The following is a 57,671-nucleotide window of genomic DNA, read 5'->3' on the forward strand; positions in this document are numbered from 1 at the left end:
AATTTTCCGGATTGGTATAATATATGCCATTAGCAAAGCCGCGGATTCTCCTACTTACCAAAACAGCGCGTGTTGGGAGTCTAAGCCTCCAACCTTTCCATATACTAAGCCTCAGCAGAAATACTGGGGCTTTTTTGTATCTGCTGCTTCTACGAAGTAATGTTGGGATAACTAGGCGCTCCTAGCTCACCTGCGTGCTCGAATCTCCGGAGTGCCTACTCATTCCAGCCTTGCCATATTTAAGACTCTAGTCTGCACGTCTCGGCAGAAATGCTAGCGCTTTTTATTCCTGTCATTTTTACAAGTATCACTTGAAGTACCATGTGTTCCTTTAGCTATCTCTATCGAACACTGATTTAGTGCAGCCTTGCTGTATTTAATGACTTAGTTCAAAGCTAAAGCTTTCTGTTCACCACTCATCTAGCTCCGTAGTCCTGTTAATAACTAACGCTATTCTAGCGAGACGTTGAGTCCCGTTATTTTTGTTTCCAGGTGAAAGGTGAAGCCTTTCGATTGAAGCTTATATAACTTGAGAGTGGGTTATTGGGTAGACTAGCGAGTGCGCACAAGAACTAATTCTCTGTATGACTTAAGCTCCTTAAAGAGTTCTGTCCACCCACATTAAGGCTTTCGATTACTCAAATATTAGCGGTATCAAATATCGATATGAGCTCTATGTTCCACGCATATCTTTCAGCGATAGCTCCAGTATGGGAATTGGTGAGTTTGACTTTCATTGGGTATAAAAAAGGCCACCTAAAGTAGGCGGCTTTGGTTGATCTATCTAGGTGTTAATCTAGCTCTTTCTCTGCTTGTTTTGCTTTCTCTATCATAGGAGTGATTGTTGAGCCTTGAACTAGAATAGAGAACACAACAACGGCGTATGTCATGACAAGGATTATCTCTTTTACATCTATTGCTTTGTCTTCAATTACCCAGATACCTGAAGGGATCGAAAGTGCCATGGCTAATGCTAAGCCACCGCGTAAGCCACCCCAAGTTAGAATCTTAATCGACCACGGGTTGTAAGTTCTAAAGCGTTTAAATCCGATGTAAGACAAGAAAACACTCAAGTAACGTGCACTCAATACTAGAGGGACTGCGAACGCCATTAAGATCCAGTCTTCTTGGTGGAATTTGAATAACAGCATCGACATACCAATTAGTAGGAATAATACGCCGTTTAAGAATTCATCTATCAACTCCCAGAAATGATCTAGGTGATCTTCACTCTCTTTCGAGAATCCGATAAAGCGAGTCCAGTTACCAATCATGATACCTGATACCACCATCGCTAATGGGCCTGATACATGTAGAACTTCAGCAAACGCATAACCAGCAGTTGGGATGCCGATGGTTAATAGCAACTCCATCGAGTGGTCATCGGTATTGCTGATTAGGTAGTGGAATACAAGACCTAAAACAAAACCATAGACAATGCCGCCAATCGCCTCTTGAACGAATAGCATGGTCACACTACCGACGGTTGGCGCTTCTGTGCCGAATGCGATAGTAAATAGGGTTACGAAGATAACTAAGCCAAAACCATCGTTGAATAGAGATTCTCCCTCGATTTGAGTAGAGATTCTTCTGGGAGCGTCGAGTTTCTTTACTATTGCTAGCACGGCGATGGGATCGGTTGGAGAGATTAGCGAGCCAAAGAGTAGGCAGTAAATCAGATCAAATTGAATACCGATGAACTGGCAAAACCCGTACAGCACAAAACCGATAAAGAATGTTGAAAACAGCGTAGCACCTAACGCGAGTACTGTTATTTCCCATTTCTGGTCTTTTAGGTTTGGTAATTTGATTCCCAAACCGCCTGCAAATAGTAAGAATCCTAATATCCCTTTTAGAAGGAAATCTTCAAAATTGATACTGGCAACGGTCTCTGAGGCAATGTCTGCCAATTGGAACCAATTATTTTGTCCCGCAATGATAATCAATAGAGATAACATCATTGAGCCAGCTGTGATGGCGATGGTTGTCTGCATTTTACCAATTTTTGTATTCACGAAAGCAATAAGCATGGCTGCAGCGGACAAGAAGCATAAGGTGTAATAGACCGACATTGGGATTCCAACATGTAACAAAGTATGAATATGAATTTTCGTTGTCTCATGCTCAAATAGCAAACATTTTTTTGTCATGACTCAGTAATCAATTTCCTTTTTTAGACGTCTAGACTCCTTTTTAATGTGTGATAGGATGGAGGGATAATTAAAGGAATGAGGTTGTACCGTGGGAAGTAATGTAAGGCAAAAGATTGACGCTCTGTTGAAGCAACGAATTTTACTGATTGATGGTGGCATGGGCACCATGATTCAGGATTATAAATTGGAAGAGCAAGACTATCGTGGTGAACGCTTTGCTGATTGGCACAGTGACTTGAAGGGCAACAATGACCTTTTAGTTCTTACACAGTCTAAGCTTATCAAAGATATCCATATGGAGTATTTGGAAGCTGGGGCTGACATCCTCGAAACCAATACCTTTAACGCTACAACCATCGCTATGGCCGACTATGATATGGAAAGCCTTAGTGAAGAGATTAACTTTGCTGCTGCCAAGCTTGCTCGTGAAGCAGCTGATGAATGGACTGCAAAGACCCCAGATAAACCTCGCTTCGTCGCGGGTGTATTAGGTCCAACCAACCGAACTTGTTCTATCTCGCCTGATGTAAACGATCCAGGTTACCGTAATGTTAGCTTTGACGAACTGGTTGAAGCCTATTCTGAATCGACTCGCGCGCTCATTAAGGGCGGTTCAGATTTAATTCTTATTGAAACTATCTTTGATACGTTAAACGCGAAAGCGTGTGCCTTTGCCGTTGAATCTGTTTTTGAAGAGGTGGGTATTGCTCTTCCAGTGATGATTTCCGGTACCATCACTGACGCATCAGGTCGTACCCTTTCAGGACAGACGACAGAAGCATTCTACAACGCCCTTCGTCATGTAAAACCAATCTCATTTGGATTGAACTGTGCATTGGGCCCTGATGAACTTCGTGAGTATGTCGGTGAGATGTCTCGTATCTCAGAGTGCAATGTTTCTGCTCACCCTAATGCGGGTTTGCCTAATGCATTTGGCGAGTATGACCTTTCTCCTGAGGATATGGCTGAACATGTTAAAGAGTGGGCTGAAAGTGGCTTCTTGAACCTAATTGGTGGGTGTTGTGGTACTACTCCAGAGCATATCCGTCAAATGGCTGAGGCCGTTGAAGGTGTAACGCCGCGTCAATTGCCAGACTTACCAGTTTCTTGTCGTCTTTCGGGACTAGAGCCACTGACGATAGCTAAAGAATCTTTGTTCGTGAATGTAGGTGAGCGGACCAATGTTACCGGCTCTGCACGCTTTAAGCGCCTTATCAAAGAAGAGCTCTACGACGAAGCCTTGAGTGTAGCTCGAGAGCAAGTCGAGAATGGTGCTCAAATTATCGATATCAACATGGATGAAGGGATGCTAGACGCCGAGGCGTGTATGGTTAAATTCCTGAATCTATGTGCTTCAGAACCTGAAATCTCGAAAGTACCTGTTATGGTCGATTCTTCTAAGTGGGAAGTTATCGAAGCTGGCCTAAAGTGTATTCAAGGCAAAGGCATCGTTAACTCAATCTCTCTAAAAGAAGGCAAAGAGAAGTTTGTTGAGCAAGCCAAATTAGTTCGTCGTTATGGTGCTGCTGTGATCGTGATGGCGTTTGATGAAGTCGGGCAGGCTGATACTCGAGAGCGTAAAGTCGAAATCTGTACCAATGCCTACAACATTCTTGTTGATGAAGTCGGTTTCCCACCAGAAGATATTATTTTTGACCCGAATATTTTCGCAGTGGCTACTGGTATCGATGAGCATAATAACTATGCGGTTGATTTCATTGAAGCAGTAGGAGACATCAAACGCGATCTCCCGCATGCGATGATCTCTGGCGGTGTGTCGAATGTTTCATTCTCATTCCGTGGTAATAACTACGTCCGTGAGGCTATTCACGCGGTATTCCTATATCACTGTTTTAAAAACGGTATGGATATGGGCATTGTAAACGCTGGTCAGTTGGAAATTTACGATAATGTTCCAGAAGATCTGCGTGATGCTGTTGAAGATGTGGTACTAAACCGTCGTGATGATTCGACTGAAAGATTGCTGGATATGGCGACCGAATACCTAGAGCGTGCTGTTGGTAAGGTTGAAGATAAATCTGCATTAGAGTGGCGAACTTGGCCTGTAGAGAAGCGTTTGGAGCACTCTTTGGTAAAAGGTATCACCGACTTTATTGTTGAAGATACCGAAGAAGCTCGTGTTAATGCCTCTCGTCCTATTGAAGTGATTGAAGGTCCTCTAATGGACGGAATGAACGTTGTTGGTGACCTGTTTGGTGAAGGTAAGATGTTCTTACCACAGGTTGTAAAGTCTGCGCGTGTGATGAAACAGGCGGTTGCCCATTTAGAACCATTCATTAATGCATCCAAAGAAGTGGGCGCAACTAACGGTAAGATTTTGTTAGCGACCGTTAAAGGTGACGTTCACGATATCGGTAAAAATATCGTTGGTGTGGTTTTACAGTGTAATAACTACGAAATTATCGACTTAGGTGTGATGGTTTCTTGCGAGAAGATTCTCAAGGTAGCGAAAGAAGAGAATGTCGACATTATTGGCCTGTCTGGGCTGATTACACCGTCTCTTGATGAAATGGTACATGTTGCTAAAGAAATGGAGAGACAGGGTTTCAAGCTGCCTCTTCTGATTGGCGGTGCAACCACATCTAAAGCTCACACAGCAGTTAAGATTGAGCAGAATTATTCAGAACCTGTTGTATACGTAAATAATGCCTCGCGTGCAGTGGGTGTTTGTACCTCACTACTTTCTGATGAATTGAAACCCGCTTTCGTTGAGAAGCTGGATATCGATTACGATCGCGTTCGAGATCAGCACAATCGTAAGAAGCCTCGTACCAAGCCTGTCACGCTTGAAAGAGCTCGTGCCAATAAAGTTGCTATCGATTGGGATGCGTATACGCCACCGGCACCCGCTAAGCCGGGAGTTCACATCTTCAATGATTTTGATGTGGCAACTTTGCGTCAGTACATCGATTGGACTCCATTCTTTATGACATGGTCATTGGTTGGTAAATACCCTGCAATCCTTGATCATGAAGAAGTGGGTGAAGAGGCAAAACGTTTATTCAAAGATGCTAATGATTTACTGGATCGCGTAGAGAAAGAGAAGCTGCTTGAAGCGCGTGGTATGTGTGCCATGTTCCCAGCGAACAGTGTTGGTGATGATATTGAGGTGTATACCGATGAATCTCGTACCGAAGTTCTAAAAGTTCTACACAATCTTCGTCAACAAACAGAGAAACCAAAAGGCTTTAACTACTGTTTGTCTGATTACATTGCGCCAAAAGAAAGCGGTAAAGCTGACTGGATTGGTGGCTTTGCGGTTACTGGCGGTATTGGTGAGCGAGAGCTTGCTGATGAATATAAAGCTAATGGTGATGATTACAATGCGATTATGATTCAGGCGGTTGCGGACCGTTTGGCTGAAGCGTTTGCAGAATATTTACACAAAGAAGTGAGAAAGGACATTTGGGGTTACTCGCCTGATGAGGATTTGTCTAACGACGATTTGATTCGAGAGAAGTACCAAGGTATTCGTCCAGCTCCAGGTTATCCTGCTTGCCCTGAGCATACAGAGAAAGGCACGTTGTGGGAGCTGATGGATGTTGAAAAGGCAATCGATATGTCATTAACGACAAGCTACGCGATGTGGCCTGGTGCTTCAGTATCTGGTATGTACTTCTCACACCCTGATGCTAGATACTTTGCGATTGCACAGATTCAACAGGATCAAGTAGAAAGCTATGCTGATCGTAAGGGCTGGGATATGTTGGAAGCTGAGAAGTGGTTAGGTCCAAACATTAACTAGTTTGAATCTATGACGAGCTTTGGTTCGTAAAGTAAAAAAGAGAAAGGGTTGCTCAAGAGCAACCCTTTTTGTATCTGGGGTTTGGTTAATTAAAACCAATTAATTAACCATCGCCTTATTCAAATAACTCTTGGTGAAGTTTTTGGATCGCCAACTTAGAAACAGATGCATCTAGCAAGAAGCACAAGTTGTGTGGGCTTGCTCCGTAACAAATCATACGTAGATTGAAATCTTCCAGAGTGCCAAACACCTGCTTTGCATAGCCTTTATTTTCACTCATGTTGTTGCCAATAAGCGCAACAAGGCATAGGTCGTGTTCAATATCTACAGAACACAACTCTTCAAGCTCCAGTCGAGCAGCTTCTGGTAACTCAGGAGCACCACCTGATGTGTCTGTTTGATCGAGAGTCAGTGAGACACTGATCTCTGAAGTCGTGATGAGATCGACTGAGATCTTATGTTTAGCAAGGATCTCGAATACCTTCGCCAAAAAGCCGTAAGCATGGAACATATTAGCGCTACGCAGCGTAACCATGGTTTGGTTGCAGCGAAGGGCGAGGGCTCTGAATAGTGGAGAGCTTTCCACCTGTTGGCGAATCCAAGTTCCACCCAACTCTGGTGCTTTAGAAGAGCCGACAAATACCGGGATTTGGTGGCGTAATGCAGGTACTAGAGTCGATGGATGCAAGATCTTCGCACCAAAGTTTGCCATTTCCGATGCTTCACTAAAGCTGATCTCTGGGATAGGAGAAGCTTTAGGTGCAATACGAGGGTCAGTGGTGTAAATACCCGGAACATCCGTCCAGATTTCTAGACCAATCGCCTTTACAGATTCGGCAATCAATGCTGCTGAGTAATCACTGCCACCGCGGCCTAAAGTCGTGGTGTTGCCTTCGCTATCAGCACCGATAAAACCTTGTGTAACGACAACTTGTTGTTGGCAAAGTGGAATAAGTTTCTCTTGCGCTAGAGCGGCAATATCTTCTAGTTGAGGTTCGGCTTTACCAAAATCATCATTAGTGCGCATCACATCTCTGATATCAAAGCGAACAGCAGGAGTGCCTCGTTCACGGATGATCTGAGCCAAGATGTGTGTCGACATCAACTCGCCACATGCGACAAGGTGATCGGTCAGTTTAGTGCTTGTTTGGAATGATGCAGCCTCGGCAGCGCTCGCAATGTCATCAAGAATGCTGTGAACTTCTTTTTCGATACTGATTGGATCAGCTAGCTGATCGAGAATTGCGTTATGAATGTCAGTCAGTTGCGTCATCAAATCCTGACGACGAGCTTTGTCTTGAACCCCATTCGCGAGTTCAACGAGTAGGTTGGTAACGCCAGAGCATGCACTGCTCACGACCAGTTTCGTATTCGAGTTATTTTCAATAATAGCAGCACAACGGCTCATTGCTTCAAAGTTGGCAACACTTGTTCCACCAAACTTAGCGACATTAAAAGAACCAGCTACATTAGATGCACTCACGATATATCTCCCACGACTTCCTAAAATAAAATTACGGTTGGGTAATCCAACGTCCGATGTTTTTCGAAGAGAGTATTTAGAGCAAAAAGAGAGGAATTATTAGAATAGTAACCTCAGAAGCTCCTCACCATATAGAAATGGCGACAGTTGCCGGGATTCAGCCCGCTCAACCGATAATAAAGGTCCTGCATCCTTTTATTATCTCGGCACTGCTCCCCCTTAATGTTTTGTATTGGAAATGCGGTTCCACAAAACATCTGCCTGGGCAGTGCTCCTCTTCTGCTAGATAGCCATTTCATTGAACGTGTTTGCGGTAACAATGTCAATCCGTAACTGGAGATATTTAAAAAATAATTTTAACAATTATGTGACAGTGGTTTGACCTCAATACTTATGGCTAATTGCTGAGGTAATCAATTTGCTTTAGGGTGGATTGTTCACAACATTAACGTAAGGGATGTACATGTCTAATTTACCACTCACTACTGCTATCGATAGCTTTTATCCACCACACCGAACGTTAATGGGACCTGGTCCTTCAGATATCTCACCTCAAGTGTTACAGGCTTTGAGCCGTCCAACCATAGGTCACTTAGATCCGCTGTTTATTGCGATGATGGACGAGCTTAAACAACTTCTTAAATACGCTTTTCAGACTGAAAACGAATTTACGATTGCCGTTTCTGCACCGGGCAGTGCAGGTATGGAGACCTGTTTTGTTAACTTGATTGAGCCTGGTGAAAAGGTGATTGTTTGTCGTAACGGTGTCTTCGGTGAGCGTATGCGAGAAAACGTGGTGCGTTGTGGTGGCGAAGCCATCCTTGTTGATGACGAATGGGGCAAGCCCGTTTCAGTTGAAAAGGTAGAACAAGCATTGGCAGAAAACCCCGATGCCGTTGCTGTTGCATTTGTGCATGCAGAGACATCAACCGGAGCGTTATCTGATGCTCAAGCTATCTCTGCTGTCGCTCGTCAGTTTGATGCGTTAACGATTGTTGATGCAGTAACGTCTCTAGGTGGTGTGCCATTGCTGGTTGATGAGTGGCAGCTTGATGCGGTTTATTCTGGCAGCCAAAAGTGTCTGTCTTGTGTGCCAGGGCTATCTCCAGTGACTTTCTCTCAGCGTGCGGTTGATAAAATGAAAGCCCGTAAAGCACCAGTGCAAAGCTGGTTTTTGGATCAAAGTTTAGTATTAGGTTACTGGAGTGGAGAAGGTAAGCGTAGCTACCACCATACCGCACCCGTGAACAGCCTTTATGCTCTGCATGAGTCGCTGGTTTTGTTGAAAAATGAAGGCTTAGATAATGCGTGGTCTCGTCATCATGCGATGCACCAAGAGCTTAAAGAAGGCGTAGAAGCTCTAGGGTTAAAGTTTGTGGTTGATGAAGAGAGCCGCCTGCCGCAGCTTAATGCACTTTATTTCCCAGAAGGAATTGATGAGGCTAAGATCAGAACGCAGCTTTTAGAAGAATATAATCTTGAAATCGGTGCTGGGCTTGGCTCTTTGGCTGGTAAGGCATGGCGTATCGGCCTAATGGGTTACGGTGCTCGTAAAGAGAATGTCGCGTTGTGCCTAAAAGCGCTAAAAGATGTTTTGAAGTAGCTGCATGAACTGAAATTAAAAAGAAAAGCGCACGAGAGATCGTGCGCTTTTTTGTATCTACCCCAAGCTCCTACTGCCTACTAAGTGAAGCTTGCGTTGCGAATTCTTAACATTATTCTGCAGACGAAACGTTATCTTCTGCTTGTGACACTTTCTTATACTGAACCTTTGAAAAGTCTCTGTTAGGGAATAAAAAGTTCGCTTCGCTACGAATTTGCTCTGCTTTACTTTCTTCTCCTAGGCCTTGATACGCCAGAATCAGATTGCTGTAGAAAGCCGGTCTTGGTTTGCTCTTAATGATCTCCAGTGACCAATCGATGTAAGGCTGTATAAGGCTCGGGTCGGCTTTGTAGAGGCCGATATTAAGGTAAGTGCTGTATATATCCCAATCGTAGCGATCTTTCCACACCACTGGGTTCGTTACCTGCTTAAGAATGTCCGGATTTTTCGGCTTAGACAGTTCAAACTTAGTCAGTACATAGTTGGTGTGCAGGGCGCTCAACATATAAAAACTGACCAAAATAGGGAGCACTAAGCTCAACACTCTAAATAGGGTCTTGCTGATGATACTGAACGACTGTTGATAATGTCGGGAAGAGCGCTGATCTACCCAGTAAATCAATATAATGAATGTTATCCAGTGAATCGCCGAGTGGTAAAAAGGATACTCAAGTTGAGAGTGCAAAAGGATTGGGATAAATAACGCGAGCAGGGCTAGACGTGTTCCCTTTGCTGAATTTGTTATGCGTGACATCACCAATATTGCAGCAATCAAGATTCCGATGATTGGTACAATCCCCCCTTCAACTCCCCAAAACAGGAACTCATTGTGCGGGTGATCCATTGAAGGAAGACCTGGATGATAGTTCGAGTTGAGTTGATGTTGGCGAGCTGTATATAGCGTGTATTCAGACTCAAATTTCCCGTAACCATAACCTGTAAATGGCTTTTCGATCATCATATCTAAAGCTTGCGGGAACGTATAAGCGCGCGGGCTTTCTAGGTTCGCTTTCTTGCTAGCGAGGCTATCAGTCGCACTTAGGCTGATCACCGAAAAAGCGACGACGACACCGACGAGCACTGATGCGCACCATCCGTAGAAGCGTTTCTTGGTCGAGAACTTGTATAGATAGGGCAGAATGCAGATAAACCCAATGACAGCGGCCAACCATCCGGTACGTGATGCAATGATGATCAGCAAGGGCACGGTTAAGGTTGGAGTTAAATACAGTAGGAATGATTCGCTGATCTTATGGTTATATTTAGCCGGCTGCCTTGCTAAAAGGTAAGCGGACAGCACAAAACCAGTAGCAAGAAAGCTTGCCATTACATTCGGTTGTTGAAATATCCCATATGGTCGGTTTGCAGCAGTGTTGTAGCCAAATAGGTTGCCAGGTTCTAATAAGAAATATTGCACATAGCCAAATAGTGCTTGTATAGCAACAGCAAGTACAATGAACCACAACATACGTTGCTTGTGTTTATTGCTGAACTTAAATTGCTGCAGCACCACAAATAAGGCAAAGCCCGCCCACAATCCAAGCAAGCGTCCTGACGCTCCTTGAGGTGCAGCATTGCTGTATAAAATGGGTAGCGTGAGTATGATGCAGCTAATCAACAAGCCAATTGTTAATTTGGAATACTTGAGTACTCGATTGGTCGCGAGTTGGTAAAAGCCAATTGCTAGCGTGAAGCTTAGCGCTAGCCAAGTGGTAGGGTTAAAGGATAGAGCAAGGCCCGAACCACCAGGATTCGGCATGAAAAAATGCATAGCTAACAAGAATACAACAGCTAAAGAAGCCAGAAATGCTTTGTTGAGTGGTAGCTGAGTGACCTGATTTTCTAGCTGAGTACCGCTAGTGTGTATTGTTGCCATAAATCCCTAACCTTATAAAAACAGAGCTTGTTCCTTCTGAAACAAGCTCTGTTACTTTAACATTTTTCTGTCTGCCCGCAGGGCGCTATTTTACACCTACTTCAAATTTAACATAGGCTTAAGGAAGCGAGCAGTGTGTGAACCTTCGACTAACGCCACATCTTCAGGTGTACCCTCTGCAACAATCTCACCACCACCTTGCCCACCTTCTGGGCCAAGATCTAGGATCCAGTCTGCTGTTTTAACGACATCTAGGTTGTGCTCAATCACGACAACTGTATTACCGTGATCACGCAGTCTATGTAATACCGTCAGTAGCTGCTGGATATCGTGGAAATGAAGGCCTGTTGTTGGCTCATCGAGAATGTATAAGGTTTTTCCCGTGTCTCGTTTAGACAGTTCACGCGCTAATTTAACACGCTGAGCTTCACCACCAGATAAGGTTGTAGCCGCTTGTCCGAGGCGAATGTAGGAAAGGCCAACATCCATCAATGTTTGCAGCTTACGAGCGATAACAGGCACAGGGTTGAAGTATTCTCGAGCATCTTCCACTGTCATCTCTAGAACTTCGTCTATGGTTTTTCCTTTGTATCGAACTTCTAGAGTTTCACGGTTATAACGCTTACCTTTACACACATCACAAGGCACATACACATCGGGTAAGAAGTGCATCTCTACCTTGATTACGCCGTCTCCCTGACAAGCCTCACAACGACCACCACGAACGTTAAAGCTGAATCGACCTGGCTTGTAACCACGAGAACGTGATTCCTGAGTGCCCGCGAATAGTTCACGAATAGGGGTGAAAATCCCTGTGTAGGTCGCAGGGTTTGATCTTGGTGTACGACCGATAGGGCTTTGATCTATGTCGATTACCTTATCAAAATGTTCTAACCCTTTAATCTTTTTGTGCTTTGCTGGAACTGCAGTCGTGGCACCGTTTAATTGAGTGTGGGCGACTTTAAAGAAGGTATCGTTGATAAGCGTTGATTTACCCGAACCTGATACGCCCGTAATACAACTGAACAAGCCAACAGGAATTGTCGCGGTCACATTCTTTAGGTTGTTCCCCGTTGCGCCAACGATCTCGACGACCTTTTTCTTGTCGATAGGCGTTCTCTTTTCAGGCACTGCAATTTCTTTAGCACCGCTCAGGTATTGGCCTGTCAAAGAGTTCGGGTTTTCGATGATGTCTTGCATGGTACCTTCTGCCACCACGTGACCACCGTGCACCCCTGCTCCTGGACCGATATCGATAACATGGTCAGCACAACGAATTGCATCTTCGTCATGTTCCACAACAAGTACCGTATTACCTAAGTCTCTCAGGTGAATTAAGGTTTGCAATAGACGTTCATTATCGCGCTGGTGGAGACCAATTGATGGCTCATCAAGTACATACATAACGCCAACTAAACCGGCACCGATTTGGCTCGCCAAACGAATACGTTGCGCCTCACCACCAGACAGCGTTTCAGCACTGCGTGATAGGTTAAGGTAGTTCAAACCAACGTTGACTAAGAAATGCAGACGATCATTGATCTCTTTCATCACTTTATCTGCGATCTGCCCACGTTGACCGTCTAGCTTCAATTCTTGGAAAAATTGTAGTGCGTCAGCAATGCTAAGTTCAACGATTTCCGGAAGTGTTGTATCACCAATGAAAACATTGCGAGCTTCTAGTCTCAGGCGAGTGCCATCACAGCTAGAACACGACTTGGTTGAGATGTATTTGGCAAGGTCTTCACGCACCGCGCTAGATTCAGTATCACGGTAACGGCGCTCTAAGGTATTTAAAATGCCCTCGAATGGATGACGCTTAACTCGAATATCACCTCGGTCATTGATGTACTTGAATTCCACTTCAGTTCGACCTGATCCTTTTAGAATGATCTCTTGAGTCTTTTTCGGTAGAGAATTAAATGGCGCATACAGATCAAAACCATAATGTTCTGACAGCGACGTTAGCATCTGGAAATAGTAGTAGTTCTTTTGATCCCAACCTTTTATCGCACCTTCAGCAATGCTTAGGTTCTCATCTAAAATCACTCGGCTTGGATCAAAATACTGTTGAACACCAAGACCATCACACGTACCACATGCTCCTGCCGGGTTATTAAATGAGAACAGGCGAGGCTCAAGCTCTTGCATGCTGTAACCACATTTAGGACAAGCGAAGTTAGCAGAGAATACGATCTCTTCTTGATCCGTTTCGTCCATCCAGCCGACGACAGCGATACCGCCAGAGAGCTCTAATGTGGTCTCGAATGACTCGGCTAAACGCTGTTGAAGATCAGGACGAACCTTGAATCTGTCTACCACAACTTCAATGGTGTGCTTCTTATGAAGTTCAAGTGCTGGTGGATCGGATAGATCACAGGTTTCACCATCAATTCGGGCTCGGATAAAGCCTTGCGCAGCTAAGTTTTCCAGTGTTTTAACATGCTCACCTTTGCGCTCTTTGACAATCGGTGCCATCAACATCATCTTTGAGCCTTCAGGCAGTTCTAAGACCTTATCGACCATTTGACTGATGGTTTGTGCTGCTAGAGGGATGTTGTGGTCTGGACAGCGAGGTTCGCCTACTCGCGCATACAATAATCTGAGGTAATCATAGACTTCGGTAATGGTACCGACGGTTGAGCGAGGGTTATGTGAAGTCGATTTTTGTTCTATTGAGATAGCTGGAGACAGACCTTCAATATGGTCGACATCAGGCTTTTCCATAAGAGATAGAAATTGACGAGCGTAAGCAGACAGAGATTCAACATAACGACGCTGACCTTCTGCGTAGAGTGTGTCAAACGCAAGTGACGACTTTCCTGAACCCGATAATCCGGTGATGACAGTCAGTTTGTCACGTGGAATGGTTAGGTTGACGTCTTTGAGGTTATGCGTACGAGCGCCTCTAATTTCTATTTTATCCATCTCAATAGACCATGTAATTTTAAGTGGCTAAAGTATTACATAGAGTGAGATTTGTGCAAAGTTTTACTGGATAAAAAAACAGTAAACAAAAAGGGCGACTCAAAGAGTCGCCCTTTCTAAAATCAGTAACGTTAGTGATTAACCAGTCGTTATGCTTCTTTCTTGGTCGAGTGTTTACCTAGCTCGATTTGCTGCTGGTCTTTCTTGTATAGGTTTTCGAAGCAGTAGTTTGTTGCTTCGATATAGCCTTCAACACTACCACAGTCAAAACGTTGGCCTTTAAATTTGTAAGCCAATACACAGCCTGCTTTTGCCTGTTTTAGCAATGCATCAGTGATCTGGATTTCGCCGCCTTTACCTGGTTCTGTCTGCTCGATTAATTCAAAGATATCTGGAGTCAGAATATAACGACCAATGATCGCTAGGTTGCTTGGTGCTGTACCTTGCTCTGGCTTCTCTACCATGTCATCAACTCGGAAAAGGTCATCTTTGATCATTTCGCCAGAGATAACACCGTACTTGTGAGTCTCTTCTTCTGGAACTTCTTGTACAGCAACAATAGAACAGCGGAACTGTTTGTATAGCGCAACCATCTGAGCTAGCACGCCTTGTTGCTCGTTCACACAAAGGTCATCAGCAAGTACTACTGCGAACGGTTCATCGCCTACAAGTTCGCGACCCGTTAAAATAGCATGGCCAAGGCCTTTCATCTCACGTTGACGAATGTAGGTGAAGTTTGCCGCTTCAATCGTTTCACGGATATTAACCAATAGGTCTTCTTTATTGGTGCCGCTAATCTGGTGCTCAAGCTCGTAGTTTTTATCAAAGTGATCCATGATCGAGTGCTTACCACGTCCAGTAACGATGCACATTCCATCCATACCAGCTTCGATAGCTTCCTCTACACCGTATTCAATCAGAGGCTTGTTTACTACAGGCATCATTTCTTTAGGCATTGACTTGGTTGCAGGTAAAAAACGTGTACCGTAGCCAGCTGCCGGGAAAAGGCACTTTTTGATCATGATAAGACCCTTTATCTATAATAATTATTGATTCAACCTGAGTGGTTGATATTTCTGAGGGCAACTCTAGCATAAGTTATGTCGAAAATTCAGCAACAATAGCCATGGTTTACTAGAGCTTCCCTCAAAATTATCGTCAGACTAAGAGGTGGGTCGATTATGCAAGCAGGTTCTGGTTTGCCCATGCTATCGCTTGAACTCTATTTTTTACCGCAAGCTTACGGAATATTTGATAGAGGTGAGATTTAACCGTGAACTCACTAATAAACAAGTCATCGGCGATTTGTGTGTTTGAAGACCCGGATTGAAGACAGCGAATCACCTGGATCTCACGAATGGTTAAATCAACATTGGTTGGTGTGGTGTTGGTATTGACCATATTGCGATAATAAAACAACAGTTGATTGGTTACCTTCCTTGGCAGCCAGTTATCGCCATCAATGACTTCTTGAAGACCACGAGCAATCTTGTCCTTTTGTTCAGTGTTGTAAAAGAGTCCTTTTAGTACCCCATAGGTAAGAAGCTCTGAGGTTGGAAGTTGCTGGGGGACATTGAATAAAATGATTTCGTGATTTTTCCACATAACAGTCAGGTTAGGACAAATAATCAGTAGTTGTGGTACCTCTCTGTAATCGACGAGCAAGATCCGGTTACTCTGCTTTCTATCAACTAGCATTAATTCGTCGGGTGTCATTTTGTAGAGAACAATAGATAAATGCTTTTCTATCTCTTTTACATGTAGATAGGTATCGTTTGGGTCGATGCACAGAAAGTGTAAAGTGCGAGCGTATCTTGATTTTCTCATTGAAACGTCCTGTTTGAGTGGGATTAGATTCCACGTTGTCATGCAGGCTTTAGCTTCTCTAGCGCCTTGATAGTGACTTGCGTTGAATATCAATTATCAAAGTAAATGAGTGGTTTGTAAGTGGAGAAAAAAGCAACATCGCTCTGAATATCATGATTTGTTACGTTTTTATTCTTTGTAGTGAGGAGAGAATAGGAATGCGATTTATCACTGCAGAAAAGCATGCTATTCTTGTGCGCTAAAATTTTCTGAGACTATGAATTTAGACGGAGCAAATCATGGCTAGCCGTGGAGTTAACAAAGTTATATTAGTGGGTAACCTAGGTAATGACCCTGAAATTCGTTACATGCCAAATGGCGGCGCAGTAGCGAACATTACCATTGCAACGTCAGAGTCATGGCGTGATAAAGCAACTGGCGAGCAGCGTGAAAAAACAGAATGGCACCGTGTTGCTCTGTTTGGCAAGCTTGCGGAAGTTGCTGGTGAGTACCTACGTAAAGGTTCTCAAGTTTACATTGAAGGTCAACTTCAAACTCGTAAATGGCAAGATCAAAGCGGTCAAGATCGCTACACAACTGAAGTGGTTGTTCAAGGCTTCAATGGTGTAATGCAAATGCTTGGCGGCCGTGCTCAAGGTGGTGCTCCTGCTCAAGGTGGCATGGGTAACAACCAACAGCAAGGTGGTTGGGGTCAGCCACAGCAGCCACAACAACAGCAACAACAATACAGTGCTCCCGCTCAACAGCAGCCAAAAGCACCTCAACAAGCTCCTCAGCAGGCTCAACCTCAATATAATGAGCCGCCAATGGATTTTGATGATGACATCCCATTTTAATCCCTGTTTTTAATATATTATAAAGACAGTATTAAATTGGAAAAAGCCGCGTTCATCGCGGCTTTTTGTTACCTACAATTCTTAACGCTTTATTTACAACGTCAATTTATAGTATAAGTAGCAATACGGTATAATGTGAGTTGAAAAGGATTTCGTTATTCATGAGATATACCCCGACACTAAAATTGAGCACTCGATTGGTCGCATTTGTCACCGTGATAGTGATCAGCGCGATGTTCATTCTTTTTATTGGTGGCACACTTTCCTTTAAGCGTATTGGACAGGAATATTTAGACCATTATTTGGTTGGCATTGTCGACGTTGTAGATAAAGAGATGGAAGACCCTGACGCCGCGTATTCAATGCAGCGTTGGATGCCTAAGATGTTGCAGGCGAGCAATATTGTTGAGATGAAACTCTCGAACAAGACCGGCATCGTTTATCGTTTCAAAGATACCTCCCCACAAATTGATCCCAATCGTCTTTATGAGAAAAGCTTCATTTTAGAGCGTAATGAAGGCTACCGAATCGAATTTAAAGCACTTCCTCCTTATATTGGCTACAACTACTCAATGGAAGCGATGTGGTCAATTACTTTGGCTGTCGCATTGGTTCTGTTCTGTCTTGCTCGCGGTGTTCGTTGGTTGAAAGAACAACTCATGGGTTCTGAAATCTTGGAAGAGCGAGGAAGAATGATCTTGGCCGGTCAGGTTGAAGCTCATGCAAAGGGAGATGAGCGAGAGTGGCCTTATACCGCAAGCGAAGCCTTAGATGTATTGATTGAAGAGCTACAAGATGCTCGTCAAGAACGAAGTCGCTTTGATACCTTTATTCGTACCCATACTTTCCTAGATAAACTCACGGGAACGGCAAACCGAGTTTTATTCGATAATAAGCTGGAATCGGCACTGCATGAAAGTGGTGCTCGAGGCGGTGTGTTACTGATACGTATCGACGAATGGGAGCAAGTTAGTGATGCTAACGATAAGCAAACCACAGACGGCTTTATTATTGAAGTCGGTGAAGTACTGTCGAATATCGTTCAACGCTATCCCGATGTCATTTTTTCTCGCTATTACGAAGCGGACTTTGCTGTATTTATCCCTCATCAGGGCGCAAAAGATATTGCGACCTTGGCTGCTCAGTGTTTAAGGCAGTTAGATAAGCTAACTCCGCCAGAGCCTTTGGAACCTGATAACTGGTGTCATATTGGTGTGACCATGTATACCGAAGGTGAGCGTCATAGCCAGATCATGGATGAAACGGAAACAGCATTAAAGAGTGCCCAGCTGGAGCGTATAAATAACTGGAGCCGTTACCCGAAACAGAATAAGAATGAGTTGGATAGAGGCAGTGTTCGTTGGAGAACATTACTTGATAAAGCTCTGCTTCCTGAAAATTTAGTAATCTTTGCTCAGCGGTGTTATCTTATGCCGGAATCTGGTCAAGCTAATGAATTACATAGAGAAATATTTACTAGAATTCAGGACCCTGACAAGGGTTTATTGAAATCGTCTCGATTTATGCCTGCAGTAGAGCAAGTGGGTTATCAAGCTCAAATGGATCAATCTGTTTTGAAGGTTTTGTTGCGTTCGCTTAAAGAATCAACTCAATCTATCAATTATTCAGTGAATCTGAATGTTACCCCATTTGCTAATAAACAGCATTTTAAGTGGTTTAGGAGTGAGTTGTTACAACTCTCTGCTCAGCACCGCTCTCAGCTTGCTTTTGAGTTTCCGGAAGGACACTTGATTGCTCATCTTGATTATATGAGACCGGTGGCAAAGATGTTGCGAGGTTTAGGGTGTAAAGTTGTGGTTGGCCAAGCTGGGCGAACCATTGTTAGCACTCACTATATAAAGGATTTGAAGGTTAGTTATATTAAGCTTCATCGAAGCCTAATAAAGAAAATCGATCAAAGGCATGAGAACCAACTGTTTGTTCGAAGCTTAATTGGGGCGTGTGGTGATTCTCCAACTCAAGTTATTGCCGTTGGAGTCGAGACAAAACAAGAAAAGAATACTTTGATAGAGTTAGGCATTAACGGCTATCAAGGGAGATATTTCGACGAAGAACAACAAATTATCCCTTTGCCTAATCAAGCAGAAAAAGCCGCGAAAGCGGAATCTGTTGTCAAAGTTGGACGAAGAAATCGATGGCGTAAGAGTAGTAGTTAAGAATGAATTTTAAAGCGATTTTAGACAAAATAAAGCCAACGAATAATAAAGGTAGCTCGCAAGTTGTCTTGCTGGGCAATGACGCCATTTATATTTCATCGACAGAACAAGATCCTCAAGTAGCCAGCATTCCCGTGGTTAATGGGGACTGGGAGAGTGCGCTAAAAAAATCGCTTAGCAGTGAGGCGTTTACCAGTAATAGCGTCCAACTGATTGTCTGTGCTAACTACTACCAAACCTACCAAATTGATAAACCGGACATTCCAGAGAGTGAATGGTCGGTAGCACTGCCTTTTTTACTCAAAGATCTTGTTTCAGAAAGAGTCACGGAAATTACTGCGAGTGCGGTCGCGTTACCAACGTCGAACAAGCTGCAAGTATATGTCCTGCCTAAAAAGCTGTTGGACAAGCTTTTGAATATCACTAATTCGGCTCAGGTTGAATTAATAGGTGTTGCTCCTGAAGATGAAATCTGGGGTTACAGTGCAGGCGAACTGTCTAATTTCATTCTTTTACAACGTAGCGTCAATTCACACTTTAAATTGGGTGCGTTTGTCGAAAATACCGTTTGTTTTCAAAGAACCATCCGCAGTGTTGTGCCACCTTTAACGGGTGTTGCGTCAAGTGCTCTGCAGTTAGATGGCCTCGCTTTAGAGCTTCAACGCTCGATTGATTACCTTTCTTCTCAAATTAAAGGCACCCAGCTTCACCAGCTTAAAATCTGTTGTGACGAAGAAGATGAAGCAGAGTTACAAAGTGCCTTAAACAGTACATTGAGCTCGACAGTTTCACTGTTGGTTGAAGGTGAGCGTGATAATTCAGAGAGTTTGTTGCTTAAACTTGCAGCTGAAAAAGAGACGTTTAAGGTCAATCTTTACCCTGAACACCTTAAGCCTAAAAAAGAATATTTTACGCTGACCAATGTTGTTGCGAGCTGGGGAGTAGTTTGTGTTTTGATGCTTGGTGGTTACTTCGCAATGCAGTATCAAGTTTCTAATCTAGATAAAGAGCTAACAGCCCTGCAACAAGACTCGAATCAACTTAACAAGCAAGTTAACCAATTGAATAGTAAGTTAACTCAGCATAAACCGTCTCCAGAGAAAGTCGCGGCGGTTGCGCGTCTCAAACGTGAGACTGAGGCTAAAAAAGAGGCTTTGAAGGCTGTTGGACAATACGACGAATCCCAACAAGTCGGGTATTCTGGCGTCATGAATTCCTTAGCTAAATTAGGCCGAAATGACATTTCTCTTTCGCACATCTACATGACCCACGATACTTTAGATCTTCGTGGCTTGGCTCGTAACGCAAATGTCGTTCCGAACTGGATTGGTCAGTTTAAAAGTGAGCTTAATTTAGTCGGACGCACTTTTGAAAAACTAAAAATTGGCCGTAATGATCAGGATGTGGTGACGTTTGAGCTAAGTACTCGTCGGGAGAGTAAATAATGCAGCAGTGGAACCAGCTGAGCGATAAGTTTCTTGCATTAAGTCAAAGAGAAAAATGGCTACTTTTTGTGTGTGGTTTTGTTGGCCTATCGATGTTGTTGTTCACCTTATTGGTTGAGCCTGCGTATCTCGATCTACAAGCTAAAAATGCCAAGGCGAGCAGCCTGACTCAATCGAATCAAAGGCAGCAAGGTGAGTTACTTGTTCTGCAAGCTCAGTTAAACAAAGACCCAGACAAAGAAATTAATCGAGAGTACAAAAAGCTGCTGGTGGAGAGCCAAGATCTCTCTCTTCAGCTTTCTCAGATTGTTGATGGATTAATCACACCTTCTCAAATGTCGCAGTTACTGGAGAGCGTTCTTAACGCCGGTAATGGACTAAAGCTTGAATCGCTAGAGTCATTAAAACCAGAAGCGATTTCGAACAATAAAGAGACCAGCGAATATTCAGGCTACTTTCTTCACCCTGTAAGAATGGAGCTAACCGGCAGTTACTTTGATATCTCAGCTTACCTTCAAGCACTTGAGTCTCTACCTGTGAGTTACTACTGGCGCACATTTGAATACTCAGTAGAAGAATATCCTAAAGCTCGACTGGTGTTCGAGGTTTACACATTAGGTACTAGACAGGAGTTTATCGGTGGTTAGAACTCTTTTGTTGTCCTTGCTATTTAGTAGCTCTTTTGTGTGGGCTGAGCAAGATCCCACGGCGCCATTAGGCTGGCTTTCACCTCAACAGAAAACGGCGCCTGCTAAGAAAGCACCAACTCGTTATCGCTTGCCTTCTTTAGAAAGCATCGTGTGTAAGGGAGATACGCCTTGCTATGCGATTATGAATGGTCAGATTCTCGGACAAGGGGAAACGATCAGAGGGTACCGAGTTAAGAACATAGATCCAGAATACGTCACTCTGCAGAGAAGCTCTAAGCAGTGGAAATTAGAGATGTTCTCTTTAGATGTTAAGAATAATTAAGGTTAGAGTGAAGACATGCGTAAACTTGTAGTAGCAATCCTAGTGTCATCTTTAGTCGGCTGTTCGATGGGGCATAGAGATCCTGTTGAGATTAAAGAGTCTTTAAACGAATCAATTAATGAAGCCAATAGCAGAGCGCTTCATGAGCTGCCTTCGTCGGTTCAAGATGACCTTATGCCTCAGCTTAATTCTGACTCGATGTCTCCGGGGATGGAAACGGTTAAGCGTTTTCGTATTCAGGCAAAAGGCGTTGAAGCGAGAACTTTTTTTGCCAGCTTAGTGAAAGGTACGGAATATAGTGCGGCTATTCACCCAAGTGTGTCTGGAAACCTTACGCTTAATCTAACGGACGTGACGTTAGATGAGGTACTGGCTGTTGCTCAAGATATGTATGGCTACGATATTGAAAAGCGTGGCAAAGTGATTCAAGTTTATCCTGCCGGTCTTCGCACCGTAACGATCCCTGTCGATTACTTACAAGTTAAGCGTTCTGGTCGCTCACTAACGACGATCACCACCGGCACGATCTCTAACTCAGATTCGAATTCATCGAGCTCTTCAAACTCGAACTCAAACTCGTCAAATTCATCTAACTCTTCTAATTCATCAAACTCGACATCGAATGGTGGTACAGAGATTGAAACGACCTCTGAAAGTGATTTTTGGCCACAGCTTGAAGCGGCGGTTGCTCACTTAATTGGCTCGGGCGATGGGCAAAGCGTTGTCGTGACCCCGCAAGCGAGTGTGATTACAGTGCGTGCTTACCCTGACGAAATTCGTGAGGTTCGAGAGTTCTTAGGTATTTCTCAAAAACGCCTGCAGCGTCAAGTTATCCTAGAAGCCAAAATCATGGAAGTAACCTTGAGTGATGGTTACCAACAAGGTATTAGCTGGTCTAATTTATCTAAGTCGATTGGCAGCGGCGGTGTGGTAATTGATCGACCTGGTGGAACTTTGCCTCCATTAGATGCGATCAGCTCTTTGTTAGGCGGGCAAACCAACGTAACGATCTCAGATGGCAGTTTTGAAGCGGTATTGAGCTTTATGGATACTCAAGGTGACCTGAACGTTCTATCAAGCCCACGAGTCACAGCTGCAAACAACCAGAAAGCGGTTATCAAAGTGGGTACTGACGAATACTACGTGACGGATTTATCTAGCGCGGTAGGCAGTGGTGACAACGCGAACGTCGCACCTGAGGTTGAGTTAACTCCGTTCTTTTCGGGTATCTCCTTAGATGTGACCCCTCAGATAGATGATAAAGGTAGCGTATTCTTACATGTTCACCCAGCCGTTATTGAGGTCGAGGAAGAAGTGAAAGAGCTCAACCTTGGTTCTACAACGGGTGTGGTGCAGCTTCCTTTGGCGAAAAGCTCTATTCGTGAGTCTGACTCAGTGATTCGAGCTCGAGATGGCGATGTGGTTGTTATTGGTGGTTTGATGAAATCCAACACCAGTGATGTGACCTCTAAAGTTCCATTCCTCGGTGATATTCCAGCCTTAGGTCATTTGTTCCGTAATACCAATCAGTTAACGCAAAAAACTGAGCTCGTGATCTTGCTTAAGCCAACGATCGTGGGTGTGAATACTTGGCAAAATGAGTTGGAGCGTTCACGTGATCTTCTTCAGCAGTGGTTCCCTGATGAAGAGTAATTGCTTACTTTCTCAATATAGAGTGGCAGTGTCTCACTAAGCTAGGTCGTCGTATGTATCAAGCTCACTTTGGTTTTGAACAACTGCCATTTACCTTAACGCCGAATACCGATTTCTTCTATGGTTTAGCGCCTCATTTCGAAGCGATTCAGACGGTAATCTCGGCGTTGGAAATGGGCGAGGGCGTGATTAAGGTGACCGGAGAGGTAGGCACTGGAAAAACCATGGTTTGCCGGATGTTGGTCAATCACCTACATGACTGTACAGCTCTGATCTACTTACCAAACCCTGTGTTATCAGGGGCAGACTTGCGCCAGGCGGTTGCAACAGAGCTTGGTTTAGCTGTCGATAATGAAGCAACCTTGGTTGATAACATTCAGCATAAGCTCATTGAATTGCACAATTCTGGTTTAAGAGTGGTGGCTATTCTTGATGAAGCTCAGGCTCTATCGGATGAAGCGCTCGAAACATTAAGGTTGTTTGGTAACCTTGAAACGGAAGATAAAAAACTGCTGCAGATTGTCTTATTAGGTCAGCCAGAATTGGATGCTCGATTAGAGGCGTACCACCTAAGGCAGTTTCGCCAAAGAATCACATTTAGTTCGACACTGAGACCGCTGAATCTCGATGAAACGGTGGCTTATATTGATAATCGAATCGCTAAATCTGGTGGCAGTCCTGAGTTATTCAGCTTGAATCAAAAAAAGGCGATCTGTCGTTCGTCGTTAGGTATCCCTAGATTGATAAACCAACTTTGCCATAAGGCTCTATTGCTTTCGTTCAGTGAAGATAAGAAAAGTATCGACAACCAACATCTTTTTTCAGCTATGCATGAAACGTACGATGTGTGTAAGCCTAAATTTAAAACGCCAATACTGTGGGGTTGGAATTAATTATGAGCGTCATTAACAACGCCTTGTCTGAATTGGCAAAGAAAAAATCAGCGACTTCGATTGAAGCGGCATTCGTACCTAAAGTAAAAACGCGTTCCCCCCTAGTTTGGGTTGTTGCGGGTTTTACTTTGAGTTTAGCGATGGGCGGCTGGGCGATATCGCAAGGCCCTGTGATTGATCAGTCTATTGTTGAGCAGTCAATCTCAACTCGAGATTTACAGGTTCAAGTCTCTGTCGTTGATGATTCAAATGGCATTCAGGAAGTTGCTCAACCTATCTCATCGCCAACTAAGAAATTGGTGACACTAGACTCTGCGATCCTTTCAACAGAAAACACTGCGATGGCAAAAAGCGCTCAATCTAAGCCTAGTATTTCCGAATCAGTTGTTATGTCTGCCCCAAAAGCGACAAAACAACAAACACCGGCTAAACCTCTAAGCACGCCTAAAACGATTAGGACTGACATCCTCCAACCAGTTTACGTTGCTAGTGTGGCCAAAAAAGATCCTGCGTCTATCTCTAATGAGCCTATAACCTCTGGTGGTTCAGAAAATAGCGGAATGTTGATCGAGCAGGTTGAGTTAACTCCGGAACAGCTATCTGTGAATGCACAAGGTCGAGCTCAGAAAGCGCTTGATGCGAACGATCTTACTGGTGCGTTGAAAGGTTATACCGAGGCGCTGCGTTATACCCCAAGAAATGAAGATGTCCGTCAGAAACTTGCGATTCTCTATTTTGGTAAAGGCGATACTCGCAAAGCCTATGAGCTTTATCAGTCTGGTATCAAGCTCAACATCAACAGTGAAAAACTGCGTTTAGGGTTATCAAAACTGCTGGTAAAAGCGAATCAATCAGAAGCGGCTTTAAGTCCGTTAATACATTTACCACCGAACCCTACCCAAAATTATTTGGCGATGCGTGCGGCCTTGAGTCAAAAGAGTCAGCAAGAAGAAGTGGCATTGGAAAGTTACCAAAAGTTGGTTGAGGTCGATTCAGATAATGCTCGCTGGTGGTTAGGCTTAGCGATTCAGCAAGAACGTCAACTCGATTTCACAGCTGCTAAAGCGTCATACCAAGGTGCGTTAACCAGAGTCGGTATCTCATCTCAATCACAAAGCTTTGTGCGTGACCGGTTAAAAATACTCAATGCTTTAGAGGAGAGCGGCGATGCAAATTAGATTAAGAAAAAGACTTGGTGATTTGCTTGTCGAAGAAGGCATTATCACTGAGGCTCAAGTTGAACAAGCACTGGCCGCTCAGAAAAGTACCGGCCGTAAGCTGGGTGACGCTCTAATTGAGCTTGGCTTCTTGTCAGAACAACAAATGCTGAGCTTTTTGTCGCAGCAGTTAGCGATTCCTCTTATTGATTTAAGCCGAGCTGTTGTCGATGTTGAAGCGGTACAGCTTTTGCCCGAAGTACATGCTCGTCGCCTTCGTGCATTGGTTATTGGACGCCAAGGTGACACTTTGCGTGTTGCAATGAGCGACCCAGCCGATCTGTTTGCCCAAGAGTCTTTGCTTGGTCAGCTCGGCGATTACGCGCTGGAATTCGTTGTTGCTCAAGAAAGGCAATTGGTTGATGGCTTCGATCGCTATTATCGAAGAACCAAAGAGATTGCCTCGTTTGCTGAGCAACTTCACGCTGAACACCAAGTTAATGATGCCTTTGATTTCGATATCGCTGAAGAAGACAGTGATGAAGTTACCGTCGTTAAGCTGATCAACTCGCTATTTGAAGATGCTATTCAGGTTGGCGCTTCGGATATTCATATCGAGCCAGATTCAAACGTATTGCGTCTTCGTCAGCGTATTGATGGTGTGCTGCATGAAACATTGCTGAATGAGGTGAATATTGCTTCGGCACTTGTACTGCGCTTGAAGCTGATGGCAAACCTCGATATTTCAGAGAAACGTCTTCCTCAAGATGGTCGCTTTAATATCCGAGCTAAAGGTCAGTCGGTTGATATTCGTATGTCGACCATGCCAGTACAGCACGGTGAATCAGTGGTTATGCGTCTTCTTAACCAGTCAGCAGGCCTACGTAAACTAGAAGAGTCGGGCATACCGAGTGATCTGTTGGTTCGTCTGCGTCAACAATTGCGCCGTCCACATGGCATGATTTTGGTTACCGGACCAACCGGCTCAGGTAAAACAACAACCTTATACGGCGCGTTAAGTGAATTAAACGAACCGGGTAAAAAGATCATTACTGCGGAAGACCCGGTGGAATACCGCCTACCTCGTGTGAATCAAGTTCAGGTAAACCCTAAGATCAATCTCGATTTCTCTACTATCTTGAGAACCTTTCTACGTCAGGATCCCGATATTATTCTTATCGGTGAGATGCGTGACCACGAAACCGTTGAGATAGGCTTGAGAGCTGCACTGACCGGCCACTTAGTATTAAGTACGTTACATACCAATGATGCGGTAGACAGCGCGTTGCGTATGATGGATATGGGTGCTCCGGGTTACTTGGTCGCGAGCGCTGTTCGAGCAGTAGTCGCACAGCGATTAGTTCGTAAAGTGTGTACAGATTGTAAGGTTGAGGATGAGTTAGATGAACCTCGCAAGCAATGGCTGAGCGTCCGTTTCCCTAACCAAGTAGGTGTGCCGTTTATGAAAGGCCGTGGTTGCCAGAACTGTAACTTAACCGGTTACCGCGGGCGAATTGGTGTATTTGAAATGTTGGAGCTAGAGCAAAACATGATGGATGCACTGAGAGCTAATGATGCGGTAGGTTTTGCTCAAAAGGCGAGACAGTCTGAAAACTATAAACCGTTATTGGCTTCTGCGATGGAATTGGCTCTGCAAGGTGTCGTGAGTCTTGATGAGATAATGCATCTTGGCGAAGGTGATGCGTCCGGTGCCACTGACCCAATTTATCTGTAGGGGTAGAATGATATGCCAACGTATCGTTATGTAGGTCGCAGCTCTGATGGTAGTCAAGTAAGTGGGCAATTAGACGCGAATAACGAAGATCTTGCTGCTGAAAGCTTGATGAGTAAAGGGATCATTCCAACCTCTATCAAACTGGGCAAAAGTGGTGGTTCAGTCTTAGATATGGATGTATCGAGTCTGTTCTTTCCGAGTGTACCGTTAGAGGTGTTGGTTCTGTTTTGTCGACAGTTATACAGCCTAACCAAAGCGGGTGTACCACTATTAAGATCGATGAAAGGCCTCACTCAAAACTGCGAAAATAAGCAGCTGAAAGCCGCCTTGGAAGAGGTGGTTGCTGAGCTAACTAATGGTCGCGGCTTAGCGGCGTCAATGCAGATGCACCCAAAGGTATTCAGTCCGTTGTTTGTCTCGATGATTGGCGTTGGTGAAAACACAGGCCGTCTAGATCAGGCTTTACTGCAATTAGCTGGATATTACGAACAAGAAGTTGAGACTCGCAAACGAATTAAGACTGCGATGCGTTACCCAACATTCGTGATCAGTTTTATCTTGATTGCAATGTTCATTCTTAACATCAAGGTTATTCCACAGTTCTCAAGCATGTTTGCGCGCTTTGGTGTCGACTTGCCGCTGCCTACTCGTATCTTGATTGGTATGTCTGAGTTCTTTGTGAATTACTGGGGCTTAATGCTTGGAGTGATCTTTGGTCTTATCTTCGCTTTTAAAGCTTGGGTGAAGACAGACAAAGGCTTGGAAAAGTGGGATCGATTACGCTTAAAAATGCCGGTCATTGGCGGGGTAGTGAATCGAGCACTGTTGTCACGCTTCTCGCGTACTTTTGCTTTGATGCTTAAAGCGGGTGTTCCACTGAACCAGTCGCTAGCGCTTTCGGCGGAAGCTTTAGATAACCGTTTTCTAGAGTTGCGAGTTCAAGCCATGAAATCGGCCATTGAAGCCGGTAGCACGGTTTCGTCGACCGCGATTAACAGCGAAATTTTCACACCGCTCGTGATACAAATGATCTCCGTCGGTGAAGAGACGGGTCGTATTGATGAGCTATTACTTGAAGTGGCTGATTTTTATGACCGCGAAGTCGATTACGATCTGAAAACCTTAACCGCCAGAATTGAACCCATTTTGTTAACCATCGTTGCAGGCATGGTGCTGATTTTGGCGCTAGGTATCTTCTTGCCGATGTGGGGAATGTTGGATGCGATCAAAGGCTAGGGAATGCTAAATAACCTACAACGCTCACGTTTTGTTATTTGGACAGTGGTTATTCTTTTTCTTATTGTCGGTGTGCTTTCGGCATTCAAAACGGTAGAAGAAGAAGCGACTAACACGGCATTTATCGTCGCGAGCAAGCGGATTTTAGAGCAAGCCAATTTGTTCAAACAGCAGTATTTGTTATCGGGTGCTGGGCAAGAAGAAGGCTCGGAACCCCCAAAGATCTACAGCAGAACTGGGTGGGTAATGCCTATCCAAGGTACGGAGCGAGACTGTAATTATTGGCTGGATCAATTATATCCTCAAGGGAGCATTTTAGGGCTAAGCTCTCCAAGAGTTGAAGATAAAAGTGACAACAGACACTTTCACTGTAGTTATCATTATACTGATAAATATCAGGTAGATATATTACTTGAAAGAGAAAGGTTTAGTGTGAAAGCCAATATTTTGGCTTTGTGAAAATATTGACAGTTTTTTTATGGTTTTATACGAGCGCGAATGTATAATGCGCGTTAATAATTAGATGAGTAGGTAGAAAATGCTTAAGAATCAAAAGGGTTTCTCCCTTGTCGAATTAGTGATAGTGATTGTAGTCGTTGGTTTATTGGCGGTTGCAGCCCTACCTCGCTTCTTAGATGTGACAGATGAAGCTAAGAAATCAAGCATTGAAGGCGTTGCTGGTGGCTTTGCAACGGCTGTTTTGTCAGCAAGAGCACAATGGGAAGCGGAAGCAAGGCCGTCAGAGAAGATAGGTGTTGAAACATACAATACTGTAAACTATGATGGTGTTGATTTTTGGTTAACAAGATCAAAAAACAGTAACAACGTCGAGACCGACTTTCGTGATGGCTATCCGTGGACTCTGAACAATAATTCGAGCACTGCTCCACAAGATATTTCAGATGAAACATGTTCTGAGTTGATGGAAAACTTGCTGCAAAATCCACCTAAAGTAGGTGCGGTTTCAGATGTCGCTAATGACTCAAATTACAAATATTCAGCGCAAGCGAATTCAGGTGATGCAACCTGTACTTACGTTCAATTAGAAGGTAGTACAGAACATGAATTTGTTTACGAAATTAAAACTGGTCGTGTGACCGTAACTTTGCAGTAAGTCTGCGTAAAATTAAACATAGAGAGAGCTTAACTATGAAAAGACAAGGCGGTTTCACCCTAATCGAACTAGTGGTTGTAATTGTTATTCTAGGTATTCTTGCTGTAACTGCGGCACCACGCTTCCTAAACCTGCAAGGCGATGCTCGAGCTTCATCTTTGCAAGGCCTAAAAGGGGCCATGTCTGGCGCTGCAGGTATTGTATATGGTAAGGCTGCTATTGAAGGCGTTGAGTCTGTAAGTGCTGCTGCTGGTACTGATGTTGATGGGATTACTACGTATTTTGGATACCCAACTGGCACTGCTACAGGTATTGAACTAGCTGTTACTGGTCTAGAAGAAGATTGGGATTCTGCTGTGTCAGGTGCAATTGGCGCCCCTGCTCAATATTATGCTACTTTTACTGCAGACCCTGAATTGACAACTGCAGCTGCTATTATTGCAACCGGCTGTTATGTTGTATATACCGAAGCTTCAGGGACTGGTGTTGATGAAGCACCGTCAACAATGGTAGTTGATACCGATTGCTAATATAGATTTTTTCTATTGAAGGCCAGCATTTGCTGGCCTTTTTTATTCAAGTTATAAACTAGAATTAGAATTGAAACTCATATTCGAAACCTTCATTATTCTGACTCTATCTTGTAATGTAGAGCTACTAAGAGTTACTTGGGGTATTTATGAATGCAAAGTTAAACTGGGGTTTTACCTTAGTCGAATTAATTGTAGTTGTTCTTTTGCTGGCTATTGTTTCTCTAACTGCGATTAGCCGCTTTAGTGGAAGACAAAGTTATGAATTGTATGCTTTGCAAGAACAAGCAGCATCTGTCATACGACAGGTTCAATTGAATCGAATGCAGTCTAACATGGATATGTCTGTGTCAGGAGCTGAAAGCTTACGTTTAGTGGCTGAGAGCAATTGCATCGGCGCACAATCTGCTTGTTACAACATATCTGAAACAAGAAGTGATGTTATTGCTAGTGATGATTATAGTTTCTCGTCTGTTCCTACCTCTAGTTACTCTTCTCCAATCGAATTCAACCTTTTAGGTAACCCTGAAAATACTGCATCATCTGGTGTTCAAATTACTATCTCATCTAATAACAGTCCAGACAGAGCTTGGGTTTGTATCAATTCTCAAGGTTTTGTCTATCCAAGTAACCAGGTATGCCCATGAAGTACGTAAATAGTGGCTTTACGCTTATTGAGTCGATCATTGTTATTGTACTACTTGGTTTTGCAATGCTCGCATTTTCTACTTTTCTCGCACCACAATCCGCGCTTTCAGGGCAAGTGAATTATTCCAACCGAGCTTCAGCATTAGGTCAAAGTATTATGACCGATCTGTTAGCTCGAGATTACGGAACGGTGAGCTCTGGTACTCCAATTGAACTCGGCAGCACTTATACTAATTTTGATGTGGATTTGGTTGTTGCCAACGATCCCCCAACTGCTTCGATGCAGAAATTTACGTTAACAATTACCGCAAGCAATAATCCTCCTATCACCTTAGTCGCTTATAAAGGGGAATATTGATGAAGGGGAAAGGATTTACGCTCATAGAGATGATTTTAGCTATTGTCATCTCAAGTATCGTCTTGCTTGGTGTTGCGAACTTTACTGAGTTTGGAATGAGAGGCTATTTTGGTTCTGTAGAGCGCTTTCGACTCCAAACCGAAGCTAGGTTTGTATTGGAAAAGCTTTCTCGTGAAGTGAGACATGCTGTACCTAATCTGTTTCCTGCTTCTGTAAGTAGCGGTTGCGTATCATTTTATCCAATTGTTGATTCAGGTTTTTACGCTACCTCGGGGGCCGATATTAATTTCTTAGTTAGTGATACTGGAGCGACAAGTAGTTCATTACAATCTATGTCATTGGTTATCAATCCGACTAGGCCACATACAGATATCAGCAACCTCAATAATATATACCCCCTTGATAGTGTGGTTCCTCCAAGCGTATCTGCTGCATACTTTTCTATTCCAAATGGAGCTAACACTCTTGTCAGTGAATCTGTAGGTAAAAGGCACTACATTTTTGACTCAAATAACCTTGTGGAGTATTGCCTTGCGAATAGTAATTTACTAACTCGTAATGGTGTCACAATAAGCGATCGAGTTATGAGTGAGAATAGCACTCTGAGTTATCAACCTGCGGATGTTCAGAGTAACGGTGTTGTTGAGTTGATTCTCGAGTTTGCAGAAAATAATGAGTCCACAGTGTTTGAGCTAGATATACAGGTGATTAATGTCCCGTAAATCAACCCAAAAAGGTAGTGCGTTAGTCATTGTCATCTTTGTTATCGTGGTGCTTGGTTTCTTAGCGACAAGTTTGAGTCGAACGAGTTGGTCTGATAATGATTCAAACACTCGAGTTGTACTTGGCACACAAGCTTGGTTGCTCAGTCACTCTGTTAATGAATATGTTATGACTCAGTTTTATCCGGATCCTGATCCTCAGGCTTCTTCTGCTGTTGCTAGTGTTTGTAGCAGCAATGATCTCCAACCCGGAGGTGGGATTTTTACGGTAGCAAGCTCTATGGTTGATACGGCTTCGGTGAATTGCTCTCTTGAGCGAGTGCAGTGTTCCAATCGAGGAGAGCTTGATGGCTTTGTTTTCTATGTTCTAGAGTCTTCGGTAATTTGCGGTTCTGGTGTGAGCCAAGTGCAACGTATTCAAGAAGTGTGGGTGAAGGAGTCAATACGATGAAAGCATGTAGATATATTTTAGTTGCCTGTTTCTGCCTATTCCCTTTGATCGCGACAGCGTCGACTTGTAACGTAGATCCGAGCGGTGAATTTAAAATATCATTTAATATCAATTCCGCCCAGCTTGTTGAATCTGTGTTTGCAGAGCAAGAGCCCGGAAATAACCGCCCGGAATACACCATCTGGACCAATGATATTAATGAGCCTACGGTGGGAGATACGCCCTTTATTCGCGATCCTCGTTACATGCTTGGTGGGGGAGACTATAGTGTTCAACTGATTTATCAGCCGGGAGCGGGAAATGATGCCGGAACCGCAGACTACTACGTTGACGATGGGCAGGGTTTTACTTTTTTAGGCAATTACCCCGCAGACTTTAAAGGTATTCACCCGCAAAGCGTCGATATTAATAGTGGGGACAGTACTGAACTAGAATGTGACAGCTCGGATATCGAGCCACCGCCGGTTTATTCAAACGATGCTCAGTATGAATTTGGTATCGTTCAGTGCTCTGGTGGAGAATGTAAGATCCCACTGACTCAGTCTTATACCAACACGCCACTGGTGTTTGTGATGCCAACCATTGATTCAAGTGCCCCTGACGCGGATGCTCCTGCAACGTTAATGGTTACCGAGGTAAGCAAAACCGAAGCGACCATCAAGCAGATTAAGGCGCCAAAGAATGGCGGTGGTTCAGATTTAGATAGCCAACCGATAACAGAAGTCAGTTACCTTGCGATTGAGCCCGGTGTGGCCGATTTTAATGGCCATGAAGTCATAGCGGGTTATTTGAACACCGATGCAGCCAGTGCTAAATCAGGCTCAAATAGTAATGATAGAGTCCTTTATAGCGATTTTGGCGGAGCTGGCTTTTCTTCTAATCCGGTGGTATTACATCAAATTCAAACTCGAAATAACAATGATAAATGGATGACCTCTGGCAAGGTTAGGCGAACCGATGAAACGTCATACATTGATTTGTTTTTGGAGCTAAGTGCTTCTCACCGCAGTAACGATGATTATGACGATGAGAAGATCGCGTTTTTAGCGACTTTAGCCACCAATACTAACCTTGATGTTGATGGTTTTAAGGTTCAATTTGCAAGAGGGTATGATACGCCAAGTCAAAGCGGTAATGACCCAATGTTGGATGGCTGTGAGGATAAGTATGCTACCACCTCTCTAACGAATATTGACGGGATCATAGCTAATAAACAAGAGAGGGCTGGTGGACACGGAGGCTGGCTACGTCGATGTAACATTAACACGAACCAAGTTAGCTTTGTTGTAGATGAGGACTTTAGAGACCGCACGCATATTCCGGAAGAAGTGGGTTACTTTGCGTTTGAGTTACCTGAGGTGGTTCCTGTTGCCAACGTGTGTAACTTGTTTCCCGAGCCCATTCAGAGTTGGACTGGTGTGAATAGCTCATTGACGGTTACCAGCCAGCAAACAAAATTTAGCGGCTGGTCTAATAACTATATTAATCAATCTTTAAAAAAGGTCTCTGAAGGCTATGAGCTCTTTAATGATAAATGGACAACAAAAGATGACTTTTTATTATTGGGTTTTGATGATGCGAGTGAGTTTTATCATATTTATAATTTTCCAGTGTGTGATGAACATCAATGTGATGTTGGTAATAATGATAGCCAACTTGAATTAAGAAAGATTAAAGGCAGTTACGTAACCTCTATTGCAGAAAAAAATCCATCAGAAAGTTTAACCATTACGGGCAAGGCTTCGGATATTTTGCAGAGCTGCGGAGCGGACTCAGAGATATGTTCTTACCAAATTAACGGTGAAACAATAGATGTTTTCATTGAGAGTAACTTGTCTAAGCTCGTTATCAACAAGCAGGGGAATGATTATAATCTAGTTCGAGTCGTCTTAGATGAAGACAGTTATATCTCAGATGTTAAAGTTAGTGGAGGGGCGGGTGTAGAACTGGTTTTTCCTGATAATTCCACGGTGACCTTTGATAATTATGAGCATGATGCAGGAGATTTGGTATATGCCTTTGAGGGCAACTCTCAAATAAATGTGATAACACGTATGAAGTTTAACTTGTCAGTTGATATACAATCTGACTTCGCTTATCCCATTATATACGCTCCTAAAGGTGAGGTCATATTTGACGTTGGGAACTCTACTTTCAAAGGATTTATTCTCGCAGATACTGTAGATTTAAATCAGACAGCTATTCATGGTGCCGTGACAGCGAGAGTCGCCGTGCTTGATAATGGTGTAACGATAATCAAACCTGATTATTCTTGTGAACCCCCAGTACAGCAAGGATTATTGGTTGTAGAACCTCAACAATTATACAGCCTAACCTGTGAGCGAATTCCGGTTGAGTTTCGCCTAGAAGAGAATGGCGAATTGGTCGACTCTAATGAGCAGTTTGAAGCGACGGTAACCCCAACGGGAACGCGATGGTGTACGGGTGAAGCTAACAATGCGTGTGAAACTCCGGATTATACGTTTGATGGTGGCATTCGAACCTTGTATTTAGACTCTGATACGGTTGGTAGTTTCAGTGTTGGGGGAGTCTACGATTCAGAGCCCGCAACATCGACACAAGTTTTTTATGTGCCCTATAAGTTTGATACAAGCCCAAGCCAAATACATATGAATGCAGCTCAAGACTCTCAAGAGTTAGTGGTAGAGGTGACGGCTCAAGCTTGTGATCAAGGCGTTGTTAGCCCAGTAAATGGCTATACTAAAAACTTATCATTTGATGCTTCTAAAGATTACTTTCTTGAAATGCCTACCCCTGAAGATGGATCACTTGATGACTTCTCAGTTACAGATCTAAATTTTGATAATGGTGGTGCTACAACTGAAGTAAATTGGAGCAATGTTGGGCAAGTTAATGTAGTTATCAATGATCCTAGCTTTGATTGTTCTGAAATTGAAGGGTGTCCTATTTATGAACAGCCTGATTCCGCAAGTTCGGGGTTGGTTGGTAGCTTTGTTGTCAAATCTAAACCTTATGAGTTTGCTGTATGTACTGATAGCGATTCAAGTGGAACGAGTACAGAATCCAGTAGTAGTGGCTTTGTTGCAGCGGGGGAGAGCTTTGATGTGGACGTGAAACCCATGATTACCGGAGCTAATGTAAATTCCGTATGTTCAAATAATGTAGGTGTTCCTTCGAATTATTTTGTGTCTCAAGCTTCGATCAGTGTTTCCCATTATTTAGACACACCAAGTGAGGGTGTACTTGGCTATTTGATGCCCGACACGATATCTCCGAGTATTTCAATTAGTGATCAGTCAAATGGTGGGTACCAACTTGATGGGTTAACCTACTCAGAGGTAGGAAGTTTTGAATTGGTTGCAATTGAAACGGGTAACTTTTATAGCACCATTGCCCCTCCAAATGGTGATTCAGGTGTCACTGGGTCTAAAACTATCGGCCGTTTTTACCCCAAATACTTCATGCAAGGTGACCCTAAGTGGAATGTTACAAATCAAAATAATATTGCGTACCTAAGTCAACCTTATGACTCTACAGTTCACCAAGTATATCCAATGGCATCAGGTGAGAGCGATACGGATAATGCGCTCAATAACTACAGGTTCTTCAGCTCAGATCTGCAAGCTAGTTTTGGTATTTTGGATGATGCCAGTGTCGATAATGGCTTTTTATTGGATACTGGAGCAGGCACTTGGTCTGCTGATCGTAAGCATTGGTTGTTGAACGATAGTGCCGCTGTTCTTCAGCGAGTTACGGATTCAGATGACGTTAGCCGCAGAGATGCACCGTTTAATACTTCAGATGCTAACTCCACTATTACCCACTTTGGCTTGACTGTTGCAGGAGTTGATCCTGTTTCATTTACTGACTCTGATATTTTGACTGATTCTGTCGAGTTTCCGGTCCAGCCTCCAGCTCGTTATGGTCGAATGGTGCTAGATGATATTGGTGGCAATTCTGATACTACTCTAACTATTCCATTGCGCGCTGAGTTCTGGGATGGCAGCGAGTTTATTGTTAACGAGGATGATGACCGCAGTACCTTCAATGGGGCTAATACTTGTAAACAAGTTATTTGGCACAGTGAAGGGGCGGCAACCACTTTAGTTTCACTTAACGGTAGTGGAAATGTGGATGATGGAGAAGAAGAGGTCACAGCAAATCAAAATACGCCAGCAGGAACAGACGCGCCACGTGAGCAAGTTCGTCTGTGGTTAAGAATGGATGACTCTGAGCCTGATAGCGATGGCGGAAATAACATCTCATGTAGTGGCAGTGATCAAGATCAACCATGGCTACGTTACAACTGGCGCCAACTGGGTGATGAAGATCCATCCACCGTCGTCACATTTGGTATCTACCGTGGTAACGATCGTGTGATCTACCGAGGTGAAAGTGGCTTAACAGGTCAGTAATAATATAATTTTTGCCCCTTAAGTTAGGAATCTGTAAGAAATTGCGGGTTTCAGTCCATGTTTGTACTTCAATGCCTTGCCGTAACAGCAAGGCATTGGTACATTTAGTGCAATTTTTGTCTTCTAATTCTTGCAGGATGAGCGAAGAATATGTTTAAAAAACTTCGTGGCATGTTTTCAAACGACCTATCGATTGATTTAGGTACAGCCAATACCCTTATTTATGTAAAAGGCCAAGGCATTGTTCTTGATGAGCCTTCAGTTGTAGCTATTCGCCAAGATCGTGCGGGTTCTGCAAAGAGTGTCGCTGCTGTTGGCCACGCTGCTAAGCAAATGCTTGGTCGTACGCCTGGTAACATCTCAGCGATCCGTCCAATGAAAGACGGTGTAATTGCCGACTTTTACGTAACGGAAAAAATGCTTCAGCACTTCATCAAACAAGTGCATGACAACAGTGTGCTTAAACCAAGTCCTCGTGTTTTGGTTTGTGTACCTTGTGGTTCAACACAGGTTGAGCGTCGTGCTATCCGTGAATCAGCGTTAGGTGCTGGTGCTCGTGAGGTTTACCTAATCGATGAGCCTATGGCTGCTGCGATTGGTGCTGGCCTACGTGTCTCTGAGCCAACAGGTTCAATGGTTGTTGATATCGGTGGTGGTACTACTGAAGTTGCGGTTATCTCACTGAACGGTGTGGTTTACTCGTCTTCTGTTCGCATTGGTGGTGACCGTTTTGATGAAGCGATCATCAACTACGTTCGTCGTAACTACGGCAGCTTGATCGGTGAAGCGACAGCAGAGAAGATCAAACACGAAATCGGTTCAGCTTACCCTGGCGATGAAGTCGAAGAGATCGAAGTACGTGGTCGTAACCTTGCTGAAGGTGTGCCTCGTAGCTTTAGCCTAAACTCAAACGAAATCCTTGAAGCACTTCAAGAGCCTCTATCTGGCATCGTATCTGCAGTGATGGTTGCACTTGAACAGTGTCCACCAGAGCTGGCTTCTGATATCTCAGAAAACGGTATGGTACTAACGGGTGGTGGTGCACTGCTTAAAGACCTTGATCGTCTGTTAACAGAAGAAACAGGTATCCCTGTTGTTGTTGCAGAAGAGCCATTAACGTGTGTTGCTCTAGGTGGCGGTAAAGCTCTAGAGATGATCGACATGCACGGCGGCGATCTGTTCAGCGAAGAATAATATCTAGTGTTAGGCTCTTTTCTTATCTAGTTTTATGTAAAGAGCCTAGGACCTTGTCTATAGGATCAAATGTAGCTCTAGGACCAAATATAGAATGAAGCCAATTTTTGGTAGAGGTCCCTCTCTACAATTGCGCCTGTTTTTTGCTGTAATTTTATCAGCCAGCCTTATGCTGGCTGATAGTCGTTTAGATGCTTTCTCAAATGTTCGCTATCTATTAAACAGCATGGTTGCGCCTATTCAATATGCAGCCAACTTGCCTCGCACTATGTTCGATGGTGTTTACGACCGTTTTAGCACTCGCAAAGGGTTAATTGAATCTAACCATAATATTAAACGAGAAGTCTTGCGTCTGAAGAGCGAGCTGATTCTGCTTGAGCAATATCAAGAAGAAAACAAGCGCCTTCGTAAGCTGTTAGGCTCGCCGTTTATCCGTGATGAGAAGAAAGTCGTCACAGAAGTTATGGCGGTAGACACTTCACCATATCGCCATCAAGTCGTGATCGACAAAGGTCAGATTGATGGGGTGTATGAAGGTCAGCCGGTGATCAACGAAAAAGGCATTGTCGGCCAAGTCACTTTCGTTGCTGCTCATAATAGTCGTGTATTACTACTCACTGATGCAAACAATGCGATTCCTGTTCAGGTTATTCGTAATGACATCCGTGTGATTGCTTCGGGCAATGGCATGATTGATGAGATCCAGCTAGAGCACATTCCAACCAGTACCGATATACAAGAAGAAGATCTGTTGGTGACATCGGGTCTTGGTGGGGTGTATCCAGAAGGTTACCCAGTCGCCTATGTTACTGCCGTTGATTACGACCCGAAACGAGAATTCGCTGTGATCAAAGCAGAGCCTGTGGTTGAGTTCGACAAGCTCAGATACTTGCTGCTTGTATGGCCTGATGAAAATAAACAGATGCAAGCGGATCAATCCAGCATAGAACAAGCATTGTTAGAGGATGAAGATGGCCAATAGCGTTTTAAGAAGCAAGGTCGTAATTGGCTGCTCATTTTTAGTAGCCCTTATTCTGCAAACGATCCCTTGGCCTGGTAGCTTAGATCTATTTAGACCATCTTGGTTGCTGCTGGTTACGTGTTACTGGGTTTTGGCTCTGCCACATCGTGTTAACGTAGGTAGTGCTTTGATTCTAGGCTTATTGTGGGACCTTTTGATCGGCTCTACTCTGGGTATTCGAGGCATGATGATGGCAATAGTGATGTACATTATTGCGATGAACTTCCTCGTCATTCGTAACATGGCGTTATGGCAGCAAGCGATGATCATTGCCGCGTTAACGGTCTTGTTTGAGGTGTTGATCTTCTTTGGTGAATATTTGATCCAAGATGTTGTTTTCAATCCGTTATCGTTATGGAGCGCATTGATAAACTGTATACTTTGGCCTTGGATGTTTTTATTAATGAGACGCGTGCGTCGCCATTGGCATGTGAGGTAGCGTGACGATGGAAAAGAAACATTTAGTTTTGGCATCCGGCTCTCCACGCCGCAAAGAATTGCTATCTCAACTCGGTTATGAGTTTTCTGTCCTCGTAACCGATGTTGAAGAGTGTAAACACGCTCAAGAAACCGCCGAAGAATATGTTAAGCGACTATCTTTAGATAAAGCTTTAGCTGCGTTGTCTTTATTAAAAGATAACCCTTCTGAAAGGCAGCATGTCGTTCCTAGTTCTGATACTGTAGATAATGGCTCTGATATAGTCGTTCTTGGTTCTGATACCGTCGTTGTTAGTCAAGGGCAAGTACTTGAGAAGCCCTGCGATTTTGCTGACTCTAAGCGTATGCTTACTCAGTTAGCGAATGAACGTCACCAAGTGATGACGGCGGTTTCTGTGGTTTCAGAAGAAAAACAAAGAACAGAAATCATTATTACCGACGTATGGTTTAAACCCCTCAGTGAAAAAGAAATAGAACAATACTGGCAAACAGGGGAGCCATGCGATAAAGCCGGTAGCTATGGGATCCAAGGTTTGGGCGGACGCTTTGTCACCCGAATCGAAGGTAGTTATTACGCCGTTGTCGGCTTACCTTTATTTGAAACGGACCAGCTACTGCAAGAATTCTTATAATTACTAACCTGAGGTGCACCATGAGTGCTGAATTGTTGCTGAACGTGACCCCGAGTGAAACTCGTGTGGCCATGATTGAAGGGGGGGCTCTTCAAGAGATCCATGTCGAACGAGATGCTCGACGCGGTATCGTAGGAAATATCTATAAAGGACGTGTAAGCCGTGTTCTTCCGGGAATGCAGGCGGCTTTTGTGGATATAGGCCTTGAGAAAGCAGCTTTTTTACACGCCTCTGATATTGTCCCACACACTGAATGTGTCGCTGAAAACGAAAAGAAACAATTTCAGGTTCGTGATATTTCAGAGCTTGTCCGTCAAGGGCAAGACATTGTGGTGCAAGTGGTCAAAGACCCTCTTGGTACTAAAGGTGCTCGCTTAACCACTGATATCACTCTACCGTCTCGTTATCTGGTATTTATGCCGGGCGCAAGTCATGTTGGTGTATCTCAACGTATCGACAGCGAGTCTGAACGTAACCGTCTTAAAAAAGTCGTGTCTCGTTACTGTGACGAACATGGTGGCTTCATCATCCGCACTGCCGCAGAAGGTGCAGATTCAAATGAGTTGGCACAAGATGCCGCATTCTTGAAGCGATTATGGCTAAAAGTATTAGAGCGTCGTGGTAAGCACAAGGCGCGTACTCGCTTGTACGGTGAGCTTTGCTTAAGCCAGCGTATCTTGCGTGACTTTGTCGGTACTGAGCTGAGCAAGATTCAGGTCGATTCTCGTCTAGAATATGAAAACCTAAAAGAGTTTACCTCTGAATACGTGCCTGAGCTGACAGACAAGCTTGAGCTGTATGAAGGTGATAAGCCTATCTTTGATATGTACGATACCGAGAACGAAATTCAGCGTTCATTGGATCGTAAAGTCGAATTAAAGTCTGGTGGATATCTGATTATCGACCAAACTGAAGCGATGACCACGGTTGATATCAACACTGGCGCGTTTGTTGGTCGTCGTAATCTAGAAGAGACGATTTTCAACACCAATGTAGAAGCGACTCAAGCGATTGCTCGTCAGCTGCGTCTACGTAACTTAGGTGGCATCATCATTATCGACTTTATTGATATGTTGTCTGAGGAACATCGTAAGCGAGTACTAACTTCTTTAGAGGCTGCGCTCGACAAAGACCGTGTGAAAACCAATATTAATGGCTTCACGCAGCTTGGGTTGGTTGAGATGACTCGTAAACGTACTCGTGAAAGTATTGAGCATATCCTATGTTCGAGCTGTCCTGCTTGTGAAGGCCGCGGCAGTGTGAAGACAGTTGAAACCGTTTGTTATGAAATTCTTCGAGAGATCACGCGAGTGAATCGTGCGTACGACGCCGATAAATTTGTGGTCTATGCGGCAGCTGCCGTAGCTGAGGCGTTAGAGGGCGATGAATCTCATGCGCTTGCGGAGCTTGAAGTCTTTATTGGTAAGCAAGTTAAAATCCAGGCTGAGCCTCTGTACATACAAGAGCAGTTTGATGTTGTTATGATGTAATGGAAATTTTGTGAGCTCAAGCGTTACTCTGATTCTACGTGCATGTTTATGGTTAGTGGTTACTCTCTTAGTAACGCTAGCCATTGCCGTTACTACACTGCGTGTAGCCTTGCCCAATTTAAACAAGTATCAATCTGAAATTGAGCTTTGGGTAAACCAACACTCCGGTTTTGATTTTTCGATTCAAGACGTGGGCGGTTTTTGGCGTAACACTCACCCCTCTATTGCTCTGCAAGGCGTTAAAGCCAGCCTTCCCAATGCGGAAGATGTGAGCTTTTCTGTCGAGCGTGTTGAAGTCGAGTTTGACTTGATTCAATCGGTCGTACAGATGCGCCCGGTTGTGGCCGAGTTGGTCATGAATCAAATGTATCTTGATATCCGCTCAATTGAGCTGTTTGCTGGGCAAAATGGCAAAGATGAGCCTAAAGATTCTGGCTCTTCCCAGCGAGCGATGCAAGAGCTCGATAATTTACTGCTAAAAACACTCGTCGATGTAACTGTAAAAGATTCTTCTATTCTTTATCACTCTGTTTCGGGTGAAGAACGTCAGCTCGATATAGAAACCTTAAAATGGCAAAACTCAGACAAACATCACCTTGCTGAAGGTGTGGTGAGTATCAAAGGTGCCAATCTAAACTCTCTGTCAGTGAGTGCTAACTTTATTGATGGTGGGTCACTGACTGATGTGACTGGTGAGTTTTATGTCAGTGCCGACAGTATTTCTGTTAAGCCATGGCTTACGCATTATATGCAGGCGGAATCCGGCATTGAAACGGGTACAGTGAGCTTAAATAGCTGGCTAACACTGCGTAATAGCAAACCTGTGAGCGCTTATGTTGAAGTTCTGCCTTCGGAATTAACATGGAACGAAGATGGCAAGCATGACTTGATGCTTGAATCCGGCGTCTTTAAGTTGTCTCCGATTGATGATGGTTGGCAAGTAAATGGTCACTCACTTAATTTGAGAACTGACGATACGCCTTGGTCAGAACTGGATGTGGCGTTTAAGTGGAACAAAGGTCCTTGGGAGTTGAATGTCTCTGAACTCAATATTGAGACAATTACTCCACTGATTAAGCTACTGCCTGATTCAGAACAATCCACCAAAATGATAAATGTCTTGTCACCGGGCGGCTCTGTTTCTGATCTTCGCGTATCCATGGATTCAGGTATCGAGAGTCTGCGTTATTCAGCGAGCTTCTCTGATCTTGCTATCGAGCAGTGGGAACTAGTCCCAGGCTTTAGCCAAGTGTCCGGTAGCGTGTTTGGTTCGGCCTCGGAAGCGAAAGCTAGCCTGCATGTTATTGACGATGTGTTCCCTTATGGTGACGTATTCCAAGCGCCTTTGAATATCAAACAAGGTCAGGTTGATATTGTTTGGCAGCAAGATGAAAACGGCTGGAAGCTGTGGTCAGACAAAATCACAGCTGCCACCCCCGATTTACAAGTACTAGGCGCATTCCGCTTAGACTTCCCAAAAGATGCGAGCCCGTTTTTATCCTTCTACGGCGAAGCGGACGCTTACAATGTCGGTGAAACATGGCGCTACTTACCTACACTGGCTCTTGGGCAAGATCTAACAGACTACCTTTCAACTGCGATTCAAGCCGGTAAAGCGGATACCGTAAAACTGTTGTGGCATGGTGATTTGTCTCAATACCCATACACTAACCACGATGGTATTTTCCAGGTTTGGGTTGGCTTAGAAGATGCGAAATTCAGCTTTGATACCGCGTGGCCACTGATTACTGATCTTCAGCTTGATCTGTTGTTTGAAAATGATGCGATGCATCTGGATTCTCGCTCAGCTCAACTGATGGATGTGACGGCAGATCGAATCACAGGACGCATTCCTTATTTAGGGGAAGGCGGCCATATTGAAATTGAAGCTAAAGCGACGGCGTCTGGCAACGCAGTACGCGATTACATGACGTCTTCGCCACTGGTGGGCTCGGTAGGCGCAGCCTTAACCGCACTTCAAGTGAGTGGTGATGTCTCTTCTGAGTTCCAGCTGAATATTCCGTTTGATTCTGAAAAAGAAGCAAGAGCATGGGGTTACGCCGACTTAAGTGGCAACCATGTTGAGATTGAAGCGCCGCCAATGGTGCTCGAGAACACCACGGGTCGAATTGAATTTGATAATGACGTAGTGACGGCAAATGGCCTCGCTGCGGATCTGCTTAACCAAGGTATCTCGCTTGATTTTAAGGGCCTTAATGATGGTCCTGGCTATGCAGTTGATATTGATGTGTTAGGTGATTGGGACGTCAAGCCTCTAGAACCTTACATCGGTGAGCAATGGTTAAGCCGCTTATCAGGTCATGCGCAATGGCAAAGCCAGATTGATATCCAGCTGAATGATATCGGCTTTACCTACCAACTAGACTTACAGTCAGACCTAAAATACTTGGCGAGTGATTACCCATATCCATTGGCGAAAAAATCACTAGAAAGTGGCTCTGCAAGGCTACAGGCATCGGGTAACCAAGAGACGATTACCGCGCGCCTGCAATTGCCAAACACCAAGTACCAAGCTGAGATTGATATCACAGGCGACGTGCCTGAGTTAACGGCGACCAACTTAGTGCTTGGTCGCGGTGGCTACAAAATTAGCCCGGTGGTGGGCCATCACGCCCTGATTCGTACAGACAAATTCAATGCCGATGATTGGTTATCGGTTGTAATGGAACCGGTAAAGCCTTCAACGGCTGTACTTAGTCAAATGAACACGCCAACCATACCTGCGCCAAGCCGTATTACCTTTGAGAGTAAAGAGCTGATCTTGGGTGGTATCTCTTGGAATGACGTCGATTTTAGTGCTAGTAAGAACAAACAGGCGTGGCAAATGGAAGTGTCTAGCCAAGAGCTAGAAGGGGATATTAACTACCTGCCTCCTTATGATTTGACAGTTTCACTGGATCGTCTGCATCTGTTTGTTCCTGAGTGGAGTGATAAGAACAACCAAGATCAGCAACTGCTGCAACGTAAAGAACAAGCTGCGCCATTGATATCCAAATTGGATAGAGAGATCCACGATGCGATGCCAAACCTGACCCTGACGCTGAACGACTTTTGGCTGCAAGGCTACAAGGTGGGTAAGGTCGATGTTGAAATGACGAGGAACGAAGATCGTATCGAGTGGAACAAAATCCAGGTGCGAAGCGGCGGTAACAAAGCGGATGTGAGTGGCTGGTGGGAACTGCAAGGTGACAAGAGTCATTCATCGTTAACCGTTGATGTTGAAGGTGAAAACAACAGCGAGCTCATGGAGCGCTTTGGTATTACTTCCGGGATTCAAAAAGCGCCATTCGCGTTGGAAGGTCAACTAAATTGGGATGGTTCGCCTTGGGGAATCAAAATGGATACCCTTGATGGCAACGTTAAAACCAAGTTTGGTAAAGGCATTATCTCGGATGTGAGCGGCGCAGCTCGATTACTTGGCCTGTTTAGCCTAGATTCGATCATCCGTAAGATGCAGCTCGATTTCTCAGATGTGTTTGATAAAGGTATGGCCTTCAACAGCATCACCGGAACGGGCGAGATTCAAAATGGTATCTTCCTGACCAATGATCTGAACATGGATGCGGTCGCAGGTGAGATGAAAATCAAAGGTATCGCTAACCTCAACACGCGTCAGGTTGATGCTGAGGTGAACTTTACCCCAGATATTACCTCGGGTATTCCCGTATTAACGGCCTTTGCGGTAACCCCTCAAACGGCGCTGTACGTATTGGCGGTGACCACGGTTATCTCGCCAGTTGTGGAAGTCTTTACCCAAGTAAATTATTCGGTGAAAGGACCATTGGATTCACCAACGGTGAGCGAACTTTCTCGTAGCTCTGGCGAGTTTCAACTGCCAGAGAAGCTGAGAAAATTAGCCGAATAGGCCTTAAATTAGCCGAAAAGACCTTATGCCCGAGTCAGCGAATATACGGTGAAATGCTGATTTCTGAATCATAATGAATGGAGGAGCGATACACATGGATTGTGTTGGGTTGATTCAAATGACATCTGGCCCCAGCCCTGAATTGAACTTTGAGTACCTTGCTCAAGAAGTTGCAAAGTGCAAAGAGTTGGGGGCTAAGTGGGTTGTTTGCCCTGAAAACGCGTTAGTTTTTGGCAGTAAAGCCGACTATCACCAGTGTGCTGAGCCTTTTAATGATGGCCCACTGCAAAAGAAAATCTCTGAGCTAGCAAAGCTTCACAGAATTTGGATCGTCATTGGCAGTATGCCGATAAGCACAACTAACGGAGTGACGACCACCACCTTGGTGATTGATGATTTTGGTTGCCTCGTTGCTCATTACGACAAGCTACACATGTTTGATGTGGATGTCGCTGACGCCCATAAGTGCTATCGAGAGTCGGATATTTTCACTCCGGGCAACCAAGTTGTGACAGCGGAAACGCCTTTTGGTCGCTTAGGTTTGAGTATTTGTTATGATGTGCGCTTTCCACACTTGTATTCAGAGTTACGTAAGCAAGGGGCACAAATCATTGTGGTGCCTGCGGCTTTTACAGCGGTAACGGGTCAAGCGCACTGGGAAGTACTATTAAGATGCCGCGCGGTTGAAACACAGTCGTGGATTGTCGCGGTAGGTCAAGGCGGAAAACACCCTTGCCAAAGAGAAACATGGGGACACTCAATGGTGGTTGATCCATGGGGACGAGTGGTCGCACAGTTAGACCAAGATCCTAAAAGTATGGTGGTTGAGATAGACACATCCAGTTGCGAGTCCATTAGGCAAAATATGCCCATCGCGCAACACTCTCGATTTACCAATCAATTTTAATTACAAACAAGAGCCATCTATGAGCATTAATCAAATTGAAGAAGCGCTACTGAACCCGACAGGGCTTACGGAGCAAAATATCGCAGATACATTGGCGAGTATTGCTACCCGCCAAATTGATTATGCTGATATCTACTTTCAGTCAAGCTGGCACGAATCTTTAGTGCTAGAAGACAGCATTATTAAAGACGGCTCTTTCAATATCGATTGCGGTGTTGGCGTTCGTGCAGTATCTGGTGAAAAGACTGGTTTTGCTTACTCTGACCAAATCCAATTGGATGGTCTTAAGCAGAGCGCAATTGCGGCTCGTGGTATTGCTAAACAAGGTCAAAACGGCAAGGTTCAAGCGTTCAAACGCAACTCTAATCAAGCTTACTATGATGCAGTTAACCCGCTTGCGAGTTGGGAAAAACAGCAGAAAACAGAATTACTAAAATCATTAGATGCTTACATTCGCACTAAAGAGCCGATGGTGACTGAAGTATCGGTGAGTTTAAGTGGTGTGCATGAGCAGATGCTGGTTGCTGCGACTGATGGCACTTACGCTGGTGATATTCGTCCGCTGGTTCGCTTGTCTATTAGCGTACTTGCACAGAAGGGTGATCGTCGTGAGCGTGGTAGCGCTGGTGGTGGTGGCCGTTTTGGTTACGACTTCTTCTTAAGTGATGACAAAGGCACTCAAGTTGCTTACCAATTTGCGGATGAAGCGATTCGCCAAGCATTAGTTAACCTTGAAGCGGTTGCAGCGCCTGCTGGTGCCATGCCTGTGGTTCTTGGTTCTGGTTGGCCGGGCGTTCTGCTGCATGAAGCGGTAGGCCACGGTTTAGAAGGCGACTTCAACCGTAAAGAGTCGTCAGTATTCTCCGGCAAAGTTGGTGAGCAAGTAACTTCAAGCCTATGTACGATTGTCGATGACGGTACATTAACGGATCTACGCGGTTCATTGAACGTCGATGATGAAGGTGTTAACGGTCAGTACAATACGTTAATCGAAAACGGCATCCTAAAAGGTTACATGCAAGATAAGCTGAACGCTCGTCTAATGGGTGTAGCACCGACAGGTAATGGTCGTCGTGAGTCATACGCGCATCTTCCAATGCCACGTATGACGAATACATACATGCTACCGGGCGAACACACACCGGAAGAGATCATCGCGACGGTTGAGAAAGGTATCTACGCACCGAACTTCGGTGGCGGTCAGGTCGATATCACATCAGGTAAGTTCGTATTCTCAGCGTCTGAAGCGTACATGATTGAAAACGGTAAGATCACTCACCCAGTGAAAGGCGCGACGCTAATCGGTTCTGGTATCGAAGCGATGCAGCAGGTGTCTATGGTGGGTAACGACCTAAGCATCGACCGTGGTGTGGGTGTGTGTGGTAAGGCTGGTCAAAGTGTGCCAGTGGGTGTTGGTCAACCAACATTGAAACTAGACTCGCTAACCGTTGGTGGTACTGAGTAATTCAGACTAACCTCTGCCGACTTACTTCAAAATATTAAATTGAAAAGCGCCTCCAATGTGAGGCGCTTTTTGTTTTTAGATTACTGATTCAGTGAGCGTATAGAGTCACTACATGTTCTCTTCCGCAAACTCAGCTAGTCGGCTACGCACCACACCATTGAGGTGGATGTTGGCACTGCCTTCGAAGTTTTTAAAACGCTCAACCATGTAGGTTAAGCCTGAAGTCACAGGGGTTAGGTAAGAAGAATCTATCTGCGCTAAGTTACCTGAGCAGACGATCTTAGTACCTTCACCACAACGGGTGATGATGGTTTTTATCTGTGAAGCGGTGAGGTTCTGACACTCATCCAAAAGCACAAAGGCATTTTGAATCGAGCGGCCACGCATGAAGTTGATTGATTTGAACTGGATATTGGCTTTGTCACAGATGTACTTCATCGAGCCTTCTGTGCAGTGGTCGTTCTTGTGCAGCGCTTCCAGTGTATCGGTCACTGCGGCTAACCAAGGCAACATTTTCTCTTCCTCTGTACCCGGAAGGAAACCTATCGACTCACCAATATCAGGGGTGTTGCGGGTTACGATGATCTTATCGAATTGCTTACGTTCAATGGTTTGTTCAAGTGCAGCAGCCATAGCAAGCAGTGTCTTACCACTACCTGCGGCGCCAGTGAGAATCACAAGATCAATATCAGGGTCGAGCAGCGCATCAATCGCCATTCCTTGATAAATGTTTTTTGGCGTGATGTCCCAAGCTCTTCTGTTCATTAAGCGTTCACGGCTTAAGTCCCTGAGTGTGATGGTTTCGGTATCAATCTCTTCAACTCTTGCTGCAAAGTCACTCTCTTCATCAATCACATATTGGTTAAGGAAGGTTGGTTCAAAAGGCGCTCTAGCTAAGGTGTGCAGTGTCTTTCCACCTAAACTTCTGCTCTCGACATTGTCGATACCATCCCAAAATGAGCCTTCGAGCTGTTGAAAGCCTTTGGTGAGATATTGGATATCATCAATCAGTTGGTCGGTTTGATAGTCTTCAACAAAACGTACACCGGCGCCTTTTGCTCGTAAACGCATATTGATGTCTTTGGTGATGAGAACCACTTCGCGTGGTGCGCGTTTATTTTGAAGATAGAGGACAGCGTTGAGGATTCGGTTATCGCCCGCCTTGTCATCGGCAAAGGCTTTGATGCTTTCTTGAAGTTCGTAGTCAGCGAGTATTGAAATACTGCCAGATGCATTTATGTCTTTAGAAAAAGGGATGCCTTCCGATATTTGGTCTGGTGTGGCTTCCCTGAACAGGTCTTCGAGCGTTCGAATCGCAATTCTCGCATCTCGAGCAACGTCTCTTTTACTGTCTTTGATTCTGTCGAGTTCTTCTAGCACTGTCATGGGGATAACGACATCGTGCTCTTGGAAAGAAAATATAGCGAAGGGTTCGTGAAGTAGGATATTGGTGTCTAAAACAAATAGCTTCCGGTTGGTCTCGCCCATAGCATCTCCTTGCCGACGTGCGGCTTGCCTTGCATTCATTGAACGTAGATAAAGCTCATATAAAGATTAGTATCTGATTCTGGTGATAGTCAACTACTCACCTAAACTTCATCTAGAGGAACAGCACCATATCGTTACGAGTGAATATGGTGTATTCGTTTGAGAGCAGCAATCTGCTACCTATAGATTAACCATGAATTTTTGACAGTTTGATTGCACTGGCGAAAACAGAAAAAAAGCATGAAATCATCTCCTTTAGGCGTGACCTAAATCACAGCATCGAGTAAGATTAGCGACCTTTTTCTGCACCATTTTCTCGAGATATTTATTATTGAGAGCGCACTTAAAAAGTGGCTGCAAACTAGACATTTTTGGCTATATTTTTAGTTCAGGAGCGATAATGTTCTTGTTTAAAACTGCAGTTAAGAAGACCAAATTCCAACTATAAGATTGAGGTAGTCGATTCATGACATTTGCTTTGGGGCAACGCTGGATAAGCGATACGGAGAGCGATTTAGGTTTAGGTACCGTTGTAGCAATGGATGCTCGCACAGTGACACTAATGTTTGCAGCGTCAGAAGAAAACCGTGTTTATGCACGTACTGATGCTCCCGTAACCCGAGTAACGTTTAATGTAGGCGATGTCATCGAATGCCAAGAAGGTTGGTCTCTGTCTGTCGAAGAAGTTATCGAAGACAAAGGGCTGCTAACCTACTTAGGTACTCGCGAAGATACCCAAGAAACAGAAGTCACTCTGCGTGAAATCTTCTTAAGCAACCAGATCCGCTTTAACAAGCCACAAGATAAGCTATACGCAGGTCAAATCGACCGTATGGATAACTTTGTGTTGCGTTACCGTGCGCTAAGCAACCAGTACCAACAACACAAGAGCCCGATGCGTGGCTTGTGTGGTATGCGTGCTGGCTTGATCCCTCATCAGCTATACATCGCTCATGAAGTGGGTCGTCGTCACGCTCCGCGCGTTTTACTGGCTGATGAAGTGGGCCTAGGTAAAACCATCGAAGCGGGCATGATCATCCACCAACAGGTGCTGTCTGGCCGTGCTGAACGCATTCTGATTGTGGTTCCTGAAACTCTACAACACCAATGGTTAGTAGAGATGATGCGCCGTTTCAACCTGCATTTTTCTATCTTCGATGAAGAGCGTTGTATTGAAGCGTTTGCTGAATCAGACAACCCGTTTGATACCCAGCAGTACGTTCTGTGTTCTTTGGACTTCCTACGTAAGAGCCGTAAGCGCTACGAGCAAGCACTTGAAGGCGAGTGGGACTTGTTGGTTGTCGATGAAGCGCACCACCTTGAGTGGAGCCAAGACAAACCAAGCCGTGAATACCAAGTGGTTGAAGGCTTAGCGGAAAATACGTCTGGTGTGCTACTACTAACAGCAACGCCTGAACAGCTTGGTCGTGAGAGCCACTTTGCACGTCTGCGTCTGCTTGATCCTGATCGCTTCTACGATTACGAAGCATTCGTTGAAGAAGAAGACCAATACGCACCGGTTGCTGATGCAGTAACGGCTCTGTTCTCTGGAGTGAAGCTTGAAAACAGCGCGAAGAACCAGATTACGGAACTGCTTTCTGAGCAAGATGTTGAGCCTCTATTCCGCGTTATCGAAGGTGATAGCAGCGAAGAAGAGCAAGCGTTAGCTCGCCAAGAATTGATTGATAACCTTATGGATCGCCATGGTACTGGCCGTGTTCTTTTCAGAAACACACGTGCTGCAATCAAAGGCTTCCCTAAGCGTAATGTAAACCTACTGCCGATGGAGATTCCAACGCAGTACACAACCTCAATGCGTGTATCTGGCATGATCGGTGGCAAAATGGCTCCCGAAGCTCGTGCAATGAAGATGCTGTATCCAGAAGAGATCTTCCAAGAGTTTGAAGGTGAAGATTCAAGCTGGTGGCAGTTCGACTCACGCGTTAACTGGTTGATTGAAAAGATCCAAGACAAGCGCAGCGAGAAAATCCTAGTGATCGCCTCTCGTGCAAGTACGGCTCTTCAATTAGAGCAAGCACTGCGTGAGCGTGAAGGTGTGCGTGCAACCGTATTTCACGAAGGCATGTCGATTCTAGAGCGTGATAAAGCTGCGGCTTACTTTGCTCAAGAAGAGGGCGGCGCTCAGGTTCTTATCTGTAGTGAAATCGGCTCTGAAGGTCGTAACTTCCAGTTCGCTAACCAACTTGTGATGTTCGATCTTCCATTCAACCCAGACTTGCTTGAGCAACGTATTGGCCGTTTGGACCGTATCGGTCAGCTGCGTGATATCGACATTCATGTTCCTTACCTAAAAGGCACATCACAGGCGATCCTTGCGCGTTGGTTCGATGAAGGTCTGAATGCATTTGCGGAAACTTGTCCAACGGGTCGCACGGTTTACGATAAGTACTCAGATGTTCTTATCGAGATGCTGGCTTCTGGTAACACTGAGCAACTTGATGAAGTGATTGAAGAGTCTGCCAAGCTAAATCAAAGCCTGAAATCAGATCTAGAAAAAGGCCGTGATCGCCTATTAGAAATGCACTCAAACGGCGGCGACAAAGCGCATGAAATTGCAGAGAAGATTGCCTCGACTGACGGCGACACTAACCTAGTAACGTTTGCACTAAGCCTGTTCGATACGATTGGCTTGAACCAAGACGACAAGGGTGAGAATGCTCTGGTTGTAACGCCGTCTGAGCACATGATGGTGCCAAGCTACCCAGGCTTACCATACGAAGGCGCAACCATCACGTTTGATCGTGATACTGCGCTTTCTCGTGAAGACATGAACTTCATTAGCTGGGAACACCCAATGATTCAGGGCGGTATCGATCTGCTACTGAGTGAAGGTGTTGGTGCATCAGCGGTATCACTACTGAAAAACAAAGCGCTGCCAGTGGGTACTATCCTGCTTGAGCTGGTTTACCTTGTGGATGCGCAAGCGCCGAAACGCAGCGGTATCAGCCAGTTCTTGCCTAAGACGCCAATTCGTTTGATGATGGATGGCCGTGGTAATGACTTATCAGCTCAGGTTGAGTTCGACAGCTTTAACCGTCAATTAAGCCCTGTAAACCGTCACCTAGCGAGCAAGCTAGTTAACTCGGTACAAGGTGAAATTCACAAGCTAATCGAAGCGGGTGAGACGCACGTACTTCCTAAAGTGGAAGAAGTGCGTGAACAAGCTCAACGAGATATGCAGACTAACCTGAACGGTGAATTAGAGCGTCTACAAGCGCTTAAAGCCGTGAATCCTAATATTCGTGATGAAGAGCTAGAGGTAATCGAAGCTCAAATCAATGAACTGACCGGTTACATCAGCAAAGCTCAGGTTCAGCTAGATTCATTACGCTTGATTGTGGTTTCTCACAACTAGTTTTGAATGAGCGAAATGCTTCAACGAAATAAGGCCTTCATTATGAAGGCCTTATTTGTATCTGTAGCTTAATTAACAATTCAAGTAGCTGGTTACATTAACCACTTCCACCAAACAAATACCGCTAGGAAACCAAATAGGTAAACAAGACCTGCTACAGACAACCATTTTAGTTTGCTGCCAATGGCTAGCGCTTCTGGAAGCTTAGCTTTGTTGACCAAGATGAAATTAAGCAGAGCGAAGAATGGCGTTGTTGCAAACGCGAGTACCATTGCGAAATCGAGCATAGGCATCAGTGCTGCGCTAAAGAACATCACAATCGCGAGTGCCGCGATAGAGACAATGATTATCCAGCCTTGCAGCATTCTTGGGCTTGAATCTTTTTTGAATAATAGACGTTGTGATTCAGCAAGCACGCGTGAGTAGCCATCGATAACGGTAATGGTGCTACCAAAGATACAGAAGAAAGCGATAAGAGCGATTAACGGGCGAGACCATTCACCAATTGTCGAAGCGTAGATGCCGACCAATTGATGAGTAAAGCCAACACCGGAGCGAGACAGTTCAACTCCCGAACCGTGAAGTACTAGCGCGCCTAACGCAACGAATACTAAAGCAAGCAGCGCCGTACCAATGTAGCCAACGTTAAAGTCGAACAGCGCTGATTGTGCGGTCACTTCCTGCTTCTCTTTTTGGCTTTTTAGCCACATAGAGGTGATGCTTGATATTTCGATAGGCGCAGGCATCCAACCCATGGTCACCACGATAAAACCAATAGCAGCCAATGACCAAGGCGACGGTGGAACAAAAGCAGCATCAGGTTCGACTGGAGAGCCGATAGCAATGGCGACTGCAGCTAAGGTTGTGATGGTTAAGATCGCCATGATCGCTTTAGATAGTGTATCTAGAGCACGATAATGGCCAGCAAACAGAATGGTCAAACAGGTCGCTAAAACGATCATGCACAAGGTGCTAGTGGCTAAATCGAAAGGAACAAAGTAACTGAGTAGGCTTGCACTGAATAATAGCAGGGCAGCGGTATTCACGACCGCAGATATGGCACTCAAGATCGAAAAGATCACAAGGTATGGGCGGCCTAGGTTAGAGTAACCTTCCACCAAGCTTTGACCCGTTCCTAGCGTGTATTGGATGCCGGCTCTGAAGAATGGATATTTAAATACGTTAACGAGGATAATGAGAGCGGCAAGCTGCCAACCATAAATCGCACCCGCCTTGGTTGAGGCGACTAAGTGAGAACCACCTACAGCCGCTGCGGCCATCATAACGCCTGGGCCAAGAGACTTAATTAAACTTGATAGGGGAGCTGAGGTTGGTGTTTTTGTGTTGGTGGTTTTAACCGTACTGTCCATCGTTTTTCCTTTGATGCTGACTTCTTATTATCCGTTACCCTATCAATACCATGTTTTGTAAAGTCGTCAACTTTTATGTACGAAAATGTTGAAAGTTGTATTTATTTATAAACGAATCAACCGTAAATTATTTATTCACTAGCAATTAAGAGGCTTCAATGGCGTTAGAACAGTACACACCACCGCGTGAACCGTGGATTGATATTGTTTATCAAGATGACGATATTCTTGTGGTGAACAAGCCTGCAGGCCTGCTTTCTGTTCCGGGTAGGTTACCTGAGCATTACGACAGCATGTGGAGTCGGTTAGTTGTCGAATTTCCAGAGATTCAAGTCGTTCATCGATTGGACATGTCGACCTCAGGCTTGATGCTGCTCGCTAAACACAAACAAGCTGAGCGTCATTTGAAGAAGCAATTTCAATATCGACTGACACACAAACTCTATTACGCCCGAGTATGGGGTTCAGTAGAAGAAGCTGAAGGTTTGATTGACCTCCCTCTTATTTGCGATTGGCCAAACCGGCCGAAGCAGAAAGTGTGTTTCGAGGATGGTAAATCATCTCAGACTCGCTATGTGGTTGAGCAAGAAGAGGTAAAAACGACCTTATTGAAGCTACTGCCTATCACGGGACGATCTCATCAGTTGCGAGTGCACTGCATGGAGGTGGGGAATCCTATTGTGGGTGATGAGTTTTATGCAACGCCAGATGCATTTATCTATAGCGAGAGGTTAGCTCTGCACGCGTGTGAACTCAGTTTTTATCACCCGGCCAATGATCAGTTATTCAAAGCCTTTGCTCCGTGTGAGTTTTATCCTCAAGCATCGCCACAAATCGAACAGCACTTTGAAATTGCGCTTGAGCTTCCAGACTACAGTAAGCTAAAAGCTTAGAATGGACTGATTCATAGATCTAACCAAGGAAGAAGAATGCCAACGCTGAATGTTGTGTTTCTCGATAGAGCGACTATCCCATCTCAAATTCATTTAAAGCCTCTGAGCTTTGAGCATGAATGGGTAGAGTATGACCTTACTGCTCCTGAGCAAGTATCGGAGCGAGTTGAAGAAGCTGATGTGGTGATCACTAACAAGGTAGTGCTCAATGAGTCGAATCTCGCTGGTGCGAAAAAACTCAAGTTGATCGCGGTTTCAGCGACCGGTGTCAATAATGTCGATGTGGAATACTGCAAATCTAAAAACATTGCAGTGACAAACGTGCAAGGCTATGCGATTCAATCGGTTCCTGAACATGTCATCGCAATGCTGTTTGCACTTAAACGAAACCTTGTTGGTTATCATAAAGACATTGAGGCGGGCGAGTGGCAAAAGGACAAGCAGTTCTGCTTCTTTACTCATCCGATTCAAGATGTGGCTGGCAGCACACTGGGGTTGATGGGGAGTGGCAGCTTAGGTCAAGCCACCGCAATGTTAGCCAAAGCGATTGGTATGAAGGTGATGTTTGCCGAGCGAAAAGGAGCAGAGTCTTGTCGAGAAGGGTATCTACCTTTTGATACGGTATTGAAGCAAGCGGATGCGATCAGTCTACATTGCCCATTGACTGATGCGACCCAAAATCTGATTTCAGAGCGAGAGCTCACAATGATGAAATCGAGCGCGGTATTAATTAATGCCGGGCGCGGAGGTCTAGTAGATGAACAAGCCCTAGTTGGGGCTTTGAAAAAACATGAGATTGCAGGCGCAGGTATGGATGTGTTTACACAAGAGCCAGCCGACAACTCAAATCCACTATTGGCTAATAGCCACTTACCGAACTTATTACTCACTCCACATGTGGCGTGGGGCAGCGACAGCTCGATTCAAAAACTGTCTGATATCTTAATGGATAATATTGAAGGCTTTATTGCGGGTAGCCCGCAAAACATAGTGAATTGACTCTAAAGCTATGTAGCATGAATTAAAACAAAAAAGGTTGGCCTGTAGGCCAACCTTTTTAGATTGTGTGTCGATTAAATGACTTAACCTTGCGGTTTAACCACCAATACATTGATTGGTGAGTTCTGTACCACTTTGCTTGCAACAGAACCAAGCACAACTTTGTCGATTTTCGAACGCTTATGGCTAGGCATCACGATAAGGTCAGCGCCCAGTTTTTCTGCGTAATCTAGAATCGTTGTGTAAGTCTTGCCTTCGGCAACGTGAACTTTATACACCACTTCATCGTCAATGTGCTTGTCAGCAAACTCTTTCAGCTGATTTTTAACATCAAGCTTCATTTGGTTCGCTGCATCTTTCGGGAAGTAAGACGCCACCATCGACATGTGAATGCCTGGTAGTACGTTCAGAATGTGGATTTCAGCATTGCTGTGTTTTGCGTGCCATACCGCCAGTTCGACTGCCTTATCAGAAAAGCCTTTGTCATTAAGATCAACAGGAACAAGGATTTGTTTATACATGTATTCGTCTCTTTTTAATCAGCGCTAAGCTTTCACTTAGCACTGTAATTATCCTTTCCATGTAATAAAGCCAAATAGCGCTAAGCACTACTCAGCATTATCCATTACGCGCTAATCTCATCCTTACGAGCACGTCTTCTTTGGTTCATCGCTAAACCAATCAAAATGATCAGAGCTGGTAAGAATACCCACTCTTTCATTGGTCGATCTGCATCTTGGATAACGGATTTGATTTCCCAATCGAAATCAATACCAGCCGCTTCTGCTGGGCTACCGAACTCAACCATATCAACAATCATCTTGCCTTCTGATTCAGTCAGCATTAGACCCATAGAGGCAATACGATCTTCACTTGAGGTCGCAGAATCTTCAAACGGCAGGCGAACTGTCTTTTCAGAATAGTCACCTTCTAAGTTTTCGCCACCTACTCTCAATTCAAGTGATTGTCCCACAGATAGGTTTTCTGTGATTTGAGCGATCTCAACTCCAGGTGAAAGAACTTTCTCTGGATAAATCATGTCCCACCAGAAACCTGGGCGGAAGAAAGAGAAGGTCAGAACGATAAGCAGTATAGTTTCCCACCACTTGTTCTTGGTGAACCACCAACCTTGAGTTGCTGCGGCAAAGATAAGTACCGCAGTCACAGAAGAGAAAATCGTTAGTGCTAAGTGCCACCAAGAATCAATACCCATCAACAGTAGTTGGGTATTGAAGATGAACATGAATGGCAAGATAGCGGTACGGATATCATAGGTGAAGCCTTGGATACCAGTACGAATCGGATCTGATTTCGCAATTGCCGCTGCTGCAAACGCCGCGAGACCTACCGGAGGTGTATCATCCGCAAGAATACCGAAGTAGAACACAAATAAGTGAACCGCAATCAGTGGAATGATCAAGCCGTGCGCTGCGCCTAGGGTCACGATTACCGGAGCCATCAGCGTTGATACAACGATGTAGTTCGCCGTTGTTGGCAAGCCCATACCTAAGATCAAGCTGATTACTGCAGTGAATAGCAACATAAGAATGATGCTACCGCCTGAGACAAACTCAACGAAGTCCGTCATTACTAGACCGATACCCGTTAGAGTCACCACGCCTACAACCGTACCTGCAGCCGCTGTCGCGACACCGATACCAATCATGTTACGTGCGCCTGAAACCAAGCTCTCTGCGAGATCAACGAAGCCAGCTTTAGTTTGCTCTGCAAGATCGTCTGATTTGTTCATCAGAGTCATTAACGGACGCTGAGTGATCAGAATGAAGATCATGAACACGGTCGCCCAGAATGCCGACAGACCTGGAGAGAAACGTTCAACTGTTAAACACCAAACAAGCACCACGATAGGCAATAGGAAGTGCAGGCCAGACTTAATTGTTGGACCTGGATCCGGAACTTCTTTGAGATCCGCATCGATTTCCATGCCGCCTTCAGATGCGTATTTTGCTGATACACGAACCAGAGCGACATAAGCGACTAATAGAGCCACCGTTACGATTGGTGTTGCAGCATCGCCAAAGACATCTTTCGTCCAACCGACACCGTAGTAAACTGCGGCACTGATAACACACAGACCTAAAATGGTACCCGTGAAAGACAGTAAGCTTTGTACGATAGTTGGTGTGTGGCGACGAGGTAGGCCAGTCATACCTGCTTTACATGCTTCTAGATGAACAATGTAAATCAGAGCGATGTAAGAGATCAGAGCGGGCAGTAGCGCGGCTTTGATTACTTCTACATACGAAATGCCCACATACTCAACCATCAAGAAGGCTGCTGCACCCATGATAGGTGGTGTTAATTGACCATTGGTTGAAGCCGCGACTTCTACTGCGCCTGCTTTAGTGCCCGGGAAACCAACACGCTTCATTAGCGGGATAGTAAAGGTACCCGTGGTTACCACGTTCGCGATAGATGAACCTGATACCAAACCAGACAGACCTGATGCGACAACGGCTGCTTTCGCTGGGCCGCCTTTCATGTGACCAAGCAGTGAGAATGCAACTTTAATAAAGTAAGCACCGGCGCCA

At 44.6% G+C, this 57,671-nt stretch carries 41 protein-coding genes and 1 riboswitch (1 of these 42 running past the window's edge); of the genes, 31 read left to right on the forward strand and 10 right to left on the reverse strand.

Features of this window, described 5'->3' with window-relative positions; translation table 11 throughout:
• Window positions 1–791: 791 nt before the first annotated feature.
• Window positions 792–2,072, reverse strand: coding sequence for a sodium:proton antiporter (locus AB4351_RS16340; RefSeq protein ID WP_017061334.1), 1,281 nt, complete (start codon window positions 2,070–2,072; stop codon window positions 792–794).
• Window positions 2,073–2,241: 169 nt separating this feature from the next.
• Here AB4351_RS16340 and metH point away from each other — a divergent pair, with 169 nt between their 5' ends.
• Window positions 2,242–5,919, forward strand: coding sequence for a methionine synthase (gene metH, locus AB4351_RS16345; RefSeq protein ID WP_372126588.1), 3,678 nt, complete (start codon window positions 2,242–2,244; stop codon window positions 5,917–5,919).
• A gap of 115 nt (window positions 5,920–6,034) precedes the next feature.
• Here the strand turns inward: metH and lysC are convergent, their stop codons facing one another.
• Window positions 6,035–7,402, reverse strand: a complete 1,368-nt coding sequence (gene lysC / locus AB4351_RS16350; protein WP_372126590.1) for a lysine-sensitive aspartokinase 3 — start codon at window positions 7,400–7,402, stop codon at window positions 6,035–6,037.
• 109 nt (window positions 7,403–7,511) lie between these two features.
• Window positions 7,512–7,689, reverse strand: a riboswitch (Lysine riboswitch).
• 176 nt (window positions 7,690–7,865) lie between these two features.
• Here lysC and AB4351_RS16355 point away from each other — a divergent pair.
• Complete coding sequence (locus AB4351_RS16355) at window positions 7,866–9,005, forward strand: alanine--glyoxylate aminotransferase family protein (RefSeq protein WP_017061337.1); 1,140 nt, start codon at window positions 7,866–7,868, stop codon at window positions 9,003–9,005.
• Window positions 9,006–9,117: 112 nt separating this feature from the next.
• Here the strand turns inward: AB4351_RS16355 and AB4351_RS16360 are convergent, their stop codons facing one another.
• From AB4351_RS16360 to AB4351_RS16375, 4 genes are all read right to left on the reverse strand, one after another.
• Window positions 9,118–10,881, reverse strand: a complete 1,764-nt coding sequence (locus AB4351_RS16360; protein WP_372126591.1) for a PglL family O-oligosaccharyltransferase — start codon at window positions 10,879–10,881, stop codon at window positions 9,118–9,120.
• 96 nt (window positions 10,882–10,977) lie between these two features.
• On the reverse strand, window positions 10,978–13,809 hold the full coding sequence (gene uvrA / locus AB4351_RS16365) for an excinuclease ABC subunit UvrA (protein ID WP_017061339.1): 2,832 nt from the start codon (window positions 13,807–13,809) through the stop codon (window positions 10,978–10,980).
• Window positions 13,810–13,958: 149 nt separating this feature from the next.
• Window positions 13,959–14,831, reverse strand: coding sequence for a UTP--glucose-1-phosphate uridylyltransferase GalU (gene galU, locus AB4351_RS16370; protein WP_017061340.1), 873 nt, complete (start codon window positions 14,829–14,831; stop codon window positions 13,959–13,961).
• A 157-nt stretch (window positions 14,832–14,988) separates the two neighbouring features.
• Window positions 14,989–15,636: a LuxR C-terminal-related transcriptional regulator gene (locus tag AB4351_RS16375; protein WP_029235590.1), complete on the reverse strand. Its 648-nt coding sequence runs from the start codon at window positions 15,634–15,636 to the stop codon at window positions 14,989–14,991.
• A gap of 278 nt (window positions 15,637–15,914) precedes the next feature.
• On the opposite strand from AB4351_RS16375, the gene AB4351_RS16380 reads away from it, so the two are divergent.
• The 26 genes from AB4351_RS16380 to tldD all read left to right on the forward strand — a co-directional run bounded on the left by AB4351_RS16380 (window position 15,915) and on the right by tldD (window position 46,993).
• Window positions 15,915–16,472 carry a single-stranded DNA-binding protein gene (locus AB4351_RS16380; RefSeq protein ID WP_017061342.1) on the forward strand — a complete coding sequence of 186 codons (558 nt, stop codon included), beginning with the start codon at window positions 15,915–15,917 and terminating at the stop codon, window positions 16,470–16,472.
• Between the two features lie 161 nt (window positions 16,473–16,633).
• Window positions 16,634–18,649 carry an RNase E specificity factor CsrD gene (gene csrD, locus AB4351_RS16385; protein ID WP_372126593.1) on the forward strand — a complete coding sequence of 672 codons (2,016 nt, stop codon included), beginning with the start codon at window positions 16,634–16,636 and terminating at the stop codon, window positions 18,647–18,649.
• A gap of 2 nt (window positions 18,650–18,651) precedes the next feature.
• On the forward strand, window positions 18,652–20,094 hold the full coding sequence (locus tag AB4351_RS16390) for an MSHA biogenesis protein MshI (protein ID WP_372126595.1): 1,443 nt from the start codon (window positions 18,652–18,654) through the stop codon (window positions 20,092–20,094).
• Window positions 20,094–20,741 (forward strand): type 4a pilus biogenesis protein PilO, encoded by a 648-nt coding sequence (pilO, locus tag AB4351_RS16395; protein ID WP_017061345.1) that lies wholly within the window; start codon window positions 20,094–20,096, stop codon window positions 20,739–20,741. Before AB4351_RS16390 ends, pilO begins: the two co-directional genes overlap by 1 nt.
• On the forward strand, window positions 20,734–21,066 hold the full coding sequence (locus AB4351_RS16400) for a hypothetical protein (RefSeq protein ID WP_017061346.1): 333 nt from the start codon (window positions 20,734–20,736) through the stop codon (window positions 21,064–21,066). Before pilO ends, AB4351_RS16400 begins: the two co-directional genes overlap by 8 nt.
• A gap of 15 nt (window positions 21,067–21,081) precedes the next feature.
• Window positions 21,082–22,719, forward strand: a complete 1,638-nt coding sequence (gene mshL, locus AB4351_RS16405; protein WP_017065932.1) for a pilus (MSHA type) biogenesis protein MshL — start codon at window positions 21,082–21,084, stop codon at window positions 22,717–22,719.
• A 53-nt stretch (window positions 22,720–22,772) separates the two neighbouring features.
• Entirely contained in the window at window positions 22,773–23,612 is an 840-nt protein-coding gene (locus AB4351_RS16410; RefSeq protein WP_017061348.1) for an ExeA family protein, read from the forward strand.
• A gap of 2 nt (window positions 23,613–23,614) precedes the next feature.
• Window positions 23,615–24,790, forward strand: a complete 1,176-nt coding sequence (locus AB4351_RS16415) for a tetratricopeptide repeat protein (RefSeq protein ID WP_372126596.1) — start codon at window positions 23,615–23,617, stop codon at window positions 24,788–24,790.
• Window positions 24,780–26,504, forward strand: coding sequence for a GspE/PulE family protein (locus tag AB4351_RS16420; RefSeq protein WP_017061350.1), 1,725 nt, complete (start codon window positions 24,780–24,782; stop codon window positions 26,502–26,504). Before AB4351_RS16415 ends, AB4351_RS16420 begins: the two co-directional genes overlap by 11 nt.
• Before the next feature lie 12 nt (window positions 26,505–26,516).
• A complete protein-coding gene (locus tag AB4351_RS16425) occupies window positions 26,517–27,740 on the forward strand; it encodes a type II secretion system F family protein (RefSeq protein ID WP_017061351.1) in 1,224 nt (407 codons plus the stop codon).
• 3 nt (window positions 27,741–27,743) lie between these two features.
• Entirely contained in the window at window positions 27,744–28,199 is a 456-nt protein-coding gene (locus AB4351_RS16430) for a hypothetical protein (RefSeq protein ID WP_017068728.1), read from the forward strand.
• Between the two features lie 79 nt (window positions 28,200–28,278).
• The gene (locus AB4351_RS16435; RefSeq protein WP_048618134.1) at window positions 28,279–28,854 is read left to right on the forward strand and encodes a prepilin-type N-terminal cleavage/methylation domain-containing protein; all 576 of its coding nucleotides are present in this window, start codon (window positions 28,279–28,281) and stop codon (window positions 28,852–28,854) included.
• A gap of 35 nt (window positions 28,855–28,889) precedes the next feature.
• Window positions 28,890–29,384, forward strand: coding sequence for a type II secretion system protein (locus tag AB4351_RS16440; protein WP_137001737.1), 495 nt, complete (start codon window positions 28,890–28,892; stop codon window positions 29,382–29,384).
• Between the two features lie 149 nt (window positions 29,385–29,533).
• Window positions 29,534–30,031, forward strand: coding sequence for a prepilin-type N-terminal cleavage/methylation domain-containing protein (locus AB4351_RS16445; RefSeq protein WP_137001738.1), 498 nt, complete (start codon window positions 29,534–29,536; stop codon window positions 30,029–30,031).
• Complete coding sequence (locus AB4351_RS16450; protein ID WP_137001739.1) at window positions 30,028–30,390, forward strand: prepilin-type N-terminal cleavage/methylation domain-containing protein; 363 nt, start codon at window positions 30,028–30,030, stop codon at window positions 30,388–30,390. The genes AB4351_RS16445 and AB4351_RS16450 overlap by 4 nt, the downstream gene beginning before the upstream one ends.
• Window positions 30,390–31,112 (forward strand): PilW family protein, encoded by a 723-nt coding sequence (locus tag AB4351_RS16455; protein WP_372126598.1) that lies wholly within the window; start codon window positions 30,390–30,392, stop codon window positions 31,110–31,112. Before AB4351_RS16450 ends, AB4351_RS16455 begins: the two co-directional genes overlap by 1 nt.
• Entirely contained in the window at window positions 31,102–31,563 is a 462-nt protein-coding gene (locus AB4351_RS16460; protein WP_372126599.1) for an MSHA biogenesis protein MshP, read from the forward strand. Before AB4351_RS16455 ends, AB4351_RS16460 begins: the two co-directional genes overlap by 11 nt.
• The gene (locus tag AB4351_RS16465) at window positions 31,560–35,960 is read left to right on the forward strand and encodes a DUF6701 domain-containing protein (protein ID WP_372126601.1); all 4,401 of its coding nucleotides are present in this window, start codon (window positions 31,560–31,562) and stop codon (window positions 35,958–35,960) included. The genes AB4351_RS16460 and AB4351_RS16465 overlap by 4 nt, the downstream gene beginning before the upstream one ends.
• 150 nt (window positions 35,961–36,110) lie before the next feature.
• Window positions 36,111–37,154: a rod shape-determining protein gene (locus AB4351_RS16470; RefSeq protein WP_017062957.1), complete on the forward strand. Its 1,044-nt coding sequence runs from the start codon at window positions 36,111–36,113 to the stop codon at window positions 37,152–37,154.
• A gap of 94 nt (window positions 37,155–37,248) precedes the next feature.
• On the forward strand, window positions 37,249–38,136 hold the full coding sequence (mreC, locus tag AB4351_RS16475; RefSeq protein WP_048657962.1) for a rod shape-determining protein MreC: 888 nt from the start codon (window positions 37,249–37,251) through the stop codon (window positions 38,134–38,136).
• Window positions 38,126–38,614: a rod shape-determining protein MreD gene (gene mreD / locus AB4351_RS16480; protein ID WP_004735926.1), complete on the forward strand. Its 489-nt coding sequence runs from the start codon at window positions 38,126–38,128 to the stop codon at window positions 38,612–38,614. The genes mreC and mreD overlap by 11 nt, the downstream gene beginning before the upstream one ends.
• Window positions 38,615–38,621: 7 nt before the next feature.
• Window positions 38,622–39,245 (forward strand): nucleoside triphosphate pyrophosphatase, encoded by a 624-nt coding sequence (locus AB4351_RS16485; protein WP_372082783.1) that lies wholly within the window; start codon window positions 38,622–38,624, stop codon window positions 39,243–39,245.
• Window positions 39,246–39,265: 20 nt separating this feature from the next.
• The gene (gene rng / locus AB4351_RS16490) at window positions 39,266–40,735 is read left to right on the forward strand and encodes a ribonuclease G (RefSeq protein WP_017061363.1); all 1,470 of its coding nucleotides are present in this window, start codon (window positions 39,266–39,268) and stop codon (window positions 40,733–40,735) included.
• Window positions 40,736–40,745: 10 nt separating this feature from the next.
• A complete protein-coding gene (locus AB4351_RS16495; protein ID WP_372126603.1) occupies window positions 40,746–44,621 on the forward strand; it encodes a YhdP family protein in 3,876 nt (1,291 codons plus the stop codon).
• A gap of 94 nt (window positions 44,622–44,715) precedes the next feature.
• Window positions 44,716–45,528, forward strand: a complete 813-nt coding sequence (locus tag AB4351_RS16500; protein ID WP_017061365.1) for a carbon-nitrogen hydrolase family protein — start codon at window positions 44,716–44,718, stop codon at window positions 45,526–45,528.
• A 19-nt stretch (window positions 45,529–45,547) separates the two neighbouring features.
• Window positions 45,548–46,993, forward strand: coding sequence for a metalloprotease TldD (gene tldD, locus AB4351_RS16505; protein ID WP_017061366.1), 1,446 nt, complete (start codon window positions 45,548–45,550; stop codon window positions 46,991–46,993).
• 108 nt (window positions 46,994–47,101) lie between these two features.
• Here the strand turns inward: tldD and AB4351_RS16510 are convergent, their stop codons facing one another.
• A complete protein-coding gene (locus tag AB4351_RS16510) occupies window positions 47,102–48,481 on the reverse strand; it encodes a PhoH family protein (RefSeq protein ID WP_372126605.1) in 1,380 nt (459 codons plus the stop codon).
• Window positions 48,482–48,947: 466 nt separating this feature from the next.
• On the opposite strand from AB4351_RS16510, the gene rapA reads away from it, so the two are divergent.
• Window positions 48,948–51,857 carry an RNA polymerase-associated protein RapA gene (gene rapA / locus AB4351_RS16515; protein ID WP_017062952.1) on the forward strand — a complete coding sequence of 970 codons (2,910 nt, stop codon included), beginning with the start codon at window positions 48,948–48,950 and terminating at the stop codon, window positions 51,855–51,857.
• A 92-nt stretch (window positions 51,858–51,949) separates the two neighbouring features.
• Here the strand turns inward: rapA and AB4351_RS16520 are convergent, their stop codons facing one another.
• The gene (locus AB4351_RS16520; protein ID WP_372126606.1) at window positions 51,950–53,227 is read right to left on the reverse strand and encodes an NRAMP family divalent metal transporter; all 1,278 of its coding nucleotides are present in this window, start codon (window positions 53,225–53,227) and stop codon (window positions 51,950–51,952) included.
• A 158-nt stretch (window positions 53,228–53,385) separates the two neighbouring features.
• Here AB4351_RS16520 and rluA point away from each other — a divergent pair, with 158 nt between their 5' ends.
• Both rluA and AB4351_RS16530 read left to right on the forward strand, forming a co-directional pair.
• Window positions 53,386–54,120 (forward strand): bifunctional tRNA pseudouridine(32) synthase/23S rRNA pseudouridine(746) synthase RluA, encoded by a 735-nt coding sequence (gene rluA, locus AB4351_RS16525; RefSeq protein WP_372126607.1) that lies wholly within the window; start codon window positions 53,386–53,388, stop codon window positions 54,118–54,120.
• Window positions 54,121–54,156: 36 nt separating this feature from the next.
• Window positions 54,157–55,119: a D-2-hydroxyacid dehydrogenase gene (locus AB4351_RS16530; RefSeq protein ID WP_372126608.1), complete on the forward strand. Its 963-nt coding sequence runs from the start codon at window positions 54,157–54,159 to the stop codon at window positions 55,117–55,119.
• 83 nt (window positions 55,120–55,202) lie between these two features.
• On the opposite strand, the gene AB4351_RS16535 is transcribed toward AB4351_RS16530, so the two are convergent.
• Together AB4351_RS16535 and AB4351_RS16540 are read right to left on the reverse strand one after the other, a co-directional pair.
• Window positions 55,203–55,640, reverse strand: a complete 438-nt coding sequence (locus tag AB4351_RS16535; protein WP_017061372.1) for a universal stress protein — start codon at window positions 55,638–55,640, stop codon at window positions 55,203–55,205.
• 104 nt (window positions 55,641–55,744) lie between these two features.
• A protein-coding gene (locus tag AB4351_RS16540; RefSeq protein WP_372126610.1) for a TRAP transporter permease crosses the window boundary here: on the reverse strand, window positions 55,745–57,671 show its 3' portion. Its footprint extends 653 nt past the window's final position; the window shows 1,927 of its 2,580 coding nt (coding positions 654–2,580); its start codon lies beyond the right edge, outside the window; the stop codon is at window positions 55,745–55,747.

Source organism: Vibrio sp. 10N.261.51.F11 (assembly GCF_041471665.1).
GTDB lineage: Bacteria > Pseudomonadota > Gammaproteobacteria > Enterobacterales > Vibrionaceae > Vibrio > Vibrio crassostreae_C.

What these genes read in the sequence shown, in the direction of transcription:
- AB4351_RS16465 (WP_372126601.1), top strand. Translation starts at nt 31,560, where the DNA reads ATGAAAGCATGTAGATATATTTTAGTTGCCTGTTTCTGCCTATTCCCT.
- AB4351_RS16340 (WP_017061334.1), bottom strand. Translation starts at nt 2,072, where the DNA reads ATGTCGGTCTATTACACCTTATGCTTCTTGTCCGCTGCAGCCATGCTT.
- AB4351_RS16510 (WP_372126605.1), bottom strand. Translation starts at nt 48,481, where the DNA reads ATGGGCGAGACCAACCGGAAGCTATTTGTTTTAGACACCAATATCCTA.
- AB4351_RS16430 (WP_017068728.1), top strand. Translation starts at nt 27,744, where the DNA reads ATGCTAAATAACCTACAACGCTCACGTTTTGTTATTTGGACAGTGGTT.
- AB4351_RS16435 (WP_048618134.1), top strand. Translation starts at nt 28,279, where the DNA reads ATGCTTAAGAATCAAAAGGGTTTCTCCCTTGTCGAATTAGTGATAGTG.
- rapA (WP_017062952.1), top strand. Translation starts at nt 48,948, where the DNA reads ATGACATTTGCTTTGGGGCAACGCTGGATAAGCGATACGGAGAGCGAT.
- AB4351_RS16360 (WP_372126591.1), bottom strand. Translation starts at nt 10,881, where the DNA reads ATGGCAACAATACACACTAGCGGTACTCAGCTAGAAAATCAGGTCACT.
- AB4351_RS16380 (WP_017061342.1), top strand. Translation starts at nt 15,915, where the DNA reads ATGGCTAGCCGTGGAGTTAACAAAGTTATATTAGTGGGTAACCTAGGT.
- AB4351_RS16375 (WP_029235590.1), bottom strand. Translation starts at nt 15,636, where the DNA reads ATGAGAAAATCAAGATACGCTCGCACTTTACACTTTCTGTGCATCGAC.
- AB4351_RS16410 (WP_017061348.1), top strand. Translation starts at nt 22,773, where the DNA reads ATGTATCAAGCTCACTTTGGTTTTGAACAACTGCCATTTACCTTAACG.
- csrD (WP_372126593.1), top strand. Translation starts at nt 16,634, where the DNA reads ATGAGATATACCCCGACACTAAAATTGAGCACTCGATTGGTCGCATTT.
- uvrA (WP_017061339.1), bottom strand. Translation starts at nt 13,809, where the DNA reads ATGGATAAAATAGAAATTAGAGGCGCTCGTACGCATAACCTCAAAGAC.
- AB4351_RS16445 (WP_137001738.1), top strand. Translation starts at nt 29,534, where the DNA reads ATGAATGCAAAGTTAAACTGGGGTTTTACCTTAGTCGAATTAATTGTA.
- AB4351_RS16460 (WP_372126599.1), top strand. Translation starts at nt 31,102, where the DNA reads ATGTCCCGTAAATCAACCCAAAAAGGTAGTGCGTTAGTCATTGTCATC.
- AB4351_RS16415 (WP_372126596.1), top strand. Translation starts at nt 23,615, where the DNA reads ATGAGCGTCATTAACAACGCCTTGTCTGAATTGGCAAAGAAAAAATCA.
- AB4351_RS16440 (WP_137001737.1), top strand. Translation starts at nt 28,890, where the DNA reads ATGAAAAGACAAGGCGGTTTCACCCTAATCGAACTAGTGGTTGTAATT.
- mshL (WP_017065932.1), top strand. Translation starts at nt 21,082, where the DNA reads ATGCGTAAACTTGTAGTAGCAATCCTAGTGTCATCTTTAGTCGGCTGT.
- AB4351_RS16530 (WP_372126608.1), top strand. Translation starts at nt 54,157, where the DNA reads ATGCCAACGCTGAATGTTGTGTTTCTCGATAGAGCGACTATCCCATCT.
- tldD (WP_017061366.1), top strand. Translation starts at nt 45,548, where the DNA reads ATGAGCATTAATCAAATTGAAGAAGCGCTACTGAACCCGACAGGGCTT.
- AB4351_RS16420 (WP_017061350.1), top strand. Translation starts at nt 24,780, where the DNA reads ATGCAAATTAGATTAAGAAAAAGACTTGGTGATTTGCTTGTCGAAGAA.
- rng (WP_017061363.1), top strand. Translation starts at nt 39,266, where the DNA reads ATGAGTGCTGAATTGTTGCTGAACGTGACCCCGAGTGAAACTCGTGTG.
- galU (WP_017061340.1), bottom strand. Translation starts at nt 14,831, where the DNA reads ATGATCAAAAAGTGCCTTTTCCCGGCAGCTGGCTACGGTACACGTTTT.
- AB4351_RS16355 (WP_017061337.1), top strand. Translation starts at nt 7,866, where the DNA reads ATGTCTAATTTACCACTCACTACTGCTATCGATAGCTTTTATCCACCA.
- pilO (WP_017061345.1), top strand. Translation starts at nt 20,094, where the DNA reads ATGCAGCAGTGGAACCAGCTGAGCGATAAGTTTCTTGCATTAAGTCAA.
- mreC (WP_048657962.1), top strand. Translation starts at nt 37,249, where the DNA reads ATGAAGCCAATTTTTGGTAGAGGTCCCTCTCTACAATTGCGCCTGTTT.
- AB4351_RS16425 (WP_017061351.1), top strand. Translation starts at nt 26,517, where the DNA reads ATGCCAACGTATCGTTATGTAGGTCGCAGCTCTGATGGTAGTCAAGTA.
- AB4351_RS16485 (WP_372082783.1), top strand. Translation starts at nt 38,622, where the DNA reads ATGGAAAAGAAACATTTAGTTTTGGCATCCGGCTCTCCACGCCGCAAA.
- AB4351_RS16455 (WP_372126598.1), top strand. Translation starts at nt 30,390, where the DNA reads ATGAAGGGGAAAGGATTTACGCTCATAGAGATGATTTTAGCTATTGTC.
- mreD (WP_004735926.1), top strand. Translation starts at nt 38,126, where the DNA reads ATGGCCAATAGCGTTTTAAGAAGCAAGGTCGTAATTGGCTGCTCATTT.
- AB4351_RS16470 (WP_017062957.1), top strand. Translation starts at nt 36,111, where the DNA reads ATGTTTAAAAAACTTCGTGGCATGTTTTCAAACGACCTATCGATTGAT.
- AB4351_RS16390 (WP_372126595.1), top strand. Translation starts at nt 18,652, where the DNA reads ATGAATTTTAAAGCGATTTTAGACAAAATAAAGCCAACGAATAATAAA.
- AB4351_RS16520 (WP_372126606.1), bottom strand. Translation starts at nt 53,227, where the DNA reads ATGGACAGTACGGTTAAAACCACCAACACAAAAACACCAACCTCAGCT.
- AB4351_RS16500 (WP_017061365.1), top strand. Translation starts at nt 44,716, where the DNA reads ATGGATTGTGTTGGGTTGATTCAAATGACATCTGGCCCCAGCCCTGAA.
- AB4351_RS16450 (WP_137001739.1), top strand. Translation starts at nt 30,028, where the DNA reads ATGAAGTACGTAAATAGTGGCTTTACGCTTATTGAGTCGATCATTGTT.
- AB4351_RS16535 (WP_017061372.1), bottom strand. Translation starts at nt 55,640, where the DNA reads ATGTATAAACAAATCCTTGTTCCTGTTGATCTTAATGACAAAGGCTTT.
- rluA (WP_372126607.1), top strand. Translation starts at nt 53,386, where the DNA reads ATGGCGTTAGAACAGTACACACCACCGCGTGAACCGTGGATTGATATT.